Origin of the sequence: Corynebacterium hindlerae, assembly GCF_014117265.1 — a bacterium.
Taxonomy (GTDB): Bacteria; Actinomycetota; Actinomycetes; order Mycobacteriales; family Mycobacteriaceae; genus Corynebacterium; species Corynebacterium hindlerae.
Genome location: NZ_CP059833.1, coordinates 2,180,113 through 2,237,783 on the forward strand (window position 1 = coordinate 2,180,113; position 57,671 = coordinate 2,237,783).

Consider the following 57,671-nt stretch of genomic DNA (forward strand, 5'->3'; position numbering starts at 1 on the left):
GACGAGCAGAAGCTGCCGAAGCCGAAGGAAATCTCCGCGTTCCTAGACAAGTACGTCATCGGGCAGGATCGGGCTAAGCGCGTCCTCGCCGTCGCTGTGTACAACCACTACAAGCGCATCCGCGCCGAGGAAACCAAAGCGCTCGGCCGCAAAAAAGACGACGACATCGAGCTGGCTAAGTCTAACATCCTGATGCTCGGACCGACCGGCTCCGGCAAGACCTACCTCGCGCAGACGCTGGCAAAGCTTCTCGACGTCCCGTTCGCCATCGCCGATGCCACCTCACTGACCGAAGCAGGTTATGTCGGTGAAGACGTGGAAAATATTCTGCTGAAGCTCCTGCAAGCTGCTGACTATGACGTCGCCCGCGCCCAGCGCGGCATCATCTACATCGACGAAGTAGACAAGATTTCCCGCAAGTCGGAGAACCCATCCATCACGCGTGATGTCTCCGGCGAAGGCGTGCAGCAGGCGCTCCTGAAGATCCTGGAAGGTACCGTCGCTGCCGTCCCACCACAAGGCGGGCGTAAGCACCCGAACCAGGAATTCATCCAGCTGGATACCTCCAACATCTTGTTCATCGTGGCCGGCGCGTTTGCTGGCCTGGAGCAGGTCATTGAGGCTCGCCGTGGCAAAACCAGCCTGGGCTTCGGTGCTGAGGTTGCTTCCAAGGTAGACCGCGATGAAGTGGACATCTTCTCCGAGGTTCGCCCCGAGGACCTGGTGAAGTTCGGCCTCATCCCAGAATTCATCGGTCGCCTCCCCGTGGTGGCAACCGTCACGAACCTGGACCGTGATTCCCTGGTGAAAGTCCTCACCGAACCACGAAACTCGCTGGTGAAGCAGTATCAGCGCCTGTTCGAGATGGACGGCGTCGACCTCGTCTTTACCGATGAAGCGCTGGAGGCCGTCGCGGATCTGGCGCTCGAGCGTAAGACCGGCGCCCGTGGCCTGCGCTCCATCATGGAGGAAATCCTGGTTCCGATCATGTACGACATTCCGGATCGGGAAGACCTCGCAGAAGTGGTGATCAATGAGCACGTAGCGCGCGGTGAAGCCGAACCGCGGCTCGTGACCACTGCAGAGAAAGAAAAGACAGCCTAAAACTCCACAGTAGGGGCTGACAAGTCGTCGTAAATAGCGCTGCTAGCCCCTTTATCGTTGCTGTCAGAACGCAGCTTGAGGTAACTCATTTCCTCGCGTGAACCCAGGTTCGACGTGAGGAACGCGAGCACCGTGTCAATGACCAGATTGAGGTTCCCCTCGAAGTTCGCCTCATCCTCCAGGTCGATGGAGTACAGGTTGTTGAAAGTCGCGTTGTACACGGTGCGGTGGAAACAAATCGACGTAATGATCGAATAAACATCCACAGCGGAAATGCCTGACCGGAACGCGCCCGCATCCTGGCCCATCATCAGCAGCTTGTCCATCTGTAGCATCACCACTGACTGATCCGCCAACGGGGTGGAATTCTTCATGTCGCCCCAGCCGAACAGGTTCTCAAGCACCATCAACCGCACCGCACACGGGTGAGAAGTAATGCGGCGGTAAATCACCTCAACTACCTTGCGGACCCCCTCAACCGGAACCGTCGATTCCAGCTCCATATCCTGCGGCTCTGGGCGCAAATGCGCAATAGCCAACTTCAGGGCCGCCAGGTAGAGACCCTTTTTATCCCCAAAGTGGTAATGAATCATGCGCTTCGACATCCCAGACTCATGCGCAATGGTGTCGATCTTGGTTTCCTCGAATCCGGTACGGGCGAATTGAGTCAGCGCCACTTCAACAACACGTTCTGTGGAAGGTGTTGGGGTATCAGAATCGACGAGGGTGCTCACAGTTCCAAACCTTTTCTTCACATTTTTGCCAATGGGTATATAGAACTTATCGTGCCTCAAAAAGTCTGGTTGTAGGGACAAGGGTTAGGCAAATACCTAAACAACCAGTTTGTTTTCCGGGTGGTCAACCCAGAATTGGGGTACTGGAGGCTTAATGATGTGAGCATTGGCTTGCACCCGTTTGAGTTGAACCACATCCTTCGCTCTGTGTGAGGGCGAAATTCTCGCTACTGTAGTAGCTAGTACACACTTTGTGGTCGCCTTTTGAAAGGACCTTGAACCTATGACCTCTGCAAAGAAGATCACCGTCACCGGTGCCGCCGGTAACATCGCCTACTCCCTCCTGTGGCGCATTGCCAACGGTGACGTCTACGGCAAGGACGTACCAGTCGAGCTCAACCTGCTGGAGATTGAGCCAGCCCTGCGCGCCACCGAAGGCGTAGCAATGGAGCTCCTGGACTCCGCATTCCCACTGCTGAAGAACATCCGCATCACCGCCAACGCTAACGAGGCTTTCGACGGCGCATCTGCTGCTTTCCTTGTCGGCGCAAAGCCACGTGGCAAGGGTGAAGAGCGTTCTGACTTGATCGCAGCCAACGGCAAGATCTTCGGACCACAGGGCAAGGCCATCAACGACAATGCGGCTGATGACATCCGCGTCGTCGTCGTAGGCAACCCTGCAAACACCAACGCGCTGATCGCACAGTCCGCAGCTCCAGATGTACCTGCATCTCGCTTCTCTGCACTGATGCGCCTGGATCACAACCGTGCGCTGTCCCAGCTGGCTACCAAGCTGGAGAAGGACTCCACCGACTTCGAGAAGATGGTCGTTTGGGGCAACCACTCTGCAACCCAGTTCCCAGACATCACCTACGCTCTTTGTGAAGGCAAGCCTGTGAGCGAGCTCGTGGATGCTGACTGGTACGAGGGTGAGTTCATCCCACGCGTAGCTAAGCGTGGCGCAGAAATCATCGACGTTCGCGGCAGCTCCTCTGCAGCCTCTGCAGCCTCCGCAGCCATCGACCACATGCACGATTGGATCAACGGCACCGACAAGTGGGTTACCGCTGCTATCCCATCCACCGGCGAATACGGCATCCCAGAGGGCATCGTTGTTGGTCTGCCAACCTACGCTGAAGGTGGCGAGTGGAAGGTTGTCGAAGGCCTGGAGATCTCTGACTTCCAGCGCAAGCGTATCGACGCTAACGTCGCCGAACTCCTCGACGAGCGCGAAGCCGTCAAGGACCTGCTTGGCTAGATCCGTTTGATAAGTGCCCTTCCCAAGTAGGAAGGGCACTTTTTCTATTGGACACCGTACGTAAAATTCGACATTTTGGCCTACGATTGGGGCTCTCGGAGGTGCGAAATGCAGAATTTTACTTACTAACCCCTTCGGGCTTGTCCGCCCACAATTGCAGGCGTGACACTGGGAATTCTTGTTTCTCCTGCCACCACCAGCGAGGTCCCAGTGCTCGAACTGGAGGATCAAGAATGACCTCTATGTTTGTGCCTTCGGGTCCTCCCAGAATGAGGCATTCATTTTTGATCAGGTGGTTGTCTGTAGCAAAAGTTCTCAAGGGGTGAATGCTCGTGATCGAAGTAATGGGAATCAATGCAATTTCAGTTCCCTTTACTTTGATTACGAATGTGGAGCTATCCATATAACTTGGGTAGACGTACTGTCGACCACAATAAGCAATGAGCATGAAGATTCCATAGCCACTTAATACCGCGAGCAGGAGCCGCAAAGCTAGGGAATCCAACAACAGTTCAATGGCGATGAGCTCGATGATCGACGCGCAACCGATGGCGATGGGGAGTGTCCACATCCCTTTGGTGTGCATGATGGGGTGGGCATCGGTGGGAAAGAACTGCCTGCGACGAACAAAATAGTAAAAGTCGCGCCATAACTGCAGCTCCTGAAGAAACACCCGGACCGGGAGAACGGATTTGATGCCGCGGCGGGTGGCCTGAGCAATGTGAACTCCGAGGAGGACAAGGACAACGAGCCCGAACCATTTCATGGCAGCGCAGCCTCAAGTAGCTTTCGCTGAGCAGGAGAAAGGTCTAGGTCTGAGAGCTGGAATGGCAGAGAACCAGGGCGGAGGGTTTCTTCGATTCCTTGAGTGTAGGCCTGCGGAACAGCTTCCCGGAACTCTTGCAGTACCTCAGTGGTCGGCTCTGAGCAGCTCCAAAGCGCTGCGAGCTTTCGCGTTGCAGCTATGTGGCTGGCTGACTTGAGATTTCGAGACAACAGCTCCCACGTGCGGGGAGTAGTGACCCCTGCAATGACCATGAGATCAAGCATGGCAATCTCATGCTTGGCAAAATCTGAATTCCCGATGACATCAACGAGCAGTTGCGTGACAGCCCGCGGCGCGCCTACTTCGCCTAGGGCTAACAGCTCTAAGCGACGGCGTTGCTCCGCAATAGCCTGTTCTTGAGCATCCAGATTCGCCTGGGCTTCGGTAACGAGCTCAGAAAGCGGCGCTGTACCGATCTTTTTCAGTGGGATCCCTGCCTGGCTCAAGGTTCTGATTTGGAAGGCGTGCGCCAGGTCATTCACCGAATACTCCCGATAGTTCGCAGACGTGCGACGAGGCTCTGGGAGCACCCCAAGTGCATGGTAGTTGTGAATAGTGCGCACCGAGCAACCGCATGCCTTCGCCACATCAGAAATCTTCATGCCCCAGTTGTAAACCATGACACAGTGTGAGGGTCAAGGAATCCCGGTGTAGAACCCCGCCACTGGTGCAGTTGTAGACCGCGTTAAGATAGTCTCCATGACTAATCGCGCGGATAAACTTCCAAAGAGCTGGGACCCGAAGGCTGTAGAAAAGGGCCTGTACGAGGGTTGGGTAGAAAAGGGCTACTTCACTGCTGATCCAAGCAGCGACAAGCAGCCATTCTCTGTCATGCTGCCACCGCCGAACGTGACGGGCCAGCTCCACATGGGACACGCGCTGAACAACACCCTTATCGACGCGATTACCCGGCGCAAGCGCATGCAGGGCTTTGAGGTCCTGTGGCTTCCAGGCATGGACCACGCCGGTATTGCTACCCAGACCAAGGTCGAGGCGATGCTGCGTGAGACCGAGGGGAAGAAGCGCTGGGACTACGAGCGCGAGGAGTTCATCGAGAAGGTTTGGGAGTGGAAGCGCGAGTACGGTGGCAAGATCACCGAGCAGATGCGCGCCATCGGCTCTGGTGTCGACTGGTCTCGCGAGCGTTTCACGCTGGATGAAGGACTGTCTAATGCGGTCCAGACCATCTTCAAGCAGCTCTACGACCAGGGCATGATTTACCGCGCGAATCGCCTGGTTAACTGGTCCCCTGTGCTGGAGACCGCTGTCTCGGATATTGAGGTGGTCTACAAGGACGTCGAGGGTGAGCTGGTGAGCATCCTCTACGGTGACCCAGACGGCGACCATGTTGTTGTCGCCACCACCCGCGTCGAGACGATGCTCGGCGACGTCGCAGTCGCTGTCCACCCAGATGACGAACGTTATAAGAATCTCGTGGGCAAGAAGCTCAAGCACCCATTCATTGAGGGGCGCGAGATGGTTGTCATCGCCGATGATTACGTTGACCCAGAGTTCGGTACTGGCGCGGTGAAGATCACCCCAGCTCACGACCCGAATGACTACGCGATGGGCCAACGCCATGGCCTGGACATGCCAACCATCATGGACGCCACCGGTCACATCGCCGATACCGGCACCCAATTCGATGGCATGGATCGCTTCGAGGCCCGCGTGAAGATCCGTGAAGCCTTGGCTGCACAAAACAGAATCGTGAAAGAGGTGCGCCCGTACCTGCACTCCGTCGGCCACTCCGAGCGCACCGGTGAGCCAATCGAGCCACGCCTGTCCTTGCAGTGGTTCGTGAAGGTAGCAGAGCTGGCCAAGATGGCCGGTGACGCAGTTCGTGACGGCGACACCAAGATTCACCCAGCCAACCTCGAGCCGCGTTACTTCGACTGGGTCGATGACATGCACGACTGGACCATTTCGCGCCAGCTGTGGTGGGGTCACCGCATTCCGATTTGGTACGGTCCCGACGGCGACGTCATCTGCGTTGGTCCTGGTGAAGAAGTACCGGAAGGCTACGTCCAGGACGAGGATGTCCTTGACACCTGGTTCTCCTCCGCGCTGTGGCCGTTCTCCACCATGGGCTGGCCTGAGGGCTCCCCAGAGTTGGACAAGTTCTACCCGACCTCGGTGCTGGTCACGGCCTATGACATTTTGTTCTTCTGGGTTGCCCGCATGATGATGTTCGGCACCTTCGCCGGCAAGAACAGTGACCTGCCGAAGATCCCATTCACGGACATCTTCCTGCACGGCCTGGTGCGCGACGAACAGGGGCGCAAGATGTCTAAGTCCCTGGGCAACGGTATTGACCCGATGGACTGGGTGGAAAAGTACGGCGCCGACGCTCTCCGCTTCACCTTGGCGCGTGGCGCGAACCCTGGCGTCGACCTTCCAGTGGGTGAGGACGCGGCCCAGAGCTCCCGTAACTTCGCCACCAAGCTGTTCAATGCCACGAAGTTCGCGCTGATGAACGGCGCGGGGGTGGGCGAGCTCCCAGCTCGCGAGAACCTTACCGACGCCGACAAGTGGATCCTCGACCGCCTCGAGCAGGTCCGCGCCGATGTAGATGACTACCTGGACCGCTACCAGTTTGCAAAGGCCAACGAGGAGCTCTACGCCTTCGTCTGGGGCGAGGTGTGCGACTGGTACCTCGAGATTGCGAAGGTCCAGATCCCGCGCGAAGGCCAGACTGAGCAGGGCGAGAACACCAAGCTGGTTCTCGGTCGGGTGCTCGACGTGGTGCTGCGACTGCTGCACCCAGCAATGCCGTTTGTCACCGAAACGCTGTGGCAGGCGCTTACCGACGGCGAATCCCTCGTAATCGCGCAGTGGCCAACCGCTGATACGACGAATGGGGGAGCACCTGCAGATGCGGATGCAGCTCGTCGCATCGAGGATGTGCAAAAGCTCATCACGGAGATCCGTCGCTTCCGCTCCGATCAGGGTGTGAAGCCTTCTCAGTGGGTTCCAGCGCGACTGGACTTTGCTGCAGCAGACCTGGAATCGCTAGAGGACACGATTCGGAGCCTCGCGCGCGTCGAGAAGCCTGCAGACTTCACCCCGAGCGCAAGCATCGAGATTCGCCTGAGCCAAGCCACCATTGAGGTGGAACTGGATACCTCCGGAAGTGTGGATGTGGCGGCTGAGCGCAAGCGCCTGGAGAAGGATCTCAAGGCTGCCGAGAAGGAGCTGGACACCACCGCGAAGAAGCTGGGTAACGAGGCTTTCTTGGCGAAGGCGCCAGAGGCTGTGGTGGAGAAGATCAAGGCTCGTCAGGCACTGGCTAAGGAAGAGTTCGAGCGCATCACTGCACGACTTGGGGAGCTCGGCTAGGGTCTAGTGTCATGCGCTTTGGCATTGACTTTGGTACCACCCGAACCGTAATCGCTGCTGTAGACCGCGGGAACTACCCCGTGGTCGCAGTGGAAGATACCTACGGTGACCTGCGGGAATTTATTCCAACGGTGGTTGGCCTCGTCGGTGACCAATTGGTCGCGGGCTGGGCAGCGCAGGAGTGCACGGATAACGTGCGCTCCTTCAAACGCCTGCTGGCGACGCCCGATGCCAACGCGAACACTCCAGTGCAGATCGGTGAGAAAACGTTCCCGCTCGGGGAGGTTCTCGCCGTGTTCGCTCGTGCGGTAGTGGACGAACTCCGCCGACTCTATGACACCGATTCCATTGAGATCGTGCTGGGCGTCCCGGCGAACGCGCATTCCACGCAGCGACTCATGACGCTCACCGCCTTCACCCAAGCCGGTGCCACGGTGACAGGAATGGTGAACGAACCATCGGCTGCCGCCTTCGAATACACCCACCGGCACGCGCGAACCCTCAACACCAAACGGCGCACGGTGATCGTCTACGACCTGGGTGGTGGCACTTTCGACTGCACGCTCATGCGGATCGACGACAACGAACACCTCGTGGAAAAGACCCTCGGCATTGGCAGGCTCGGTGGCGATGACTTCGACGCGTTGCTCGCCGACATGGCGCGGGAACAGCTGGGCACCGAAGCTGACCTCATGGAAGCAGCCCGCACCGCGAAAGAGCAGCTCAAACCGCAGTCGCGTCGCATCATGATTGAAGCAGGCGACGACATGGTAGTGCTGCCAGTATCAGAGTTTTACGATGCAGCGCAGCCACTGGTGGAGCAGACCTATGAGGTGCTCAAACCGTTAATTGGTGAATCGGAGAACCTCACTGATACCGACATTGCGGGCATCTACCTGGTGGGCGGCGCAAGCTCGCTGCCCCTGATTCCTCGGCTGCTTCGCGAACGCTACGGACACCGCGTCCACCGCTCACCGCTGCCCACTGCGTCGACGGCTGTGGGACTCGCCATCGCCGCTGACCCGGACTCCGACTTCCTGCTCCGCGATAAAGTCTCCCGTGGCATCGGCGTGTTCCGGGAGCGCAACAGCGGAGCAGACGTCAGCCTCGACACCATCCTGGAACCCGGCCGGGAAACCGAAGCCACTGCCACCAGTCGCTATTGGGCGGCGCACAACATCGGTTGGTTCCGCTACGTGGAATTCTCTCCGAACAACCCAGGAGATTTCAGCGTCCTCGCCGAAGTCTTGGTGCCCTTCGACCCGGCTCTGCGGCACCTCAGCCAAGAGGAACTCGCCCAGGTTCCAGTACAACGCTGGCCGGATGGGTACCCCTGGCCAGAAGTGGTGGAAACGATCAGCACCGACGCCAACGGTATCGCCGTCATCAGGATCGGTATCCCAGCCGAACACTTCGAAACAGCTGTCGAAGTGCGTGCGCTACACTAAAACGCATGTCTGAACACGAGGTTTCCCTGGACGAAACCGGGCTCACGCTGCCCATTGATGCTGCAGGACCAACGAATGAGCCTGCCTCCCGAGAGATTACTCACGACGATCTCGTCGCCCCCGCAGCGGTAGAGGCGGAACTGGATCAGCGGTGGAACGAAACCCAGATCGATCCGTCCCTCGAACGAATCGAACTGCTCATGGACCTGCTAGGCAACCCAGAGCGCGCATTCCCCGCTATCCACGTGGCCGGTACCAACGGCAAGACCTCTACGGTCCGCATGATCGAAGCGCTCATGAGGGCCTTCCATCGTCGCACGGGGCGCACTACCAGCCCGCACCTACAGTTGGTTACCGAACGCATTGCCATCGACGGCATGCCAATCCACCCACGTGACTATGTGCGAACCTGGGAGGAAATCAAACCTTATGTTGAGATGGTGGATGCCCGATCTAGCGTGCGGATGTCCAAATTCGAGGTACTGGTGGCCATGGCGTACGCAGCGTTCGCTGACGCCCCAGTTGATGTCGCGGTGATCGAAGTTGGGCTCGGCGGGCGGTGGGACGCCACCAACGTCATCAATGCAGACGTCAACGTGATTACCCCAATCGGGTTGGACCATACGGGAATCTTGGGGGAGAGCATCGCAGAGATCGCCGCAGAAAAAGCCGGCATTATTAAGTCTCGCTGGGACACCGACGATCTGCTTTCCCCTCCGGACAACGTAGTGGTTATCGCGGAGCAGGATCCAGCTGCAATGAGGGTGATCCTGGAGAAAGCCGTCTCGGTCGATGCTGCTGTGGCGCGCGCCGGGTCGGAATTCGGCGTGGTGTCCTCCACCATTGCGGTGGGTGGACAGCAGCTCACCCTGCGTGGCCTAGGTGGCGAATACGAGGACATTTTCCTCCCGCTTTCCGGCGAGCATCAGGCCCGCAACGCAGCGGTGGCACTGGCGGCGGTAGAAGCATTCTTCGGTGCCGGGGCGGGCCGGCAACTGGACGTCGATACGGTGCGCGCTGGTTTCGCGTCGGTGGACTCTCCCGGCCGACTCGAGCGCGTCCGTGCCACCCCCACCGTCTTTATCGATGCTGCCCACAACCCGCACGGGGCGCGAGCCCTTGGCCAGGCGCTCGACCGAGATTTCTCCTTCAGCCGCGTAATCGGCGTGGTCTCTGTGCTCGCCGACAAAGACGCGCGCGGTGTGCTTGAACAGCTCGAACCGTACCTCAACGAGCTGGTGGTTACTCAGAACACCTCGCCACGCGTCCTCGACGCCTACGAACTGGCAGAGCTAGCCCGCGAGATTTACGGTGAGGAGCGCGTCCATGTAGCGGACACGCTTGTCGACGCCGTGGAAGTCGCAGTCGAATTGGCCGAAGATACCTCAGAAGGTGGAAGCGTGTCAGGAGCAGGTGTGATCATCACCGGTTCCGTCGTCACCGCCGGTGAAGCCCGCGCACTGTTTGGAAAGGAACCTGCATGACCCAGCAATACGGCCCACTCGGCCCCGGACATGCCCCCGTCAAAGACCCCATGAAAGGACTGCGCGGCGTCATGGCCGGTACCCTCGTCATGGAAGCGATCTCCATCTGGCTGGTGCTCACCGTCATCCTCCGCGTGGACAACGGCGAGCACTGGACCACGCTGAACTGGGTTTATGTCACCATCGTCGGTGCTCTGATGTTCGTGTGGGCATTCATGCAAAAGCTACCTATCGCACTGCCCGTCAACCTCGTACTGCAGGTGCTCGCGGTCGTGGGATTCTTCGTACACCCATCAATGGGCATCATGGGACTGATTTTCGTGGGAGTATGGGCGTACATCCTCGTGCTGCGTAAAAACCTGATTGAGCGCATGCAACGAGGCTTGCTCACCACCCAACACGACTAGGAGTTTGTGCATGTTCATGCGAAACCTGGACTTCTTTGCGTGCGCAATCTTCGCGCTACTTGCCGTCTATGTCCGAGCCACCGGTATGAGCTTCTGGCTGGCCGTGGTGTTCATCATTGCTGCCGGCTCCAGCTTGGTCAGCGGGTTTGTAAAACGCAACAACCGAATTCGCCTGGAACGCGACCCCATCGCCCTCACCCCGGAACAAAAAGACATCATCAAAAACCTGAAAGACCAGGGTAAAGGCTACGCTGCGATTAAACAGGTACGCCTGTGGTACCGCTATTGCGACCTCAAGACTGCAGTGGAACTAGTGGAGCAGGTAAACTAATCGCCATGACTGAACGTACTCTCATCCTGATCAAGCCAGACGGTGTTGCAAATGGACACGTCGGTGAAATCATCGCCCGCATCGAGCGCAAGGGCCTCAAGCTCGCCGCCATGGATCTGCGTGTAGCAGACAAGGAAACCGCAGAGAAGCACTACGCTGAGCACGCAGACAAGCCATTCTTCGGCGAGCTCGTCTCCTTCATCACCTCCGCACCACTCGTTGCAGGCATCGTTGAGGGCCCACGCGCAATTGAGGCTTGGCGCCAGCTGGCCGGTGGCACCGACCCAGTATCCAAGGCCACCCCAGGCACCATCCGTGGCGACTTCGCCCTGACCGTCGGCGAGAATGTCGTCCACGGCTCCGACTCCCCAGAGTCCGCAGAGCGCGAGATCGCAATCTGGTTCCCTAACCTGTAAAACAAACGTTTTGGTTTTCACCCCGCCTCATTGAGGCGGGGTTTTGTGTTGGGGGATGGGGACTTGGGGCAGGCGATTGCGAAACCCGGGAAGCGTTTCCCGGATCTCGGGGAGGTTTAGGGCTTCAGTTGTGCTTTTTCTTGTTTTTTCTTCCGAAACCCGGGGAATGCTTCCCGGGGATTGCGGGCGGAGTGGATATACAGGCATGCAAGGGCCCCAGAATGAAGGGGTTAGCGCCGTGAAGCAAGCGCTTGCACGCCGAGCGCGGTGAGTTCGATCCACCATTTGCTGCGGTCGTCGGCGTGCATCATGGGGGAGATGCGGGCCAGCCCGTGGCGCTCGAGGGCGCTACCGGCGCTGAGTACTGCTTCGTAGTCGGGGGAGACTGAGGATACGCGGACCCTGGTGCCATCGAATGCTCCCATGGTGGCTAGGGTGTGGGCTAACTCGCGGTGCTCGTCGAGGGCGGTGAGACGGGTAGTGGTGAGTTCCGAGATTTCTGTGCGGCTGGCCAGCGTGCGGAGGCGGAGGCGCTGCTCACGAAGGCCTCGGGAAAAGAGAGTGTGCATTGATAAGGTTCCTGCCGCAGTACCGGCCGTGAGCAGCAATGCATCCGACGCGGCGGTGTCGGGGAGCCCGATCGCGCCGCAGACCACCGCCGCGGGCGGGAAAATGACACGTCCCCAGGGCACCGGGTATACTTCGGGAGCCCGGTAGACGTCGAAAACGGCTCGGGCCGGGGTTTGGGCGTACAAGTAGGCCAGCAGAAACACGACCGAGACGATCGCACTCACAAAGACTCCAGTGGTTGAGAGCAGTTGGAGTTTCATTGCCACCGAGGACGCGGAAACCGGCACCAAGAGTGACCATGACCATGGTCGTAGATGCGCTCGAACAGGACCCATAAGCGACAGGTTAACGGAAAACATGCACTGTGGAACTAAAAATGTGGCCTCTTTGCCACAAAGGCAAGAGGCCACGGAAAGAGTGACGTTAGAACAAGCCAGCGTTGGTCTCGCCGAAGTCATCAGTGGTGTGTTCGCGGGAGTCAACGTTTGCGTCGTTGTTCACGGAGTTGTCACCTTCGACGCGGGCGGTCTGGGTGATCACGATGTTGTTCTTCAAACGGCCGAGCTTGGTGAGGCCGTCGCCGAAGTGCAGTGTGGCAATGATCTGGTCATCGCCCTTTTCGACGGGGTTAGACAGCGTGATCTCGAAGGAACGGACAGACTTTGCGCGGTCAAACCCGAGGTCACGGATGTGCGCGCCGTTCTTGCCATAGCCGGTGATGACGCGGTCAACCTCTTCAGGGCCTTCAGCCGTGTAGATATCAACGCGGAAGGTAGTGACACCATTTTCGTTGAAGTAGCGCTTGTCACCAACGTTCTTAGCCTTGACCGCCACGACACCAGCGTAGCCAGGAGCCTTTGCAGAAGAGACGGTGAAGTGTGGCTGCAAATCGAGGTTCGTGTTGATTTCCTCGTCCACTGGAACCACGCCCGTCAAGTCAGTGATCTCTTCTGGAGTTGGATCAGCTGCGTCGACAGTCTCATTGGTTTCTGGATCCACAGGAGCAGTAGCGTGCTCGTCTGCCAGGTCAGATGGGGTGATGTCCGGGTGTGCACCGGCCAACGTGTCGTAGGTGCGAACCTGGACTTCGTTCTTGACCGGGGTGATAGCAACCCAAGGAGTCGGGTTGGACCAGGTGCCGTCCAGCTTGCAGTACTGCTGCGTGCCGGAGAAAGTCACAGTGCGGAAGCCGTAGGTGGCTTCGCCGGTGGAACCGGCTGGAACCTTGTAAGGGCCGATCTTTTGGCCGACCTGCCAGGACAGTTCGTAGGACGCGGAAAGGCCGATTTTCTGAGCAAATGAGGCTGCGATACCGAAGGACGCACCCTTCTGAGAGTAACCCGCGTTTGCGTTGACACTGCTGGTCTGGTCGCCCTGGACATTGAGCTTGATGGCCTGGGTCTTAGAAAGGCTTTGCTCCAAGTTGATGTCATCTTGGGTGTGGTTGGTGGTGGACACGGTTCCCGCAGGAGTGAAGGAGTCGGTGACCTTGTAGGCGACCGTGCGGTAGTCTTCCCAGGCGTTGCACACTGGGTGAGGGTTCTGAATGTTTGGCTTGATGGAGTCAGAGCCGTGGAGGGTGTGGATGAGTGGGAGCTGTGGATTCAGCTTTGGGGTCTCTGGGTAGGTGTCAACGGTGGTTGCTGCGTGTGCTGGGGACACGGTCAGGCCGATGGCCAACAGTCCGGCAGCGAGAGCGGAGAGCCTCACGGGTGGTTCCTTTCAGAAAAATTAGTTTGATGTGATCGAGTTATAGGATCCGCGTAGAGAAACCTTAAAAGCAAGTAAGACATGTTGACTTGGTCACAAAATAAGTAACCAATGTTAATGGATGCAAGATTTGTTACTTAAGCAAATGGTTAACGGTTTACCTGCAGTTTACCGAGTGGTGGACATTGTTCAATGTGGATGCCTGTTGGGTTTTCAATAGTTGCTAGATTGTTATAGTTTTAGGTGAGAAATAATTCGCAGGGAGAAAAAGCCCCCAATGTGGGGGTAGCTTTAGGGTGAGGAGCTTAAGCGGTTTGTGGTGGGGGAAACGGTGTTAGTGGCCTCTGCTCAGGTATTTTTGCAACGCGCGTCGGGTGGAGAATGTTTAACGCTCCGAGTGTCGCTGTCAAATAAAGTTGATGTAAATGAAGCTTTAAATTGTAGCTGCAAAAAAGTTCTCATCCCTGTGTCTCGTGCCTGGTTCAGACTCATAGCGTCGAGCATTTCCCAGGGGCGGGATTAACTTTCATAGTCAAGCGCCGCCGTTAATGCAGGAGATCGGTTCGGTGTGTCACAATAGGAACCACGTACTCTAGTTCGCTCTCTATCCAGGGATTCGCTGAACGGATACGATTCAGGCTTTTCAATGTAAAACATGCGCGTGACCTGCGCGGCGGCGGACCTTATCTGGGTGCCAGCGCCCGGGAAGCGTGGCTTAAATTAAACATAGGAGTTGACCGTGGTAAACGGTGCTGCAGAAATTGATAGAACGCAATTAGGTGAGAAAACCCGGGTGCATGTGCTGGCTAAGGCGTTGGGAATTACGTCCAAGGAGCTGGTGGCCGAGCTGAGTGCAGTGGGGATTAAGAAGGTCGCACAATCGTCGCTGTCGCGCGCAGAAGCCGAGCAAGTGCTGGATGCACTGGCAGCCGCTAAGGAACCCCAAAAAGAGGATCCTAAAAAAGAGAAGCCGAAGCGTCGTGCCAAGCGGGTAGCGAAGAAGGGGCAGGACGATCCTGCAGATGACGCGTTGCGTCGTCGCGTGGAAAAGAACGTGGCTAATGAGATTAGCCAGATCGAGGAGAAGGTTGAGCGAGAGCTGGCCGCCCTCGAGGTGGAGCCTGAGGAGGAGCTGCTGGCTGATGTGGAGCCTGCGATCACCCCGGCTCCGGAGAATGTCTTTATCGCTCCGATTTTCAAGGCTCCTGAGCCCGTCGTTGAGGCTCAACCAATTGATGATGAAGAAGTAAGTGCACCGAAGCGTCGTGGACGTCGTGGCAAAGGCCGTGGCCGTGGTGCGGAGGAAACCCCAGCGGTTGTGGAGGAGGTCCCTGAGGAGCCGGTTGGTATCAAGGGGTCCACGCGTTTGGAGGCGCAGCGGCGTCGGCGGACGGAGCGTCGTGAAGAAGGCCGCAAGAAGCGCCACATCGTGTCCGAGGCGGAGTTCTTGGCACGGCGTGAGTCGGTTGAGCGCGTGATGGTGGTCCGTGAGAAGGAGCGCGAAGACGGCCTGGGGCGCGTCACACAGGTAGGTGTGTTGGAGGACTCCATGCTGGTGGAGCACTTCGTTACCTCCGAGACGCAGACCACCATGGTGGGCAACATCTACCTTGGTCGGGTGCAGAACGTGCTGCCGTCCATGGAGGCTGCCTTCATTGACATCGGTAAGGGGCGCAACGGTGTGCTCTACGCTGGCGAGGTTGATTGGCGCAGCGCGGGCCTAGGCGGGCGGTCCCGCAAGATTGAGCAGGCGCTGAAGTCGGGCGACCAGGTATTGGTGCAGGTCACCAAGGACCCGGTGGGGCATAAGGGGGCACGCTTAACGACGCAAATTTCCCTAGCGGGACGCTTCCTCGTCTACGTCCCTGGTGGCCGTTCCGCGGGTATCTCCCGTAAGCTGCCTGAGCCGGAGCGCAAGCGTCTGAAGGAAATCCTCAAGGAGATCATCCCTGGTGATGGTGGTGCAATCATCCGTACCGCCGCTGAGGGAGTCCACGAGCGGGAGATCAGCGCGGATGTGAACCGCCTGCACTCCTTGTGGGAGCAGATTCAGGACCGCACCAAGGAAGAGAAAGCTTCCCGGGGCGCTAAGCCAGTGACCATGTATGAAGAGCCAGACATGCTGGTCAAAGTGGTCCGCGACCTGTTCAACGAGGACTTTGACAAGCTTGTCGTTGACGGCGATCGCCCTTGGAACACGGTGCACGCCTACGTCAACTCCGTGGCTCCTGACCTGGCGGAACGGTTGGAAAAGTACGAATCCTACGACCACGGTGGCGTGGACGCCTTCGAGTTCTACCGCATCGATGAACAGATCCATAAGGCGCTGGCTCGCAAGGTCTGGTTGCCATCCGGTGGCACCCTGGTGATCGATCGCACCGAAGCGATGACTGTCATTGACGTCAACACCGGCAAGTTCACCGGCGCTGGTGGCAACTTGGAAGAAACCGTCACCAAAAACAACCTGGAAGCCGCCGAAGAAATCGTGCGTCAAATGCGCCTGCGTGACATGGGCGGCATGATCGTCATTGACTTCATTGACATGGTCCTTCCCGAAAACCAGGATCTGGTCCTTAGGCGCCTGACCGAAGCCCTGGGACGGGATCGTACTCGCCATCAGGTGTCCGAAGTGACCTCGCTGGGCCTGGTTCAGGTGACCCGAAAGAAGCTCGGTACGGGCCTGTTGGAGACCTTCTCCACCGAGTGTCAGTGCTGCCAAGGCCGAGGCATTATCCTGCACACCGACCCGATCGAGCAGGAAGAAGACCGTCCAATCTACGGCAAGGCTGCTGCGAAGGCCGCTGAGAAGCGCCGGGAGCACAAGCCACAAGAGCACCCAACTATCAAGGCGATGCTCAAGACCACGGAGGACAACGAGGAACAAGAATCTCCAAGTATCGAAGAGCTGGCAGCTGCTGTTGTGGCAGTAGAAGAGCCAGAAAAGCCAGCGAAGCGTCGCCGCGGCCGCCGCGGGAAGAACACTGCCAGCGAGAAAAACATTGCTGAGATTGAGCAGATCGCTTCCGAAGCCGTCGCGACCGCCGAAGACGCCGATCCGGAAGAGCCCTCCGGCAAGGATTTCCAGCCAGCGAAAACGTACGAGGAAGCACTCGAGGAATACAACGCCTCCCCGCGTCGTCGTCGCGCCACTCGAGGCAACTCCAAGTCAGATGTGCCTCCACGTAAAGCTGACTTCGAGAAGCCGGAACCTGAGAAAGAAGTTGCTGAGACAACCGAAGTGACGGAAATTGCGCCGCCACGCCGGGGCCGACGTCGCGCCGTGAAGAAACTCGCCACCCCAGATCAGCCTCAGGAAGAGGTGAATGAGAAGAAGGGCGTCGATAAGCCTGCTGCGTCCGCCCCGCGCCGGGGCCGACGTCGCGCCGTGAAGAAACTCTCGGAGGCGCAGAACCCAGCGCAGCCGGAACCTCAAAAGTCGCAAGAGCCACAACAATCACGTGGAAAGCGACGTGCGGTACGGCGTAACCGGGGCTAGCGAGCACGCGGTTTGTATTTTTAGGCGTTTACCGGGTAGTCTTTGACAGTCGCTGTTTACAGGCTGATAACGCTGCTGTAAACGCAAAGAAAATCATTTGTCCAATCGGGTGCTCCGCAAGCGCCCGAGCCGAGTTCTAGATAAAGGGGTAGCCCTCCTATGTATGCGATCGTCAAGACCGGCGGCAAGCAGTACAAGGTTGCCGAAGGTGACCTCGTCAAGGTCGAGAAGATCGAGGGTGAGCCAGGTTCGTCCGTGGCTCTCACCCCGGTTCTGCTCGTCGATGGCGCAACTGTTACCACCGATGCTGAAAAGCTTTCCAAGGTCAGCGTTTCCGCTGAGATCGTCGAGCACACCAAGGGCCCGAAGATCAAGATTCTGAAGTACAAGAACAAGACCGGTTACAAGACGCGTCAGGGCCACCGTCAGCCACTGACCGTCGTCAAGGTAACTGGGATCAAGTAAGCCGGCAGGCTTTCTAGCTTTCCTGAAGGAGGGAAAACCAAATGGCACATAAGAAGGGTGCATCCTCGACCTCTAACGGTCGCGATTCCGAGGCAAAGCGCCTTGGCGTAAAGCGCTTCGGTGGTCAGCAGGTCAAGGCCGGCGAGATCCTCATCCGTCAGCGCGGAACCAAGTTCCACCCAGGCGAGAACGTTGGCCGTGGCGGCGACGACTCCCTGTTCGCTCTCAAGGCTGGCGCTGTCCAGTTCTCCACCAAGCGCAACCGTCGCATGGTGAACATCGTCCCAGCCGAGGCTGAGGCGTAACATACAGCTGTAACGCGCAAACCCGCACCATCCAGGAAACTGGGGTGCGGGTTTCGTTTTCCAGCAGGTGAGGGCGCAGATTTAGCGTACGGATGGGACGTTTCAGGCCTGGAAAATCCCATCGGTACGCTAAATTTCCGCAGGCCCTATATGATTAACCGAATCCCTCCGGCACCTAGAATGGTGCATACTGGGCGTCGATAAGCGCCTGCATTTTAACCAGAAGGAAGTTCCATGAACCGTTTCGTTGACCGCGTGGTCCTCCATTTGATGGCCGGTGACGGCGGAAATGGTTGTGCGTCGATTCACCGTGAAAAATTCAAGCCTCTCGGCGGTCCGGACGGTGGCAATGGCGGACACGGCGGAGACATCATCTTGGAAGCTAGCCCGCAGGTCCACACGCTGCTGGATTTGCACTACCGTCCGCATATCAAGGCGCAGCGTGGCGCAAACGGTGCGGGTGATCACCGCAATGGTGCTCGGGGCGAAGATCTTGTTTTGGAAGTTCCGGCCGGCACAGTAGTAATGAACGACAAGGGTGAGGTCATGGCAGACCTCACTGCCCACGGTATGCGCTACATCGCTGCGGAAGGCGGGCACGGTGGCTTGGGTAACGCATCGTTGGCGAGCCGCGCCCGCAAAGCCCCTGGTTTCGCGTTGAAGGGCGAGCCAGGTGAGCAACACGACGTCATCCTGGAGCTGAAATCCATGGCTGACGTCGGCTTGCTGGGGTTTCCGTCCGCAGGTAAATCATCGCTGATCTCTGTGCTGTCGGCGGCTAAGCCGAAGATCGGTGACTACCCATTTACGACGCTGCAGCCAAATCTAGGTGTAGTGGAAGTGGGGCATGAAACGTTCACCATCGCGGACGTTCCCGGCCTTATTCCGGGCGCCAGCGAGGGCAAGGGCTTGGGGCTCGATTTCCTCCGCCACATTGAACGCACCGCCGTGCTCGCGCACATCGTTGACACCGCGACGATGGATCCGGGCCGCGATCCGATCTCCGACATTGAGGCCTTGGAGAACGAACTTGCCCTGTATGAGTCCGCGCTGTCCCACGACGTGGGGCTTGGGGATCTGAAAGACCGGCCGCGCATCGTGGTGCTGAACAAGACTGACGTCCCTGAGGCACTGGAGCTCGCCGAATTCCTCAAGGAAGACATCGAGGAAAAGTTCGGCTGGCCAGTGTTCATTATTTCCGCTGCAGCGCACCAGGGGCTTGAGCCACTGAAATACAAGCTGCTTGAGATCGTGCAACAGCATCGCAAAGCAAACCCGAAGGCCAAGGCAGAGGTGCGCACGATCATCCGCCCGCAGGCCGTGGATGCCGTTTCCAACAAACAAGGGTTCGTTGTGGAAAAGGACCCCGAGTTCGAAGGTGCCTTCATCGTGCGCGGCACCAAGCCAGAGCGGTGGATCCGCCAAACCGACTTCGAGAACGACGAAGCCATCGGTTACCTTGCCGACCGCCTCGCCCGCGCCGGTGTGGAAGAAGCCCTGTTCAAGGCAGGTGCCGTGGAGGGTGCACAGGTCACCATCGGCGATGTCACCTTCGAGTGGGAACCGATGACGGCAGCGGGCGCCGATTCCCTCATGACCGGCCGTGGCACCGACATCCGCCTGGAGCGCACAACCCGCGCCTCCGCTGCGGAGCGTAAGCGTGCGTCCCAGGCCCGCCGTGGCCTCATCGACGAATTCGACTATGGCGATGGGGAAGTGGCCGACCGGGATCGTTGGCAGGGTTAAACTAATTCCTTATGTACGAACAGTCCTTGCCGGTCGGTCCTTATCGCGACAATGTCTCCGCCGAATTCCCAATCGTGGAATCGGTGGCGGGCCCGGCCTTTGGACATGAATCTGAGCTGCGGAAACGGATCGCCACCGCCCGCAAAGTTGTGGTGAAGATCGGGTCGTCGTCGTTGACTGGCCCGGATTTCACGGTGGATGTAGCGAAGATCGACCGGATCGTGGATGCGTTGCAGGCCCGGATGTCCCGTAACTCGGACATCATCGTGGTCAGCTCCGGCGCGATCGCTGCGGGCATGGGACCGTTGGGGCTGGTGCAGCGCCCCACTGATCTGGCGACCCGGCAGGCCGCCGCGGCTGTCGGCCAGGTGTACTTGGCCCACCAGTGGGGACTCAGCTTCGCCCGGTACGGGCGCTCCATCGGTCAGGTGCTGCTCACGGCAGCGGACGCAGGTCAGCGTGACCGGGCCCGCAATGCACAGAACACCATTGATCGGCTGCGCCAGCTGCGTAGCGTCCCCATTATCAATGAAAATGACACCGTGGCAACGACCGAAGCCCGCTTCGGTGACAATGACCGTCTCTCCGCTATCGTCGCGAACCTGGTCCGAGCTGACGCCCTGGTGCTGCTCAGCGACGTCGACGGCCTGTATGACAAGAACCCTGTGGACCCCACCGCCCGTTTCATCTCTGAGGTCCGTGATGGCAACGACCTCAAGGGCGTCATCGCCGGATCGGGTGGCGTTGTGGGGACCGGAGGCATGGCCACCAAGGTATCAGCTGCGCGACTGGCGTCACGTGGCGGCATTCCGGTGCTGCTCACCAGCGCCGAAAACATTGGTCCGGCGCTGGATAAGGCTGATGTGGGTACGGTGTTCCACCCGAAGGAAAACAGCCTGAATGCCTGGAAATTCTGGGCGCTCTACGCTGCGGACACTGCGGGCACCTTGAAGCTGGATGCGGGCGCGGTGCGAGCGGTCACCTCCGGTGGCACGTCTTTGCTGGCGGTGGGCATCACAGAGATCGAGGGCGATTTCCACTCGGGTGAGATCGTGGACATCATCGGTCCCGAAGGCGAAATTATCGGCCGCGGTGAAGTCGCATATGATTCCCGCACCCTAAAACCGATGTTGGGCAAACATTCGCATGAGCTGCCGGAAGGCATGCATCGGCCGGTGGTACACGCGGATTACCTGTCCAACTACGCCACCCGCGCGTAGGGTGGGGGCCATGAAATTTGCGATTACTCCAATGCCATGGCCCAACCTCATTGACCTACTGAACGAGCACGGTTTTACCCAAACCGAATTGGAAGATGCCGACTTCCTGGTGTTCAACGGTTCCCCGAAGCAGTTCCCCCAGCTGCCGGACAACATTAAATGGGTGCAGTTGTGCCTGGCTGGGATCGACGGATTCGAAAAAGCCGGGGTGGTTGATCCAGCGAAGCGCTGGGCCAGTGCTCGCGGCGTGTTCGGGCGAACCGTCGCGGAGTCGGCAGTGGCGTTGCTCCTGGCGCAGCTGCACGCGCATAAGAAGGTCTCTTCGTGGGAGGACCGGCCCGAGCTGGAGGAGACCACCGGGTGGTTGCACGACAAGACCGTGGCGATCATTGGGGCAGGTGGCATTGGTCGCGACCTGATCCCGATGCTTAAAGGTTTTGGCTGCCACATTATCGCGGTGAACAATTCTGGTCGCCCGGTGGAAGGGGCAGATGAAACGGTAGCTGGTGCGGATGGTGTGTGGCCGCGCGCCGATTACTTCATTCTCGCAGCTCCGCTGACAGATGCGACATACCGCATGGTGAACGCGGACACGTTGGCGCAGATGCCGGCGCACGCCGTGGTGGTCAACGTGGGGCGCGGTCCGTTGGTGGATACGGAGGCGCTCACCGCCGCGCTTGCCGACGGCCAGATCGCTGGCGCCGCGTTAGACGTCACCGATCCAGAACCCCTGCCCGCTGACCACCCGCTGTGGGGCATGCCCAATGTTGTGATCACCCCACACGTGGCCAACACCTCGGAGCGGATTCAGACGCTGATGGCACCGGCGACGCTGGCTAATGCAAAGGCCTTCGCAGCGGGGGAGGATATGCCCACGGAATTGATCCCTGGTCGCGGATACTGAGATAAACTGTTCCACCATGACGGAACGCGAAGAAGTCTTGGCAAAGGCCCGCGCTGCGAAAGCTATCACCGGTCAGGTGGCACAGCTGACCTCGGGACAAAAGAATGAGATCCTGCTGGCGGCTGCTGATCGGTTGGTGGCGCGCACCGCTGACATCCTTGCCGCAAATGAGCAGGATATCGCTGCGGGGCGCGAGGCCGGGCTAGCGGATTCTTTGATTGATCGCCTGGCGCTTTCTGAGGAGCGCATCGCCGGTATCGCAGGGGGCTTGCGTCAGGTGGCGGGGCTCACCGATCCGGTAGGCGAGGTACTGCGCGGCAGTGTGATGCCGAATGGAATCCAGATGAAGCAGGTTCGGGTGCCACTGGGCGTGATGGGCATGGTGTACGAGGCCCGCCCGAATGTCACGGTGGATGCCTTTGGACTTGCGCTGAAGTCCGGCAATGTGGCGCTGCTGCGTGGGTCGAAGTCTGCACGGAACTCCAATGCATGCTTGGTGGAGATTCTGCAGTCCGTGCTGGTGGAGCATGGGGTGCCAGCGGAAGCAGTGCAGTTGCTGCCATGTGAGACCCACGAGAGCGTCCAGGACCTGATTACCGCCCGCGGTTTGGTGGACGTGGTGATCCCGCGCGGAGGTGCGGGTCTGATTAACGCCGTGATCTTGGGCGCGACCGTGCCGACGATTGAAACCGGCACTGGTAACTGCCACGTTTACATTGACCGCGACGCGGATCCTGAGCAGGCGGTGTCGATCCTGCTGAATTCCAAGACCCGCCGGGTGAGCGTGTGCAACGCTGCGGAAACCGTGCTCCTTGACTCCGCGTTGCCTGACCCAGCCGTGTTCATCACAGCTCTGCAAGAGGCCGGGGTGCGGGTGCATGGAGACGTCGACAAGCTAGGCGCGGATGTGCCTGCAACGGAGGAGGACTTTGCGGAGGAGTACCTCTCCATGGACATCGCAGCCGCGCTTGTCGACGGCGTAGACGGCGCAATCGCGCACATCGCCGAATACTCGTCTGGCCACACCGAAGCGATCGTGACCAACAACATCGTGAGCGCGCAACGGTTTGCTGATGCCGTCGATTCCGCTGCCGTCATGATCAACGCTTCCACCGCATTCACCGACGGTGAACAGTACGGCATGGGCGCAGAAATCGGGATTTCTACCCAGAAACTTCACGCGCGGGGCCCGATGGCGCTGCCGGAGCTGACCACCACCAAGTGGATCCTGCAGGGAACGGGGCAGACCCGGCCATGACCGAGCAACCGTTTAAACGCATCGGGATCATGGGCGGCACCTTTGATCCGATCCACAACGGGCACCTCGTGGCCGGCTCGGAAGTCGCCTCCCGATACGGGCTTGACCTGGTCATTTACGTGCCAACAGGGCAGCCGTGGCAGAAAGCGGACCGGAAGGTTTCCAGCGCCGAGGACCGCTACCTGATGACGGTGATTGCTACGGCGTCGAATCCGTCGTTTAGGGTGTCCCGCGTCGATATTGAGCGCGGTGGGCCAACCTACACCATCGATACCCTCAATGACCTGCAGGAACTCTACCCGGATGCGGAGCTGTACTTCATCACCGGTGCCGATGCGCTCGCCCAGATTGTCACGTGGCGGGATTGGCCGAAAATGTTCGAGCTCGCCCACTTCGTTGGGGTGACTCGACCGGGCTACGAACTCACCTCCGACATTGACCCGGCGATCCACAAAGGCAGGGTGTCCTTGTTGGAAATTCCTGCGATGGCTATCTCCTCCACCGATTGCCGAGCTAGGGCCGCAGCGGGTCGCCCGGTATGGTACTTGGTCCCAGATGGCGTGGTGCAGTTCATTAACAAAATGGGCCTGTATCGGTCTTGAGCGGTCTCAACTGGCTTTAACCCCGGGGGGCGTGGAAAACTAGAGGGCAAACTACTACCAAAGGACTTTCGTGACTGCTTCTCAAGAATCGATTCGACTCGCCTCCATCGCTGCGCTGGCTGCAGATGACAAGCTGGCGGAGGAAATTGCCGTCATTGACGTTTCTGACGTGCTGACCATCACTGACGTGTTCGTGATTGCCTCGGCAAGCAACGAACGCCAGGTCAACGCGATCGTGGAAGAGATTGAGGATAAGCTCACCGAGAATAAGGTGGAGCCGATTCGCCGTGAGGGCACGCGTGAAGGACGTTGGGCGCTGCTCGATTACGGCGAGTTCGTCATTCACATTTTCCGCACCCAGGAGCGCGAATACTACGGCCTGGACCGGTTGTGGCGCGACTGCCCACTGATTGACGTCGAAGGCATCGACACCCTGGAGCGCCCCAAGGCGTGGGAGACCGAGGTCAACGAGCGTGAAGTGTCCTCTATCGATGAGATCCCACTGGCAGAGAACGAGCCGGACGAGGACGAGCTGTGACTCGTCAGCTCATCCTGATGCGCCACGGGGAGACGTTGTATAACGCCACCCGGCGGATGCAGGGCCAGATGGACACCGAGCTTTCTGAGGTCGGTATCAAGCAGGCAGAACTCGCCGCTGACTATCTGGAAAACATGACGATCGGCCGGATAATCTCCAGCGACCTGTCCCGCGCCCATGAGACCGCGAAGGCGGTAGCGCGCCGGGTGGGTGGTGACGTGGTCGTCGATAAGCGCCTGCGTGAAACTCACCTTGGTCGCTGGCAGGGCATGAACCACGAGGAAGTGGATGAGCTGTTTCCTGGGGCGCGGGCGCTGTGGCGTCACGACGCCAGCTGGGCACCGCCTGGGGGAGAGTCGCGACTGGAGGTGGCGCAGCGGGCGCGCGCGGTTATCGACGAGCTGATGGCCGGTTACTCCGAGTGGGACGACGCCACGGTCCTCGTCGTCGCCCATGGGGGCACGATCGCGGCCCTGACCTCTGCTCTTTTGGAATTGAGCCACGAACAGTACCCGATCTTCTCCGGTTTAAAGAACACGTGCTGGGCACAGCTCACGGCTCGCCCACGCTACTATCCGGGCAGCCTGGACGCTGATGGTGAGGGGGATCCGGTGATTCCGCAAGCCCGGTTTACTTCGGACAATGTGTCCGATGCGCAGTGGTACTTGGACGGGTGGAACATGTCCGCCCCAAAGCGAGGCATGTAGATGCCAGTACGGGTTGTCACCGATTCGTCTGTGGGGTTGCCGCAGGACATTGCGGAGGATTTGGAAATCACGGTGCTGCCGTTGCACGTGATGAGCCGTGGCGGTTCCACTTCGACCGCTGGGCTTACCGCGCTGGAACTGACGGCGGCCTATGCGCGACAGCTGGAGCGTGGCAAGGATGATGGGGTGCTGGCCCTGCATCTGTCGAAAGAACTGTCTTCTACCTGGACAAACGCAGTGACCGCTGCGGGGGTGTTCGACGGTAACGTCCACATCGTGGACACTAACTCCGCGGGGATGGCAATTGGGGCTGCTGCCATGTCGGCCGCACGGCTAGCGAAGCAGGGCGAGGATCTGGAGACCTGCTATGAAGCTGCCGTGGATACCTTGGAACGTTCGGAGCTGTATCTGTATTTGCACCGGGTGGATGAGCTGCGGAAGTCGGGCCGTTTGTCACCTGCGATTGCGCTGATGTCCTCGGCGCTCGCGACCCGCCCGATCATGATGCTGCGCGAGGGCAAGCTTGAGCTGGCGGCTAAGACCCGCACGCAGACCAAAGCCTTTATCAAGTTGGTGGAGATGATCGCGGAGAAGGCGCAGGGCAAACCGGTGTTCATCGCGATCCAGCAGACGGAGGCTCGGGAAGCGGCCCGTGCGTTGCAAAAGACGATGCAGGCGGTGCTGCATGAAGACACGTCCTACATGATGGCTGACCTGGATGAAGCGATCGGGACCCACGTCGGTCCGGGCGCCTTGGCGGTGACCGTGGTCTATTCGGAGACCCCGGAGAATTCCACAGCCCACTAGTTGTCCACAGGTTGGTAGCGCTTGCGAGCCCGAGTCACGTGGGCTCTGAGCTATCTTCAGCGGCATGGATCTCGCCAGTCGCCTCACAGACCTCACCCGCCCGACCGGGGAAGAGGACCTTCTCGCCGTCAAATACCCGAAACCCCGATTGTCCATCGACCCCAAGCATGGGCTGTGGGTCGCCGTCAGCTGCGTGGTAGCACTCGTTGGATGGCTACTGCTTCGCGACGCCCCCACCACCGATTACACCTACACCGCGGCGGTCACTAGTTCACCGCCCGCCCCGTCTACCGTGGTGGTGAGCGTGGTAGGGGAGGTAGCCCGCCCTGGGTTGGTCACTCTCGCTCCCGATGCCCGCGTGGACGCAGCACTGCAAGTAGCGGGCCTCCTGCCTAGCGCAGATCTGGTTGCGCTGAACTTGGCCGAGAAGGTGGTTGATGGGAAACAGATCGTAGTCCCTGCTATCGGTGCCGCGCCCCCGGTCACAGCGGGGACGGAACTCGGCAAAATCAGCCTGAACTCGGCCACCGCCGCAGACCTGGAACAACTCGATGGAGTAGGGGCGAAAACCGCGGCGGCGATCATCAAACACCGAGATCAGATCGGCGGGTTCACCTCGGTAGAGCAGCTGCAAGACGTGAAGGGAATTGGGCCCGCTAAGTACGCCGCGATTGCGCCGGATGTGACGTTGTGAAGGAGCTCCGCCTCCTGCCCGCAGCTGTCATCACCTGGCTCGTGGTGGGCCTGACGGTGGTGACTAGGTCGCCGTGGTTAGGGGCGGGGCTGGCGGTCCTCGCTGCGCTCAGCGCAGTGAAGTGGCGTGGGCAGGGGCTGGTGGTCGGGGCACTGGGGATGGCGGGACTTGTCACCTCATGGCTCCGCGTGCAGTCCGCTCCGGATTCTTACCCGGCACAGCTCGTAGCCCGTGTCACCAGCACTCCAACCACGACGCGGAGCGGGGGATGGATGGTGCGCCTGGATACCGGCAGGGCCATCGTCACCGGTTTTAGCAGGGACGAACCACCACCGACTGGCAGCACTGTGCAGGCAGATGTGGTGGCCCGGCCTACGGACCATCCTGAAGTCTCCCCGGTGCTGCTCACCATCAACCGCATGCACACTCTCCGCGAGGCAGACGGCATCACGGCATGGGCAACAAGCCTGAAGCAGTGGTATCGCACCCAATGCGCGCACTATCTGGGGCCCAGCACCGAAGGACTGATCCCCGGCATGGTGCTCGGCGATACGACCGGCCAAACGCAGGCCGAGAAGGACATGTTTATCAGCACGGGCCTGAGTCACCTCACGGCGGTTTCTGGATCGAATATCACCATCATCACTGTCGCCGCGGTGCTGGTGGCTAAAACGCTCACGTTGGGGCCACGGGTGCAGGTGGGGTGTGCGGCGTTGACATTGGCAGTATTCGTCACTGTTGTAGGCCCGGAGCCTTCGGTGCTGCGGGCCTGTGTCATGGGAATCGTGGGGCTCCTGGCTGTCATTGGCTCCGCCCAGGTGGAGCCAGCTCATGGGCTTGCGCTCGCCGTCATCGCGCTCCTGCTCGTCGATTCGAACCTAGCCACCAGTTTCGGGTTCGCCCTGTCGGTTGCTGCTACCGCCGGATTGGTGGCGCTGTCCCCGCTGATCTATCGGGCTTTGGTGCGGGGCAGGTGGGCGTCGAGAAGCCCTGATGTGCTGCTGCGTGCGCTGGCCGTCGCCATCGCTGCTGACCTGGTGACCATGCCGATCGTCGCGCTGATGTCCGGGCGGGTGCTGATCGCCAGCGTCCTGGCGAACGTGCTGGTCGTCGCGGCCGTCGCTCCCGTGACCATCATCGGTCTGCTCGCCGTCGCCGTCCCACCCTTACTGAAACTCGCGGAACCCTTCGCTTGGTGGATCGCCTTCGTCGCACGCCTGCTTGCCGACGCCCCACAGCTCACCATCCCCGCCCCCTGGGCATTACTACTAGCCGGGTGGCTCGTTTGGCTCATCCACATCCGCAAAGCCCACTGGCTGCTCCTCGGCGCGCTGTTACTCATCCCACGCCCCGGACCAGCCCCCGTTCCCCTTGACCACGTTGTTCAGCTAGACACCATCCCGAAGGACTACGTCGCCCCGCCCGGCGTGCAGGCCGTGGTCGTCCACGATCACGGACCGCCTTCGAAGCGGCCACACCGAACTAAAGAAGGCATCCCCATCCTGTACCCCAATCGCGACGGGCCCGTCCGTGTGTACCAAGATGGCAGCCAACGCGCCGAGCGTGGCCATTTCTAGCTACCATGAACAGGTGATCAATCCCGTGCACCTCATCCTTGGCGAAGAAGACTTCCTGGCCGAACGCCTCCAGAAAAGCATCCTGGACAAGCTGCGCGTGGAACTTCCCGCCGGGGAACAACTCCAGGTCACCTACACTCGCACCGGGCAGCTCACGCCCTACGAACTCGTGGACATGTTCAGCCCGTCCCTGTTCTCTGATACCCGCGCGCTCGTGTTCACCGACGCCGCCGAATCGGGCAAAGAACCCATGGATCTGCTGATCGATGCCTGCCGCAACGTCGCGCCCGGAATCACCGTCATCATCCGCCACACCGGAAAGGGCCGCACCAAATCCGCGGTGGACAAACTGAAAAAACTGGCGCAGGTCCATGAAGCAAACAAACTAAACGCGCGGGAACGCCAGGGGTTTGTCACCAACGAATTCCGTAACCTCGGCGTCCGTCCTACACCAGACGTGGTGCACGCGCTGCTCGAAGGCGTTGGATCAGACCTACGAGAACTAGCCTCCGCGGTATCCCAACTTGTGGCGGACACAAACGCACACGTTACCGTCGAAGATGTTCGCAAATACTACGAAGGTGTCGCCGAAGTCAGTGGCTTCGATATCGCTGACCTCGCCGTCTCCGGCCAAACCTCCCGTGCCGTCGCCTCGACGCGCCGGGCGCTACAGCTCGGCGTGCCACCTGTGCTCATCGCCGCGGCACTATCGAACTCGGTCATCGCAGTGGCCCGATCCTACGCCATCAGGGGACGAACAAACGACTACGAACTCGCCCGTACCCTCGGTGTCCCACCGTTTAAAGTGAAATCGATCCTGCAAGTGGCCCGCCGCTGGAACGGCGATGCCGTGTCCGATGCTGTGATCCTCATGGCGGACCTGGACGCCCGCACCAAAGGCCAAGGTGGGGACATCGACTTTGCGGTAGAAAGTGCGGTCCGCCAAATTTCGGAGCTCGCGAACCGCTAGTTACACTAGACGTCATGTGTTTTAACCCGAGTACACCAACCGCATGACCCTTTCACACCTAGGCACCATCATCGCCTTGAACATCGCCGGGATGTTTACACCCGGCCCCGACTTTTTCCTCCTCCTCCGCCTGGCAGCCAGATCCCGCCGGCACGCGCTAGCCGCAGTAGGTGGTATTGCCGTTGGCATCCTCCTGTGGGTCACCCTCACAGTCCTCGGCACGGCGGCGCTGTTCGTCGCGAACCCATCCATCCTGGGGTGGATCCAACTCCTCGGTGGCCTATGGCTGCTTTACATGGGGTTCTCCATGGCCCGCTCCGGTTGGCAACAGCGAGTAAACAAAGTCACCCTCAGCGAAATCCCCGTCGACCACATCCTCGGATCAATCTGGCACAACTTCCGACTAGGCCTGATCACCAACCTGTCTAACCCCAAGGCAGTGCTGTTTTTCGCCTCCATCATGTCGCCGTTCATGCCAGCCCACCCCAGTGTCACTACCTCGCTGGAAATCATTGCAGCCATTGTATTGTGCACTATTATCGGCTTCAGCCTGCTGGTATTCGTCGTGTCGGCAGGAGTGGTGCGGCGTCGCCTCGTGGCCGCCGGCCCATGGATCGACCTGTTCGCAGGGATCTTCTTCTTCGCCGTCGGCTGCTGGATGGTCATCGAAGGCAGTACGGCGTTGCTCTAGAAACACTAAAGCCCGGTCCCTCTCGTTAAGTTCGAGGGGCCGGGCGTTAGAGATGGTGTGCAGGATTTGGTAAAGCAAACTGACGTTTTCTAGCGAAAAGGTGCTGTTTGCATTACCAAATTCAGCAAACTAGTCCATCTTGTTCAGAGCCAGTGCCATGGAAGACTTCTTGTTGGCCGCGTTGTTGCGGTGGAAGACGCCCTTGGTCACAGCCTTGTCCAGGGAGCGGGAAGCTACGCGGAGCTGGGTCTCTGCTGCAGCCTTGTCGCCAGCCTCAACAGCTGCACGGAACTTGCGGATCTCGGTGCGAACTGCGGAGCGGATTGCCTGGTTGCGCTGACGAGCCTTTTCGTTCGTCTTGATGCGCTTCATCTGAGACTTGATGTTTGCCATTTTTACCTCTTTATGGTCGTGGTTTGCCACTAAAAACCCGACGTGCAAGCGGACCCAAGGTCCTGACCGCCTGATTGATCACGCGGGTGAAAAGTGAATAACGGGCAAAACTCTACCAGCCACGTTGTGTGTGGAACAAATCAGCCCCAACCATAGTCACTGCGTAGCTTGTTGGCGATGCGCTCGAACCGACGCCGTGGCACGATTGCTCCCTCCCGGCGGATCGCCAGCTCCGGCACTTCTATCACCTTATCGAGGCACAACCAGCACGGTGCACCGCTCGAATCCCAGCTCCCTGACCCGATGTCCAGCCAGCCTTCCTCATCTTTATGATCGGTGTTTGGGGAAATGGGCAGGCCAAGAATGGTTTCCATTCCATGGCCCACCACCAAAATGGCACGGTCACGCGCTTCTACGCCATCACCAGCGAGGCGAATCCACACGACCTCGCCAGGTTCGGCGTGGCCGTCCATGTCGGGGGCGTAATAGATGTTGCGGACCATGCTCGCGGTGGGGTGGATGTCGCAGACTGCTTCGACGCGTTCAGCTGTCCCGCCGTCTGCCTCTTGCCGAAGTCCTAAGCGGTTACCGATTCGGGCAAGGCCGGCGTCGAGACGCGCACGCCTTGCTTCACGACGCCGTCGGGCGAAACTAGTAAGCCTGCGGAGGAAACCCGTGATCATAATCCACCACCTTACCTTCTATAAGCAAGGTTTTTCTTGGTATCTCTTTCCGCGCGTGCAGGGGCGGTCGGGACGCTGTGGATAAGCATTGTGCTTTGTGACGATGCTGATGTTGGATTGGTGATAGTTGCACGTCACGGAATTGAAGATTTTGAACCAACAGGGATCATCGAGTTTTCAACATCGTCAAATCGGGCTGCGATCATGCAATGATCCACAGAACGGTGACTTGACCGTAGCGGAATACCTTGGAAACTTCTAGCGTGAAACCATGTCCATATGGGGGAATGGAATTGAAGTACACGACATTCGAAAAGTTCCTGGCTCAGACCGGGAATTCTTTAAAAAGCGATGGGTTCAGGTCCACGGAGCTTTCCGGGTACTCGAATCGGACTGGGTGGAGCTAACCGAAGCGGCACGCCAGAGAATCCGCATCAAAGCGGTAGGTCTGCATGCTGGCACGGCTATGATCGTGGGGAAAGCCGCAGGTGAGCTGTGGCGGTTGTGAATTTTGGATACCCGCTACCCGATCGAGCTGAGCTATCCGAAGAACCGCGCCGTGCCGCCCAAACACCAGTGGAAACCAGGAGTGAAGTACCGCCGGATGCATGTACCGCGCGAAGACTGGCTCGAATGGAAAGGAATCCGTCTCACCACACTCGAGCGAACGGTAATAGATATCTGCCGATTTGAATCATTCGCACAGGGATTAGCGGCAGTTGAGTCGTACCTGAAGAAAGGGAACTGTGCTAAAGCTCTGTATTCAACCTGGTCCCAGATTGGAAACCTGCACGGTAAAAAGAAGTTTCTAAAAGTGATGAAATGGGCAGGCGATACTTCCGAGTCAGCCGGCGAAAGCCTAGCTAAAGCGCTCATGATTGAAGCCGGCATCGACATGTCAAAGGTGCAACAAAACCCTGAAGTCGTCGTCAACGGGAAAACTTATCGTGTCGATTTCCTCTACGACTCATGGCTCACCATCGAAATCAACGGTGAAGAGAAGTACCAAGGCAAATACGGAGACCCCATCACCATCATGCGGAACGAGCGTCGTCGCGAAGAAGACTTCCTGAACGACGGGTATTCAAGAATCAGCACAAACTGGGCGGACATGCACTCCGGGAAATTCATACATCTTCTGAAGAAGCGGATTGCTGAGCGCCGGGGTACTCCGAAATGACGATAGTGAATTGACGATGACTCCTGGATGTCGATTGTTTTCAACTACGTCACCTGCGATCATCGTCAGTTCAGTATCGTCAAGCCCCAGTTCCGGGTCAGGAAACCCGTCATGGCCCTGCGATCATCGTCAAACCTCAAGTCCGGGAGGGGTCACACCGAAATGACGATGGTGAGTTGACGATGACTCCTGGATGTCGATTGTTTTCAACTACGTCACCTGCGATCATCGTCAGTTCAGTATTGTCAAACCCCACATACCCCGCTCAGGCCTACGAAACCCCGCAGAACTCACCCCACCAAACCCGAATTTTCCCTGCACAGCTGTCTGGTAATGTGTCAAAGCGTTATAGAGGAAAGGGCCCCAAAATATGCCGAAGAACTTTGCAGAGACTACGTTTACGGATCCTCAGCAGATCCGTAACTTCTGCATCATTGCGCACATTGACCATGGTAAGTCGACGCTTGCGGACCGGATTTTGCAGCTCACGGGCGTGATTGATCAGCGTGACATGCGTGATCAGTACCTGGACAACATGGATATTGAGCGTGAGCGCGGTATTACGATTAAGGCGCAGAATGTGCGTTTGCCGTGGGTTCCGAGGTCTGGCAAGCATGAGGGTGAAGAGATTGTTATGCACCTGATTGATACGCCGGGGCACGTGGACTTTACTTATGAGGTTTCGCGTGCGCTTGAGGCGTGTGAGGGTGCGATTCTGCTGGTTGATGCAGCTCAGGGTATCGAAGCTCAGACTCTGGCGAACCTTTATCTGGCCATGGAGAACGATCTGGAGATCATCCCGGTCCTCAATAAGATCGACCTGCCTGCTGCCGATCCGGAGAAGTATTCGCTGGAGATCGCGAACATTATTGGTTGTGAGCCCGAGGATGTCTTGAGGGTGTCTGGTAAGACGGGTGAGGGGGTGGAAGCGCTCTTGGACAAGGTCTGCGAGCTTGTGCCGCCGCCAACGAGTGAGCTCGGTGCGGACGCCCCTGCGCGCGCGATGATTTTCGACTCCGTCTACGACACCTACCGCGGCGTGGTCACCTACATTCGTATGATCGATGGCAAGCTCGAGCCGCGCCAGAAGATCAAGATGATGTCCACCGGCGCGACCCACGAGCTGCTGGAAATCGGCATCGTGTCCCCAACGCCGAAGAAGTGCGCGGGACTTGGCCCTGGCGAGGTCGGTTACCTCATTACGGGCGTGAAGGACGTCCGCCAGTCCAAGGTGGGCGATACCGTCACGTGGGCGTCCGGCGGGGCGGAGGAGCCGTTGAAGGGTTACGCGGACCCTAAGCCGATGGTGTATTCCGGTCTCTTCCCGATCACGCAGGCGCAGTACCCGGACCTTCGCGACGCGCTCGAGAAGCTGCAGCTTAACGACGCCGCCCTGACCTGGGAGCCAGAAACCTCCGTGGCACTGGGCTTTGGGTTCCGCCTCGGCTTCCTGGGCCTGCTGCACATGGAGATCACCCGCGATCGCCTGCAACGGGAGTTTGACCTGGATCTGATTTCGACTGCGCCGTCGGTAAGCTACCGCGTTGTGGCGGAGGACGGCACCGAGATGATGGTGCACAACCCGAGCGACTGGCCTGGTGGCAAGCTGCGTGAGGTGTGGGAGCCGATCGTGAAGACGACCATCATCGTGCCGAGCGAGTTCGTGGGCACGACGATGGAGCTGTGCCAGCAAAAGCGTGGCCAGATGGGTGGCATGGATTACCTGTCGGAGGATCGTGTGGAGCTGCGCTACACCATGCCACTGGGCGAGATCATCTTCGACTTCTTCGACATGCTCAAGTCCCGAACCCGCGGTTATGCTTCCTTGAACTATGAGGAGGCCGGCGAGCAGCAGTCGGACTTGGTCAAGGTGGATATTTTGTTGCAGGGTGACCCTGTCGACGCGTTCTCCGCGATCGTTCACAAGGACAATGCGCAGTGGTACGGCAACAAGATGACTGTGAAGCTCAAGGAGCTCATTCCGCGACAGCAGTTCGAGGTTCCTGTTCAGGCCGCGATTGGCACGAAGGTTATTGCGCGTGAGAACATCCGCGCGCTGCGCAAGGACGTCCTGGCCAAGTGTTACGGTGGCGACGTCTCTCGTAAGCGCAAGCTGCTGGAGAAGCAGAAGGAAGGCAAGAAGCGCATGAAGAACATCGGCTCTGTCTCCGTGCCGCAGGAAGCGTTCGTCGCGGCGCTATCCACGGACGAGGGTTAAGCACGCTTACCGACGGCCGGTTGCCGGGAATCCTGTGGCCGGCCGCTTAGGTGGCGACTTTTGTCCCTAAACTCTCATTCCTGGTACCAGCCGGGGGTAAGAGTGTCTCGAATCTTCGTGGGGTGGGGATGATGTGCCAACCATTCCTCAGCTAGCTCAATGGTGCGCTGCGCGATTAAGGTGCAGCCCAGTTCTGTTGCTTGTCCGATATGGCCGTCGCAAAATCTTTCGCCACGCCACAAGTGCAAGATCCAATCGGTTAGCTCATTGAGGTTCGCTTGGGCAATGGATTCATGGTTATTGAGGTCTAGTTCCAGGTAATGTTCCCATTCCCCTCCCATGAAGTCGCAGAGAAGGGAATGGCTGGCGAAGATTCCGTTCCATATCCAGGGTTCGTATTGGGGGTATCCCATGGCGATTACCCCATCGTCCATACGTGTGGCTGAATGCCAATTTGTCTTGTAAGCGTGGTCCGTTAGGTTATCGCGCAAAATACGAACCAATTCCAAAAGTTCTTCAAAATTCATGGCTTCACCATATGGCGAGTGGGAGACACGACACTTTCCGAGTAGAACACATGTTCTATTGAAGGGGGTCTTTTGGGTCCGGGAGTGCATCAAGTGTGCCGACGATGCCCAAAGGTGAGCAAGGGCTTGGGAAGATCGCATCCATCACACAATGTTTGGGGAAGGTCAGGTAGAAAACAGCTCTCATGAAGAAAATAAAGGAGATAGATCTCGAATTACTTGACTTGGGAAATCCCGGGGAACGCGGAGTCAAGTGATCTTCCGGTACCCTCGGCGCCATGATGCTCATCCTCACTTCGTTTCTGCACCCAAGGCTCCCTGAGTTTGTGTCTGGCAAGGTTGCCTACATTGGCGACGCTGCCCGTAGTTACGGTGATGCGCCGTGGGTCCTTACTGAGCGCAATACGCTGGTGGAACAGGGCTTCGACGTGATAGATCTTCCGGCGGAAACCACACCACTTGAGGATTTCGAGCGGATTCTTTCTGGGGTTGATGCGGTGTATGTGGCGGGCGGGGAGACCTGTGATCTGCTGTACGTTCTTCGTAGTACGGGGGCCTTTGATGTGCTCAAGGCCAAGGTGGAAGGTGGGCTCACGTATATCGGCACGAGTGCTGGATCGGTGGTAGCTGGTCCATCGATCGAGCCGATTTTTCCTATGGACTCGCCGGATAAGGCTCCCGAGCTTAAGGACTATACGGGGCTGGGATTGACGCAGCTGTGCGTCGTTCCGCATGCTTCTGGCACTGTTCCGGCATATCCGGTGTCGCTGGTGGCGGAGATTGTTGCGAAGTATGGCGAAAAGTATCCGCTGCAGCTGCTTCGCGACGGCCAGGCGCTCGTCATCGAGGACGGGGTCGTGACCCTCATTTAGATTTTTCTCACAGCCATTTGACAACTTTCATCAACAGTGGCAAGGTGCAAGTTAGTACAGGCTAACCTATATAAATTGGTTTGTCTGTACTTATCAAACCCCAATTGAACGTGTAGTTCTGCGGGGTAAAGCACACCAAGAAAGATTGAAAAATGAAAAGCATTGCAGGCTTGAAGCTTCCAATTTTGGCCCTCGTGGGCTCCTTGGCTCTGGTTGGCTGCTCCTCTTCCGAGGACTCCAGCACTGCGCCGTCGACAAGCAGCGCGGTGGCTACCTCCATGGCCCCAACTGAGACGAAGAGCCCCTCCACCCACAAGGCCAGCCTCGCCGACTGGGAAGGCAAGTACGCAAGCCTGGCAGCATTCCTGGACGATGCCTCCTACGACGCCGAATTTGAAGCAGCAGCCAAGGAACATGGAGTAGACGTCACCCAGACCAAAGCACAGTTGAAGGAACGCTACGGCGTCCCATTCGGCGCGCTCGCCATCGACGGCGACACCGTCACCTTTGTCAAGGACGGTGCCACCCTGGACAACCCAACCGAAACCCCCATCAAGTACGCCTTCGACGAGGGTTTCGAGCAAGACTACAAGGGACATCAGCTCAAATGGTCCGTATTCAAGGCCGAATCCGATGCTGAATACAAGTACATCTTCCTCATGCCAATGCACGGTGAAGAATCCCTCCAGCACTTCCACGCCCGCTTCGGCAATGACAAAGAAGCGATGAAGCAGGAAGAGAAGTTCCCAACCTTCGTCGATCCAAAGGTGGCAACCAAGGAGCAGATCGTGGACGAACTCATGGAACACGCGCACTAGAAATCGCCAAACGCATCTGACATGAACTGCCACGCGAAGGTGTCTCTTTCCGTGGCAGTTTGGTGTTTCACCCCTACTGAGGAAGTATCACCCCATGCACGTGATCACAAAGCTACCCAAAGCGCTGATCGCGGCACTGCTCATCCCCGCAGTGCTCCTGGTGGCCTGCGGGTCACCCACCCCAACCAGCAAAGAACGTGCCATCATCTACGGCTCCTTCTTCCCCATCTACAGCCTTGTACGTGAAATCGCCGGCCCTGATGCCGACGTCCGCTCCTTCATGCCACACAACCAGGACCCGCACCTGTGGGAACCGTCTCCCAAAGACATTCGCGCCCTATCGCAAGCAGACCTGCTCGTGGTCAACGGCGCCAACATGGAGCCCTGGCTACCGCAGGTAGAAGAAGCCTTACCGACGCTACCAATCCTGAACCTCTCGGAATATGTAGAACTGATCAACTACAAAGGCGCCGCAGCACTCGGGGAATTTCAATACATCGGGCGCATACACATACCGGCCGGTACCGACGTCACCATGATGTTCGGCCACACCCACGAGCGGGAACTGCGGGCGGCATTTTTTAAAGACCCGGGAAACCTATCCACCAACGACCTCGTCCAACGCGGCCGCGACGTCATGAACGCTGAAGGCCAACCACTAGCCCAGCGCGAACACACCGAGGTGGTCGATTCTGCCGTGCATGCCATCAAAATGGGTCACGAAAGTGGCGACGTTACTTTCTCCTTCCCGGAAGGAGGGGACTGGATCTTTGTGTCCGACCGCGAATCGGAAGAAATCCTGCCCTACTGGTTCGCGGATAACAGTGGCGCCACCATCGCTACTGAACCCGTGATCGAAGGTGGCTCCGCCAAAACAGAACACAGTATCTTCGATCCCCACTCGTGGCTGTCCCTCGTCAACGCCAAACGGTACGCCAACGCGATTGGCGGCCAGCTCAAGCAGCTGCTGCCTGAACATGAGGCTGAGCTGGATAAACGGACGCGGAAGCTCGTCGCTAAGCTCACACAACTGCAAGCCCAATTCAAAGATAAGCTCAAGCAGGCTCAGCACAGAGAGTTCCTGACAAGCCACAATGCCTTTGCGTACGTGGCGCGCGACTATGAGCTGACCCAGCACCCGCTGCAGGGGCTGACCACCCATGAAGCTCCGAAGCTCCGGGTGCTGACCGAAGCTATTCGGGTGGCCCGGAGAAGCGGAATCAACGTCGTGTTCTACGAGTTAGGCAGCGATCCGAAAACCGCCCAAGTGATAGCGGACGAGATTGGTGGCGTAGCACTACCACTGTGCTCAATGGAATACGGACCAATCGATTCTGACCACGAAACATACACAGACATCGTGCAGTTCAACCTAGAGAACTTGGCTACTGCACTGGCCGTAGAAAGTACACCCCAGTGAAAGAAATAATCAACGTTCAAGACTTAAGTTTCGCGTTCGGGAAAGTAACAGTTCTACAGGGCATCAACCTGCGCGTTGCGCCCGGTGAAATCGTGTGTATTACCGGCGAAAATGGTTGCGGTAAGTCCACGCTGTTGCGCCTGCTCACAGGGGCGTACCGTCCGGCGTCGGGAAGCTGCCTGCTTTTCGACGCCCCGGCCTCCAGCGGCACCCACTTCCACCGCATCGGCTACGTTCCTCAAACCACGGCGATGGAAAAGATTTCCTTCCCCATCACCTCCCGGGAACTCGTGGTGCAGGGCCTGAGTCGTGATTTTGGACTGGTGAAGATACCGATGAAGCGTCACTACGCTCTTGCAGAAGAATTCCTGGCACAGATGGGCCTGGACACCTATGCTCGCGTGCCGTTTTCCGAACTTTCCGGAGGACTGCAACAGCGGGTACTGATCACCCGTGCACTCATCCACGAACCGGACGTGCTGTTCCTGGATGAGCCAACAAGTGGAGTTGACGTCGATAGTCGGTCGCGGTTCTTCCAGACGCTGCGCCAGCTGCACAAACAGCGCAACCTGGCGATCGTGATCGTCACACACAACATCGGGGAGATTACCAAGAACCTTCCCGTCAACCACATCTTTTCCATCGAACGGGGGACGCTGATCAATGCTGCAGCTACTAATTGAATTTGAATTTGTGCGTCGCACCATGCTCGTTGCGCTGATGCTCTCGATCGCAATTCCCATGCTGGGCATCGTGATGGTGAGCAGGAGGACCTCGATGATGGCCGATGCCCTGTCACATACCTCCTTGGCGGGTGTTGCGCTGGGCTTGATCGCAGGTTTTTCGCCGGTGGTCGGGGCGGTCGTCGTGGCGGTGCTCGGCGCGTTCTTGATCGAACTGCTGAGGCGACGCTTTCCGCAATACGGCGATATGGCCACCGCGGTCACCCTCAGCGCAGGCCTCGGCATGGCCGTGATCTTGGCAGATTTGGCGCCAACCGGACGGAGCTTTGAATCCTATCTGTTCGGCAGCATCACGGCCGTAACCGCAGGTGATGTGGCTGCTACGGCGCTCGCATTCGCCTTGGTAGTGGTAGCTAGCGTGCTTAGCTACGGCAGCCTGATGGACATGGTGGTCGATGCGCAGCTCGCCCGAATCTCTGGCCATCGCGTTGCCCTGGTGAACGCCACCTTTACCGGGCTAGCTGCTATCACGGTAGCACTGGCCGCCAAGGTGATTGGTGCGTTGTTGGTGGTGTCGCTGATGGTGCTGCCAGTAGCTGCAGCGCTGGTCGTGGCTAGGAGCTATAAGGCGGCGTTCCTGCTCACGCTTGTACTCGGCGTGGCGTACACGATGCTCGGGATGGTCTTTTCCTATCGGTTCGATGTTCGTCCGGGCGGTTCGATCGTGGTCACCGCGGTCATCGGATTGATCTTGCTGGTGGTGTACCGTGCCATCGTGAAGTCCGGTGGGGAACGCCAGGCAGCCTAAGAAGCGAGCTAACTGTCGGCGCTGTCTCCGGCACCTAGCAGCGCGCTGATGGAACTGAGATTCGTGGCGAGGTCGGGCATCCGCGCCGTGCTGCATTCGCCGTCGATGAGTGAATTGTGGTACAGGCCATCCCCGATCAATAGGAGTGCTTGAGCTGCGGCGACCGATCCGGTTTGTTTGGTAAGCAACTCTAAAATGGTGCGCTGTCCATTGCGCTGCAATTCTACGATGCGTGCAGTGTGTGGCCCCGATAGCTTTGTGGCGGCAATGAGAGTGCGGGCGTAAGCATCGTCAATGATTGATGAGGTGCGGATGTAGTACGCGGCCACGCCACCGGGGGCTTGCTGCATGAGGGAAATGTCTTCATTCATGCGCGCTTCTAGCCGGTTTGTCAGCCCGGTGATCAGCGCTGTTTTTGACGGGAAGTGGTAGAGCAGGCCACCTTTGGAAACACCGGCCTTCTGGGCTACCGCGTCCAGGGTGGCGGAATTTTCCCCTTGGGAGATGAGGATGTCTTCGAACGCGTCAAGTAGCTTTTCTTTGGCTGACATTCCACTATTATAACGCCTTGCCACTGTACCGTCTGGACGGTACAGTTTGCAGGGTGTGATTAAGGCGTGACTAATGAGAGGAAGGTAAGCGGATCATGGAGGTCAAAACCGCAGTAACTGGAACCAAACAGCCGTACGCGATGCGGTGGTGGGCCCTGGTGGTACTCATGCTGCCTGTCCTGTTGGTTTCAGTCGACAACACTGTGTTGGCCTTCGCACTGCCCGAAATTTCTACTGCACTGCAACCAACAGGCAACCAGCAGCTGTGGATTGTGGATGTATATGGTCTAATACTCGCTGGATTGCTTATTCCCATGGGGGCATTGGGGGACCGTTGGGGCCGTCGGCGTTTGCTGCTGATCGGTGGGATTGGTTTTACTCTCACCTCGATCATTGCTGCACTTGTTCCGACCGCATCCTTGCTCATTGCCTCCCGGGCGGTCATGGGATTCTTTGGGGCGTCGTTAATGCCTGCGACGCTGTCTCTCATCCGCAATATTTTCACGGTGCCCAAAGAGCGACGGCTCGCAATTGCAGTCTGGGCTTCCTGTTTTTCTGGTGGCTCCGCTCTTGGCCCCATCGTGGGCGGTTTCCTCCTGGAGCACTACTACTGGGGCTCCATCTTCTGGATGTCCGTCCCAATTCTGGTTCCCATGGTCCTGCTAGCGCCACTGGTGGTGCCAGAATCGAAAGACACCCAGCCCGGGCCCATCGACGTGCCGAGCATTCTGCTCATGCTGGCAGTGATGGTGCCACTGGTCTACGGCATCAAGGACGTGGCCCATCAGGGTTTGAGCCCGTGGATTGGTGTGGGTGCCGTGATAGTGGCTATTAGTGCGTGGTGGCTGATTCGCCGTCAGCTGCACGCTGCCTCGCCAATGTTTGATGTTCGGTTGTTCATGGAGCGGCACTTTACCGGTGCTGTGCTGGCCAACCTGCTGAGCATGATGTCGCTGGTTGGGTTCCTCTACTACATTTCCCAGCACTTCCAATTGGTCAGCGGGCACAGCCCCATGGTGGCAGGGTTGCTGCTACTGCCTGGAACCGCCGCCACCATCCTGGCTGGGCTTGTGGTGGTGAAACTGGCTGCGTGGTTGAGTCCCCGCCAGCTGGTGACGGCAGGGTTGCTGCTCAACGCTGTCGGTTACTTCATGATAATGGTCGCAGGAGATGCTGGTTCCGACTGGGGTCTAGTGGCGGCGTTCATCCTGGTAGGAATTGGGGTAGGAGCTGCCGAAACCATTTCAAACGACATGATCATGGCGGCCGCTCCTCCGGCAAAAGCTGGAGCCGCGTCTGCAATATCAGAAACGGCTTATGAGATCGGCGCGGTCTTGGGCACCACGGTGCTCGGCTCGGTGCTTAATGCTGCATACCGACGCTCGATCGAGATCCCGGCTGGCATCAGCCCCGATCAGGGTGATATCGCTCGGGAAACGCTCGGCGGAGCAACCGAGATTGCGCTCCGAATAGGGGGAACTCCAGGTGCGGAGCTTCTCGCTTCCGCACGCCACGCGTTCGACCACAGCGTGGTGTTTTCTTCCAGTATTGCTGTTGGCCTGATGTTGGGGGCAGCGACCCTTTCTTTGATCCTGCTGCGAGGAGCAAAACTCGATTAAGGAGCCGAGTTGCAAATGTTGTGAATAAACATTCACAAAATGGGTTTAGTAAGCTCATTAAGGTACCGTTTAAGAAAAACTTTTCTAACGGTGGTCTAGTTCCGCCTCCACTCGCAGGTGGAACCAGACCGAAACCTTGTAGGAGCTTGTAGGATGCACAACGCCGCCGACCGAACTGACTATTGGGACGCGAAAGCTGAAGGTTACTTAGCTCGATTGCAACAGAAGCAGTCCGACTTGCTCTTGGAAACCTTGGCGGAGGTTGGTGCAATACCGGAAGCGGGCACGGTGCTTGATGTATGTTGCGGTCCTGGCTGGCATCTCAGTCAGCTCGCCGGCCACATCTCCCGTGGGCTCGGGGTGGATTCTTCACCAGGAATGATCACACAGGCACGACGTGCTGCAATCGCTGCTGGCATCGACAACGTTGAGTTCCAACAACTGGATTGGCAGCGCGAGCCAATCTCTCAGGAAAAGTTCGACCTGGTGATTGCTAGCAAATGCCCGGCGGTACGAACTCCAGAGGATGTTGTGCGGCTCCAAGAGCTGTCCCGCGGATGGTGTGTGAACACCTCGCCGGTGTATCGACACATCGATGTGCTTGATGTGCTGCTGGAACGCATGGACATCAATGCAAAACAAGACCCGCACGGTGGCGCGCAAAAGATGGCTGACAAACTTGTCGCGCTCTGGCAATCAGGAGCCGCCCCTGAGCTGCGGTATGAAGGCGGCGAGTTCGTGACATCGATGGATCAGGAAACCGTGCATCGGGAATTGCAGGTTCACGCCAGCATGTATGGCAATGAACTGTTCGAGGCAGCAGACTCCTACTTCAATGAACGCGGGGGAGAGACCATTGACGTCACCGTCACGATGCGTTTTGTTCTTGCCATTTGGCAGGTTCCGGGATTCAACCAGTAGAAGGGAAAACCCATGTTCAAGAAGGCCTTTGTTGCGGTGCTCAGCGTTGTCGCGTTGACAGTTGCCGGTTGTGGCTCCCCGGAGGACACCCCGCCAGCAGCAAGCGCGCAGCAGCTAACAGTCACGGACATCAATGGCCGTGAGATCACCTTCGACAAGGAACCCCAGCGCGTCGTGGCTGCTGGGCCACGCACATTGCGGATGCTGACCTACCTGCAGATCACGGAGAAGCTGGTGGGCGTCGAACAGATCGACAGTGACAGCAAAGTGAGCAAACCGTACGCCTACGTGCATCGCGAAGAATTTGGCAAGCTCCCCTCAATTGGCAAAGGTGGGCCCGGAGCCGAGCCGGATATGGAAGCGCTGATCGGTGTAAACCCAGAAGTGATTGTGGCCACGTGGGATGCGAAAACCGCAGACGATGTCACCGCCACCACCGGGATCCCCGTCATTACCGTGCTTTACGAGGACCTGTTCGACCCCAAATTCGAGCAATCGCTGCACATTCTTGGCGAAGCCTTTGCCAAGCAGGAACGCGCAACCACCCTCATCAAGGCAACAGGAGACATGCGCGACGACCTCAAAGCGCGTGGCGAAAAAGTGCCTGCCGAACAGCGCCCGAGCGCCTATGTGGGTGGGGTTTCTTTCAAAGGGCCACACGGGATCACGGGTACCCACGGCGCCTACCCACCACTAGCTGCGATTGGTGCTAACATCGTCGCAGCTCCGGCAGGGAACAAAGCTGTCACCGTGGACGTCGAGGACCTGGTGAATTGGAACCCGGACGTCGTCTTCCTCACCGCAAGTAACATGAACATGATCCGCGATGATGTGTCATCCCGCCCGCAGCTTTACGACGAAGTGGCCGCGTTCCACAACGGCAAGCTGTACACCCAGCTGCCGTACAACTTCTACGGCGCCAACATTGAGATCGCCATCGCTGACGCGTACTATGCAGGCACCGTGCTCGCGCCAGAGGCCTTCAACGATATCGACCCCGTGAAGAAATTCGACGAAATCACAGAACTATTCCTGGGTAAAAAGCTGTATGCGGATTTTGAGGCCGCAGGTCTGACTTTTGGCAAGGTGGAACTCTAACTGAACGCCGTGCAAAAAGACCGCACTGCCCTCCGTGCCCGGTATCAGCATCATCGCACCCGCCGAGCATTAGTCATCGTTGGCCTGATGGCAGCTACGGCGGCTGCCTTCTTCCTCGCGTTGTCCATCGGTGGGACATCCAGGCAGTTCCTCGGGGTATGGGAAGCCTTCGCGCCGGGAACCCGAGGGCACCTTGTACTGATGAACGTCAGGTTGCCACGGGCGTTAGCGGCGCTGTTGGCCGGCGTTGCTCTCGCCGTAGCGGGAGCAACGATGCAGGCGGTACTGCGCAATCCGCTGGCGTCCTCATCAACAGTGGGAGTATCTCAGGGCGCAGCATTCGGGGCTGCTATCTCGGTGGTGTTTTTTGTGGGATCGTCGTCGAAAAGCTCAGGCGTGGTTGACACCAATCCGACAGTGACGGCGCTGTGCGCGTTTGTGGGGGCGCTCGCTTCGGTGGCGGTTATTGCGCTGCTCGCGCGACAACGGGCTGCCACGCCATCGGTAATCATTCTGGCGGGTGTGGCGCTGAGCTCGCTGTTTACCTCCGGGACGTCACTGATTCAGTACTTTGCGGATGAGCTGCAGATCGCGGCGATTGTTTTCTGGGCGTTTGGCGATCTGGGGCGCGCTCGGTGGCCGCACTTGGTCGTGATGACTGTGGTGGTTGTGCTGGCGCTCGCGTTTTTCGTCTGGAAAATCTGGTCCTACAACGCGCTGGACGCGGGGGAGGACGTGGCGCAAGCACTGGGCGTCAACGTGATCCGGCTGCGGACCTGGACACTGATCATCGGCGCTGCCGCAACCGCCATGGTGGTGTCTGTCGTGGGAGTTATCGCTTTCGTTGGTCTCATCGCACCCCACATTGTCCGGCGATTAGTGGGGGAGGACTACCGATATGTGCTGCCGGGCTCCGCACTGGCGGGAGCGTTGGTGCTGCTGCTTGCGGACACGTTTAGTCGCCTGATCATTGCCCCCACTGTGCTTCCAGTTGGTGCCGTCACTTCATTTCTTGGTGCGCCACTGTTTCTCATGATTATCCTTCGGCAACTTCGGAGGCAGCCATGATCCGCGCAACAGGCCTGTCCTTTTCTTATCCGCACCGCTCGCCGACGCTTACCGACGTCAGTCTCCATGTTCCAGCCGGAAAAGTGTGCGCGATTTTGGGTAACAACGGCGCGGGAAAATCTACTTTGCTCCACTGCCTCTTGGGAACACTTGGGGCGAAAACCGGCACTGTGGAGGTCTGCGAACGCGAGATCACCAGCTACAGCACCAACGAATTCGCCCAAACAGTGGCCTATGTGCCACAGCGAAGTGAAACATCACCCACGATGGTGTACGACGCGATCCTGCTCGGAAGAATGCCACACTTCCTACTCGGACCCCGCGCCGAAGACCACGCCGTGGTGGAACAGACTATCGCCTCCCTCGGGCTAGATGACATCGCCTTCAGATATCTCAACGAGCTCTCCGGTGGGCAGCAACAAAAAGTGGCAATCGCCCGTGCCCTGGTTACCCAGCCTAAAGTGCTGATCCTGGACGAGCCGACCAGCAGCCTGGACGTGAAAAACCAAGCAGAGGTGCTCGCTCTCGTCCGCAAGGCAGCCCACACGCACAACATGTCAGTAGTGATGGTCGTGCATGACCTCACTCAAGCACTCAATCACGCGGATACCCTTTGTCTGTTGCACCAGGGCCGCAGCACCTTCATCACCCCTGACCACGCGCACGGCCACAGTGACGAGCTAGCCAACATATTGACTGAAACTTTTGGAATTCCCATCGAGGTGACACAACTACGTGGGCGGTACGTCGCAGTGACGCTTGAGTAGGGGGTGTTTGCTGGCGAATAAAAAAACAGAAAGTTTTCTCCATCCAACATGTAACATGCTACGGTGATGTGCATCACTTTAGCTTGAACTATGTAGAGGAGGGGATATGGGAATCGTTGCCTTGGCGGTATTTATCGGCGTCGCAGTCGTGATTAACGTGGTGATGAAACGCGACATCTCAGAAGCTTTGTTGGTGGGCTTAGTCGCTGTCGCCGCGCTGGGAGGAAAAGACTTTTTCCACCTGTTAAAGGCAGGCGTCATTGCTGGTGCCCAGAATGAAGTCTTGTTTGCCGGTTTGGCGTTTGTGTTTATGGGCGCAATCGTGAATGCGACTGGCTTGATCGACCGGTTGATTGCCATTTTGAACTCGATGTTCGGTCGCGTCCGCGGTGGTGCGGGATATGTGTCTACCTTGGGCTCTGCGATAATCGGTCTTGTCGCAGGTTCTACGGCTGGTAACTCGGCTACAGTCGGTTCGGTTACTGTGCCGTGGATGAAGAAAACTGGCTGGTCATCTGAGCGTGCAGCGACCCTCGTAGCAGGCAACTCCGGTTTGGGTGTGGCTCTGCCGCCGAACTCCACGATGTTCATCATCCTTGCGCTACCCGCAGCCATGGGGGCAACGGCTTCGAGTGTGTACGTAGCCCTTGCTTGTGCTGGCGCGTACGCTGTGCTCTACCGACTCCTCCTTGTGGCGTACTGGGCCAAAAAATTCAATTTGCCCAAGGACACTGCCGATACCCACGTTCCTCTCAAGCAGTCATTCAAAGAAGGATGGAGCTCCCCGGCGATTTTCTGGGGAATCTTAATCCCGGTTTTCATCACCATTGGGCCACTGGCTCAGTGGCTGTCCCAGCCAGAACATGTCGGTGACAAGGCTCTCAAGGCCGTGTCCATCATCGTGTGGGTGCCAATTCTCATCTCCGTGATCGCGGTGATTGAAGGCTTTAAGCATCTCAAGAACGATATTCCGAAGCTGAAGCAGAATTTGGTCAAAGAAATTCCGCAGTTTGCCACGGTAGGTATTTCGCTCTTTGCGGCGCTTGGCGCTGCGGAGATTATGGATGAATTGGGCGTAGGCGATGAGCTTAGTGCTCTGCTTGGCAGCTTGGATTTGCCGAAGATTCTCATGATCGCTCTGGTCGCGGTGCTGACCATCATCGTGGCGACTCCACTTTCTTCTACGGCTACCGCTGCAGCTGTTGGTGCTCCTGCCATGGCTGCTCTGACCGCCGTTGGTCTGGATCCGACGCTGGCGGTAATCGTGATTCTTCTCTGCAGCTCGACTGAGGGTGCATCCCCGCCAGTTGGTGCGCCGATTTATCTCTCTGCGGCTATGGCGGATGCAGAACCCTCGAAGATGTTCGTTCCATTGGTGGCATGGTTCGTGGTGCCGATGGTGTTGTTGGCAGTGGTCATCGGTATGGGATGGCTTCCGATTTACATTCCAGCAGGATAGGAGCAGGACATGTCAACTGTATTTCACCTAGCAAAAGTTGTGTTTTACCTTTCCCTGGCACTGTTTCTTGCCGGCGGTCTGTTCATTGTGCTAGCGCAGTTCGCTGGGCTGGTCGCGCTGGATGGGGAGTGGGTACTGTGGGCGGGGAAGAAGTTCTCCAAAATCGTCTACAGCTGCGCAGCGGTGTGCGCAGTAAGTGCCTTCGTGCTCAACTACCAAAAAGCTAAGCAGTAAACTGCTCCCACAGTAGTTGCAGATCCTCGGCTTTAGCATCGGGCATTGCTTGCTTCAGAAGGAGTTGTCCTGTGGTGGTCACATGCCCGGACATTGCTGATCGGGCTCCGGCGATATCTCCGTCCGCGATCGCTTCGAATATGGGCTGGTGCTCGCGATGGATATCTAGCAAAGTTCGGGATGATCCAGCGGTGCTGGCTCCGATCAGGCGTGTGTTGGTTCGGAGCCGGTCGATGAAATCACGGCCCCGTGGACTGTTGCCGGCTCGCAGGATTTCCGCGTGGAAAGCTTGGTCGAGGTCGAAAAAGTGGTCAGAGTGTCCTTGGTGGGCTGCTTGTTCCATCGAATTGAGCAGCTCTTGCAGATTGGCGATTGCCTGAGTATCCGCAAGAAGCGCGGCGCGACCGGCTGCTCCAGGTTCAATGCTCAGGCGAAGAGCGAAGATTTCTGCGACATCCTCGGGGCGAGTGCGTCGGATCTGAAAACCGCGATTTCGTACGAACATGATTAGGCCTGCTTCTTCGAGTCGAAGTAGTGCGTCGCGCACGGGAGAGCGGGAAATGCCAAGCTGATCTGCGAGTTGGTAAACGCTGTACCATTCGTCGGCGGTCATGGAGCCGTCAAAAATAGCGCTGCGAACGTGGTCCATAACCTGTTCGGTGAGGGTGTTGGCTCGAGTTACGCGCATCATCATGCCCTGGATAGTAGCAGCAGACCCTGTAACATGTTACTGAAGCTATAGGAGGTTCACCCCACGTGAATAACATAACCACCGACCAGAATTACTTTGCCAAGGTCTCTCGCACGGGACTTCGGACGGATATGACTACCAGGGCAGCGTATGTGTCGGACGCATCCATTTACCGCCGGGTGCCCGCAGGTGTGGTGGAACCTCGCACCAAACAAGACATCCTCGATGCTTTCGATATCGCCCGAGAGAACGGCTGGCCGATCGTCGGTCGCGGTGGTGGCACCTCAGTTGCCGGTAATGCGATGGGGGAAGGGCTGATTATTGATACCTCCCGCCACTTCAACCGTATCCTGTCCATTGATCCGGAGACGCAGACCGCCGTGATTGAGCCTGGGGTGGTGTGTGACCAGCTGCGTGACGCGGCTGCCGAGTTTGGGCTGACTTACGGGCCGGATCCTTCCACGCATAGTCGCTGCACTGTCGGAGGAATGGTGTCCAACAATGCGTGCGGGTCACACTCCGTCGCGTGGGGTACTGCGGCCGAAAACCTCGAGGCAGTCACTGTGCTGCTTTACGACGGTCGGGAAGTTACTCTTTCCAAAGGTGCTGCGAGTGACTCCGATATTGAGGCAGCGTTACATTCCCTTGTTCAGGACAATGCGGATCTCATCAGGGAATCTCTTGGAAGGTTTCCTCGCCAAGTTTCTGGCTATGGGCTGCACTACCTGTTGGAGGAGCGTGGCTTCGATGTGGCTAAGGCGTTCGCGGGAACGGAAGGGACGTGTGGAATCATCACGTCGCTCACGGTAAAGCTGGTGGAAGTGCCGAAGGCGAAAGCCTTGGCGGTGCTTGGTTTTTCTGATGTTTTCGCCGCGGCTAAGGCCGCACCGGTTCTCCGTTTGGAAAACGTGACCACCATCGAAGGGATGGGTGGTGACCTGCTGGGTGCGCTGCGTGCAAAGAATGGCCAGCAGAATGCGGGAGCCAACCTGCCGGGAATCCGCAAAGGTATGGATACCGGTGGTTGGTTGTACTGCGAAGTGACTGGTCCAAGTGCTGAAGAGGCACTGGCGCGTGCAGAGGACGTTGCTCGCACTGTGGACACCGTGGACTTTGTGGTGGTAAGCGATCCAGTACAGATGAAGGAACTGTGGCGGATTCGTGAAGCATCGGCGGGCATTGTTACGCGATTGCCGGATGGCGGAGAGGCATGGCCTTCCTGGGAGGATTCCGCGGTGCCACCGGAAAACTTGGCAGACTATCTGCGGGATCTGTACGCCTTGATGGAAAAGTATGAGTTGCAGGGCATCCCGTTTGGCCACTTTGGAGAGGGCTGCGTGCATGTTCGGATCTCCTTCGACCTCGGCAGCGAGGAAGGCGTAGCGGTTTTTCACGCGTTCATGAATGAAGCCGCTCAGCTCGTGTCTCACTATGAGGGGTCGCTGTCTGGAGAACATGGTGATGGGCGAGCACGCAGCGAACTGCTGAAATACATGTACAACGAGGAAATGCGGCGCCTCTTCGAACGGTTTAAGTTGATCTTTGATCCAGAGCGAGTATTTAATCCGGGCGTGCTGGTGTGGGCTGATGAGGTAGTTGATGGGATACGACCGGGCCCGAGACAGCGGGAATTGGAACTAGTTCCTACACATAAGTTCTCCAAGGACAAAGGCAGTTTTGTTAACGCGGTGAATCGGTGCGTGGGGGTCGGCGCTTGTCGATCCATGGACAACGCGATGTGCCCGTCGTTTCAGATCACGCACGATGAAGTGCATTCCACCCGAGGACGGGCGCGTATCTTGTCTGAGATGTTCCGCGGTGAGTCCGTCAAAGATGGCTACCGCGCTGAAGAGGTCAAAGAAGCTCTTGACCTTTGCCTTTCTTGTAAAGCTTGTGCGTCAGAATGCCCGGTGAACGTGGATATGGCGACATACAAGGCTGAGTTTCTCAACGAATTTTACGCCAAAAAGATCCGCCCGATGGCTCACTACATGATGGGCTGGTTGCCACTGAGTGCGCATCTGTTGCACAAGATTCCTGGTGTTGGATGGGCCGTCGATAAGGCCATGCATACGCCCGGACTACGCACCGTCATAGCGCACTTGGGTGGTTTGGACACTGGTCGCCCGCTGATTCATTTTGCGCCACGCAGCCTGCAGAAATGGGGATCACGGCGGAAGGGCCAGCAACATTCGACGCAAGTGGTGCTGTGGCCGGATACCTTCAATAATCACCTTGATAGTTCCGCAGGCGAGGCGGTGGTAAAGCTGTTAGAAGTACTCGGCTACCAGGTGATCATCCCACAAGGTTTTGTCTGCTGTGGCCTCACTTTCCATTCCACTGGTCAGTTGCAGATGGTGAAACGCGTCCTGACCCAAACGGCCAAGACCATGAAGCCGTACCTCGAACGAGGGATGACAGTTGTGGCGATAGAGCCCTCCTGCACTGCCATGTTGCAGCACGATATTGCCGAGCTTTCCGACGACCCGTTGGTGGAAAAACTGTCAGAACTTACGGTCTCGTGGAGTAGTTTTGTTGCGGCAAGGCTACGAGAACTGGACATTCCACTGGCACAGGAAGAAATCTCTGCTCTCACCCAGGTGCACTGCCACGAGCGGTCCCTGGGGGATCGCGCCGGGACCTCGGAGATCCTGGCAGCGTTGGGAATCACGGAGGAGACCATCAGCACTGGCTGCTGTGGCCTTGCCGGAAACTGGGGTTATGAGGCCGGTCATGCGGAAATGTCCTTTGAACTCGGAGAACGGGAGGTATTTCCGCGAGTCCGCGAGCATGAGGGCATTGTGCTGGCCGATGGCTTCTCCTGTCGGACCCATATCGAGCAGGGAACTGGTGTGAAACCTCAGCATCTGGCGCAGGTGTTGGCGGAGAAGCTGCGACGCTCTGGTAGCTAACCCGAATTTGATCCAAGTACGTATTCAGGATTGGGACGCGAGCTGATAGGGACTTGCCTCGAAAAACAAATCCCTATCAACCTCGATTGCTAAAACCCCAGGTCATTCAAGTGGATAGGCGTAGGGATTTAATTTTCGCTAGCAAATAGCTATCCAAGCGCCGCCGGGCGCTAATTAATGCCTCGTGAAACCTCAGTGCCTGTCGCTTAGCTCCTCGTATATGTCCATCATTGCCTCGGCCTGGGATTCCAAATTCCACTGCCCGGCTAGTTCTTGGGAGCGGGAACGGGCGCGGTCGGACCACGCGGGATCAGCTAGACGGTCAATAACTTTGAGCAGTGCGGCGGCAAAAGCAATCGGGGTGGCGCCACCAAATTCGCCGTTGACACCGGGCTCAATCACTAGGTCTAGTTCCGTGTCCGCGAGCACGATGGGAAGTCCTGCTAGGGCGGCTTCGTGCAGGACCAGCGCCTGCGTGTCAGTAGTGGAGGGGAAAGCGAACACGTCGGCCATGGCGTAGTACGCACCCAACTCAGAATGCGGTTGCTCGCCGGGCAGGATCACCTGGTATTTTTCCCGCATCTTGGCGAGGCGTCGCCGCAGTGATTTAGTGTGTTCCCAATCGCCGACTACCATCAACTGGGCATCTGGCCGGATCTCGGCGACGAGCTCGAAGGCGTCGAAAAGGAGCGTGAGTCCTTTCTCCGGGGCAATGCGGCCGGCGTACATGATGAGTGGGCCGGTGCCACGCTCGATGGGGGCAGGGCCAGCAGGCAGCTTATCGACGCCATTGGGCACACAACGCACATCCGCACCAGGAGCCAGTAACAGCGCGCGACTTTGAGTTTTCGGTGACGGCGCGGTGACAATATTTGCCTCGGTGAGCATGCGCCGCATTAATCCGAGGAGGGAGGCGTTGTCCCCCAACTCCAGGCGTGCTTGCTTGATATCGCTCAGGGCGTAGACCTCGGAGCGGTTCATTTGCGCAAACAGTCGCACAACTCCACGCAGCACCGGCAAGATAGCCGGATAGTGCTCGGCATAGGCGTCGAAGTCGGTGTGCCAGGTGACCACGAGTGGGATGTCATGGCGCACAGCCGACCACAGACCCAACACCCCAATCGGACCAAACCCATGCACATGGATCACATCGGGTTGGAGCTTGCCGATCTTTTTAATAGTGGACGTGAATTTACGCCCCGAGGCAATCCGCACGGGCAGCTTAGGGACCACGACGGAAGGCAATCGGATTTCCTCCCGATTCGGGTTTCCCTGGTGTGGGTTGCGTCCCTTTGCCTTCGGAGCGACGACAATCACCTCATGGCCACGGCTCAAAAGATCGCCCTCCAGCTGCTGTACCGCAATCAATAATCCGTTATGCGCTGGCCCATAGTTATCTACAAACTGGGCGATCTTCAGCTGACGACTCATAGCCACCAAGATAGTGCCACCCAAGCCGTTGCGCTTATTGGCTAGTGAAAAGCTTTTCCAACGGGCCCCAGTCATGACGTAGTGCCGCCAAGACGCAACACACTCCGGCCAGTGTGGACAGCCGTGGAGCAAGAGCGAGTAAGCGCCGAGCGGATCGAATACTTGGAGCGGGGCCATCCCCAACTCTCGCAACGTGGACGCCCGGGTGAACGTCGCTGAGGTGGAACCGAACCACGTAGCCACCACCGCAGCTGCCAGATTGAGCGTCAAACCGTGTCGTCCCACCGCTGGTAATGGCTTCCAAGCCGGAAGTAGTGAAAAGGCGCCACTCGTGAGAAGGGCGGTCCCGATTATCCGTAGCGGAGTGACAACCGTGAACTGGTCTACACCTGCAGTGATCATGAATTGAAAGGGCTCAGGCTCCCGCCGCTGTGGCGATCCACGGCCGGGGAGCCGACAGCATAGCCAACAGGGCAGCGACGAGGATGGGGGCGGGACGGTCGTCGTGAAGCTGCGCAAAATCCAGCAGCACTGCCAGGGCGGTCGCCGGAATGATAGCCCAGCGCGGGCACCGTGACAGGACGCTGCTAGCCGTTATGACGAGGCCAAACGCTACCGGGAGGGACTCCGCTGAGCGCGAGGACACCTCAAAGAGGATGAGGCCCCCAGCAAAGGTCACTCCCAAAAGCGCGAGCCGACGCCAGTGCCGGGCATCTCGGCACAGCAGGCCAACGCCGGCCGCAAAGTGCGCCCATAGCTACCGATAGCAGTGGCATACTTACAGACCTAGGAAGCGGAAGGAACCGCCAGGTCAGGAGCAGCAAGGTTCCAAAGCCGACAAGAGGGAGGGCAGGACTGCGTAGCTGAGTTGGCATTACCTCACGATATCGCGGAGCGGAACCAAGTTGCTCCTGGTCACAGGGGAAGCAAGAAAAACACGGTTTCTGTAGAACAATTGCTGTTTGTCATTACCCCCGAAAGAGGAGAATAATGAGCTGCATGTCACAAGCAGCTATGCAACGTAGCGCAGAGCGCACGTTTTTCGGTCATCCCTGGGGCCTTGCCAACTTGTTTGGCGTAGAGATGTGGGAGCGGTTCAGCTTCTACGGCCTCCAGTCGCTCCTTTTGTTCTACATGTACTACCAGACCACCGAGGGTGGACTGGCTATGGACAAGAAACTAGCTACGGCTATCGTCGGCGCCTACGGTGGCATGGTCTACTTGTCTGCGATCATCGGTGGCTGGGTAGCCGACCGCCTGTTGGGTGCCGAGAAAACAGTGTTTTACTCGGGCATCGTGATCGTCTTTGGCCATGCCTCCCTGGCCATCATCCCAGGTTACGCAGGCATGATTATTGGTCTGATCTGTATCGCGTTGGGTGCAGGCTGCCTAAAGACAGCCGCGGGAACCGTGCTGGGCAACTTGTACGCCAAAAACGATCCACGTCGCGACGCCGGTTTCTCTGTTTTCTACATGGGGATCAACATCGGCGCCCTGATCGGGCCAATGTTGACGGGTGCGCTGTGGAAGTGGTCCGGATTCCACTGGGGCTTCGGTGCCGCAGCGATCGGTATGACACTCGGGTTGATTCAGTACGCGGTAATGCGCAAGCACACCATCACTCCAGAAACCCACGCCCCGGTCAACCCGCTGCCGAAGGAGAAGATGCCGCTGCTGGTGGTGGGGACCGTTGCGGGCATCGCGATCATCGTGGCGCTGTTTTACTTCAAGATCCTGCATGCAAAGCAGCTGTCCAATATCGTGGTCATCATCGCTGTGCTCACCTCGCTGTTCCTGTTTGCGCAGATGTTTACTTCTCCGCTCACCCGCCCGGAGGAGAAACGACGACTGCTGGGCTACATCCCGATGTTCATCGGTTCGGTGACGTTCTTTACCATCTTCAAACAGCAGTTCACGGTGCTCGCCGTGTACACCGATAAGCGGCTTAACCACACGTTTTGGGGGGTTGAGATCCCACCGTCATGGATTCACTCCATCAATCCGGTGTTCATCATCGTGTTCGCGGCTGTCTTCGCGGGGCTGTGGTCTTGGATGGGAGAGCGGCAGCCTTCCGCGCCACTGAAGTATGCACTGGGTACGTTTGTCATCGGCATCGCGCCGCTGGTTTTCCTTCCATTTGCAGGTGGCGGTGAGCTTTCCACTCCATTCTGGGTAATTGTCTTGGTACTCTTCCTGTTCACCATGGCGGAATTGCATATCTCCCCGGTGGGTCTTTCCATGGCAACTCGCGTAGCACCCGACGCATTCAAGGCTCGCGCGATGTCTTTGAACCTGTTGTCGCTGTCTATTGGTACTGCGCTTTCCGGCACTCTGGCTGGCTACTATGACCCAACGTCGGCGACCGCCGAACGGACGTATTTCATCGCGCTGGCCGTTTCGGCCTTGGCTGTGAGTGCGGTGCTGTTTGTGCTGGTGAAGCCGGTCTTGAAGGCGTTTGGTGGGGTGAGGTAAGCCACCGCTGTTGGGCAGGCTTATCGACGTCCACCTGCCCGGCATCCCTCATGCCGCCTTTTCGTGACACTTTTGTTATATTTGGTTCTTTGAACCACGAAAAACAAAGGACGACGCGGTGCGCACAATCAGCTTTTTCAACAATAAAGGTGGCGTGGGAAAAACAACTCTTTCCACCAACGTTGCCCATTACTTTGCTAGCCGCGGTAAGCGCGTCCTTTACGTTGACTGTGATCCGCAGTGCAACGCTACCCAGCTGATGCTGAGCGAGGAACAAACCGAGCGGATTTACCTCAACAGCTTGGACAACGAAGCTGCGGAGAGAGATTCTTTGGCTAATACGGTGTATGCGATCTTCGTGCCACTGCGGGAGGGTGAATCGCAGATCAATACCAACATTCGCCCGTTTCGTTCGGAGCGGTTCGGGGTGGATGTCCTGGCCGGGCATCCGGCGTTGTCGCAGATTGAAGACTTGATGAGTGACGCGTGGCAGTCAGCGCTGAGCCGGCAAACCGGCCCGTTTCGTCGTATCCATTGGGCCGGTCAGCTGGCAGTAGCAATGGAGGAGCAGGATCGCTACGATGCGATCTTCTTTGACGTTGGCCCCAGCCTGGGGCCGTTTAACCGCACTGTCTTGCTCGGGTGCGATGCCTTTGTCACCCCGACAGCCACCGATCTGTTCAGCTTCCATGCCTTCGGAAACCTTGCCCGCTGGTTCAAGGATTGGGTCAGCCAGTATTCCGAGATGTGCGAGGGTAACCTCATGGAATGGGCACGCTTTTCCCCTGATGTGGATGCAAAAACGAAAGCCCTGCGCTTGGGTGGATACGACGGTCAGGGGCTGCGCTACCTGGGGTACACCACGTTGGAGTACATGAAGCGAAAGTCTAACGGGCAAGAGCAACTTGTGGGCGCCTTTGAACGCTTTCGCGGGAAGTTCGCTACCGAAGCAGAGCGGATTAAAAAGGCCCTGAGCAATTACTCCCGGGCTGATCTGCTCGGCCACGTGCCACACATGCACTCCATGCCTGCCACAGCACAGGACGCGCATGCGCCCATTATGGCGCTCACCAGCGCTGACGGGGTGAAAGGTGCCCAAATCAACCAGCGGGACAACTATGCCACGAAGATCAATGAGGTGGCAGCCCGGGTATACGATGCCTTATTTTCCTAGGCGCTAAGGCGTGCTGAAATCGGACATGATGAGCCCCGCCAGCACGCTTAAGATGCCGAAGGCGATCACTGACCACTTGTGATCGACGACGATAGCGATGAATTCACGCACCTTTGCGCTCGGCCAGAAATAGCGGGCTGTCCGTGCCCCGGTGGCATAGCCATCAAGGCCGGCTTTGCGCATCATCAGCGCTCCGCGGAAGGCGTGGTAATCGGAACTTGCTACCGCGATCCACGGGTCGTGTGGCACCCGGTCCTGGTCGCGGAGCAGCTCGGCAGAATACGTAAGGTTTTCCTCCGTGGTGGTCGATTTGTCCTCCACGATCACCCGGCTCGGGTCAACACCTTGGGAGATCGCGTATCGCGCCATGGCTTCTCCTTCGGCGCAAGGCTCGTCCGTTCCTTGGCCACCGGAAAATACCAGCACAGTATCTTTGCCACTATCGATTGCGCGCTGCGCTACCTTAATGCCGTGGTCTACTCGGCTGCGGAGCAATGGGGTGAGCTGGTCGGGATCGCGAACCTGGGCGCCAAGAACAATGACAGCGTCCGGACGTTTGCCGAAACGGTTGAAAAACCACTCGTAGAAGATCGTGTACGTAATGAAGCACACGAAAGCCAGGCCAATGTAGACGACCGTGGGAAATGCTGCCACAAACACCAGTTCAACCCGGGTGAGGTTTCTTTCCATCATTGAGGAAAGGAAGGAGAAATAGAACACTCCGGTGTAGATAAACAGAGCAGCGCCGATGATGCCGGAGGTCAATGCTGCGACCGACCTGCCCTCTTTGCGCCACACGATGAACATGTTGACCAGCAAAAACCCACCCAAGACAAGTGGGGCGGACGCCAACACGGCCATCAGTACCACGGCCATCACCAAAATGAGCGGCCCAGCCAGCCAGGAAAAGGCGAGGGAAACCCCAATCGCAATCGCCGCTATGACGATGAAAAACGTAAAAGTAAAGAGCACTCCCGGCCAAATGGAGCGAGGCTCTTTCCGGAAGAGCACCACAAAACCGATGATCAGCGCGAGGACGAGGAAAATAAGCACGCCCTCAACCTTATAAGCTCCACTACCATTGCGTCACACCGCTTATCGACGAACCAGTCAGCCCGCTCTCACAGGGGATCACCCCTGCATCGCAATGCCTCGTTTCCAATACCCCATGAATGAAATCTGTTGGCGTGGCACCTGGTTGTTAACCAGTAGCCTGCGCATCTGGATCACTGCGGAAGACTCACCCGCAATCCAGAAGTAAGTGTCAACAAAAGGTGACGTGCTTGGGGCACTCGCCTCAGCTGCCAGGGATTGTCCAGCGCGAGAAAAGCGAGGGGTTTCCCAGATGACCAGCTCCGGGTCGTATTCAGCGTCTTCGGTTTCAGGGAGCGTAGGCCGCTCAGCGGTCGCCTCCACCACCAGCCGTTCCAGGTGTTGGTACAGCAGGGAGCCTGGGGCCGCACAATCTCTGGGCAACATTTGGACAGAGACCCCGGGTGGGGCAATAAGCTCCTGCGCGTCGAGCTCGCAGGGAATCTCTATGAATACCGCCCCAGTTTTGCCGACGGGCCATTCCTCCAATGTTTTTGCGATCGCTGGTAGCGCAGTTTCATCACCGAGCATGACCACGTGGTTGTGGGGGTCCGGGGTGAATTCGATGCCGGTGCCAGAGTCGTCGTCACGCGCCGGGCCGATGAGGATGATTTCCTCGCCGACCTGCGCGGTGTGCGCCCAGGAGGAGGCCGGACCTGCGGCCTCGGGGTGCAAGACGAAGTCAACATCGAGCTCGTCGTGTGCTGTGCCTGCCAGCCTGCCTGCCGGTGCGCGTCGTAACGCTCGTATGGAGTAGGTGCGCATTACACCACGGGTGGTAGGTTCCAGGTCTTTCCAGGTGGCATACCAATTTTCTTCAGGCAACTCCGGCAAGGAGCCACCGTGGGGGATGATGAGTTTTATTCGCAGGTCGCGGACCGTATCTTTCGGGCCCATGTGCTCGACGCCGTGAAAGGTGATGCGCTGGAAATGAGGGGAAATCTGTTGGGTACGGGCCACGCGCACACGAAAC

The 57,671-nt window shown here is 58.1% G+C and carries 54 protein-coding genes (2 of these 54 only partly in view); 40 read left to right on the forward strand and 14 right to left on the reverse strand.

Features of this window, described 5'->3' with window-relative positions:
• Positions 1–1,104, forward strand: the 3' portion of a protein-coding gene (gene clpX, locus HW450_RS10595; RefSeq protein WP_182385582.1) for an ATP-dependent Clp protease ATP-binding subunit ClpX. It extends 174 nt beyond the left edge of the window; 1,104 of the gene's 1,278 nt are visible here — the last part of the coding sequence; its start codon lies off the left edge, out of view; its stop codon occupies positions 1,102–1,104.
• Here clpX and HW450_RS10600 read toward each other — a convergent pair.
• A complete protein-coding gene (locus HW450_RS10600; protein ID WP_182385583.1) occupies positions 1,101–1,838 on the reverse strand; it encodes a TetR/AcrR family transcriptional regulator in 738 nt (245 codons plus the stop codon). The genes clpX and HW450_RS10600 overlap by 4 nt on opposite strands.
• 283 nt (positions 1,839–2,121) lie before the next feature.
• On the opposite strand from HW450_RS10600, the gene HW450_RS10605 reads away from it, so the two are divergent.
• Positions 2,122–3,096 (forward strand): malate dehydrogenase, encoded by a 975-nt coding sequence (locus HW450_RS10605; RefSeq protein WP_182385584.1) that lies wholly within the window; start codon positions 2,122–2,124, stop codon positions 3,094–3,096.
• A 118-nt stretch (positions 3,097–3,214) separates the two neighbouring features.
• Here HW450_RS10605 and HW450_RS10610 read toward each other — a convergent pair whose 3' ends face one another.
• Both HW450_RS10610 and HW450_RS10615 read right to left on the reverse strand, forming a co-directional pair.
• Positions 3,215–3,862 carry a hypothetical protein gene (locus HW450_RS10610; protein ID WP_182385585.1) on the reverse strand — a complete coding sequence of 216 codons (648 nt, stop codon included), beginning with the start codon at positions 3,860–3,862 and terminating at the stop codon, positions 3,215–3,217.
• Entirely contained in the window at positions 3,859–4,524 is a 666-nt protein-coding gene (locus tag HW450_RS10615) for a MerR family transcriptional regulator (RefSeq protein WP_182385586.1), read from the reverse strand. Before HW450_RS10615 ends, HW450_RS10610 begins: the two co-directional genes overlap by 4 nt.
• Positions 4,525–4,621: 97 nt before the next feature.
• Between HW450_RS10615 and HW450_RS10620 the strand changes: the two genes are divergently transcribed.
• Genes HW450_RS10620 through ndk form a run of 6 tightly spaced genes read left to right on the forward strand, consistent with a single transcriptional unit; the run spans position 4,622 to position 11,347 of the window.
• Positions 4,622–7,261 (forward strand): valine--tRNA ligase, encoded by a 2,640-nt coding sequence (locus tag HW450_RS10620; protein WP_182385587.1) that lies wholly within the window; start codon positions 4,622–4,624, stop codon positions 7,259–7,261.
• Between the two features lie 11 nt (positions 7,262–7,272).
• Positions 7,273–8,709, forward strand: coding sequence for an Hsp70 family protein (locus HW450_RS10625; protein ID WP_182385588.1), 1,437 nt, complete (start codon positions 7,273–7,275; stop codon positions 8,707–8,709).
• A 5-nt stretch (positions 8,710–8,714) separates the two neighbouring features.
• On the forward strand, positions 8,715–10,193 hold the full coding sequence (folC, locus tag HW450_RS10630; RefSeq protein WP_182385589.1) for a bifunctional tetrahydrofolate synthase/dihydrofolate synthase: 1,479 nt from the start codon (positions 8,715–8,717) through the stop codon (positions 10,191–10,193).
• Positions 10,190–10,600: a DUF4233 domain-containing protein gene (locus HW450_RS10635; RefSeq protein WP_182385590.1), complete on the forward strand. Its 411-nt coding sequence runs from the start codon at positions 10,190–10,192 to the stop codon at positions 10,598–10,600. The genes folC and HW450_RS10635 overlap by 4 nt, the downstream gene beginning before the upstream one ends.
• Positions 10,601–10,610: 10 nt before the next feature.
• Positions 10,611–10,931 carry a hypothetical protein gene (locus HW450_RS10640; protein ID WP_182385591.1) on the forward strand — a complete coding sequence of 107 codons (321 nt, stop codon included), beginning with the start codon at positions 10,611–10,613 and terminating at the stop codon, positions 10,929–10,931.
• A gap of 5 nt (positions 10,932–10,936) precedes the next feature.
• Positions 10,937–11,347 carry a nucleoside-diphosphate kinase gene (ndk, locus tag HW450_RS10645; protein ID WP_182385592.1) on the forward strand — a complete coding sequence of 137 codons (411 nt, stop codon included), beginning with the start codon at positions 10,937–10,939 and terminating at the stop codon, positions 11,345–11,347.
• 230 nt (positions 11,348–11,577) lie between these two features.
• Here the strand turns inward: ndk and HW450_RS10650 are convergent, their stop codons facing one another.
• Positions 11,578–12,141, reverse strand: a complete 564-nt coding sequence (locus tag HW450_RS10650) for a hypothetical protein (RefSeq protein WP_182385593.1) — start codon at positions 12,139–12,141, stop codon at positions 11,578–11,580.
• 199 nt (positions 12,142–12,340) lie between these two features.
• Positions 12,341–13,627 (reverse strand): hypothetical protein, encoded by a 1,287-nt coding sequence (locus tag HW450_RS10655; RefSeq protein WP_182385594.1) that lies wholly within the window; start codon positions 13,625–13,627, stop codon positions 12,341–12,343.
• Positions 13,628–14,420: 793 nt separating this feature from the next.
• Between HW450_RS10655 and HW450_RS10660 the strand changes: the two genes are divergently transcribed.
• The 15 genes from HW450_RS10660 to HW450_RS10730 all read left to right on the forward strand — a co-directional run bounded on the left by HW450_RS10660 (position 14,421) and on the right by HW450_RS10730 (position 29,607).
• Entirely contained in the window at positions 14,421–17,123 is a 2,703-nt protein-coding gene (locus HW450_RS10660; protein WP_407926307.1) for a translation initiation factor IF-2 N-terminal domain-containing protein, read from the forward strand.
• Between the two features lie 159 nt (positions 17,124–17,282).
• On the forward strand, positions 17,283–17,588 hold the full coding sequence (gene rplU, locus HW450_RS10665; protein ID WP_182385596.1) for a 50S ribosomal protein L21: 306 nt from the start codon (positions 17,283–17,285) through the stop codon (positions 17,586–17,588).
• Positions 17,589–17,629: 41 nt separating this feature from the next.
• Entirely contained in the window at positions 17,630–17,893 is a 264-nt protein-coding gene (rpmA, locus tag HW450_RS10670) for a 50S ribosomal protein L27 (protein WP_182385597.1), read from the forward strand.
• Between the two features lie 234 nt (positions 17,894–18,127).
• Positions 18,128–19,639, forward strand: a complete 1,512-nt coding sequence (obgE, locus tag HW450_RS10675; protein WP_182385598.1) for a GTPase ObgE — start codon at positions 18,128–18,130, stop codon at positions 19,637–19,639.
• 116 nt (positions 19,640–19,755) lie between these two features.
• Positions 19,756–20,859, forward strand: coding sequence for a glutamate 5-kinase (proB, locus tag HW450_RS10680; protein WP_407926308.1), 1,104 nt, complete (start codon positions 19,756–19,758; stop codon positions 20,857–20,859).
• A gap of 10 nt (positions 20,860–20,869) precedes the next feature.
• Positions 20,870–21,763: a D-isomer specific 2-hydroxyacid dehydrogenase family protein gene (locus HW450_RS10685; protein WP_182385600.1), complete on the forward strand. Its 894-nt coding sequence runs from the start codon at positions 20,870–20,872 to the stop codon at positions 21,761–21,763.
• Between the two features lie 16 nt (positions 21,764–21,779).
• Complete coding sequence (locus HW450_RS10690; protein ID WP_182385601.1) at positions 21,780–23,021, forward strand: glutamate-5-semialdehyde dehydrogenase; 1,242 nt, start codon at positions 21,780–21,782, stop codon at positions 23,019–23,021.
• The gene (gene nadD / locus HW450_RS10695) at positions 23,018–23,623 is read left to right on the forward strand and encodes a nicotinate-nucleotide adenylyltransferase (protein WP_182385602.1); all 606 of its coding nucleotides are present in this window, start codon (positions 23,018–23,020) and stop codon (positions 23,621–23,623) included. Before HW450_RS10690 ends, nadD begins: the two co-directional genes overlap by 4 nt.
• A gap of 70 nt (positions 23,624–23,693) precedes the next feature.
• Positions 23,694–24,161, forward strand: coding sequence for a ribosome silencing factor (gene rsfS, locus HW450_RS10700; protein WP_182385603.1), 468 nt, complete (start codon positions 23,694–23,696; stop codon positions 24,159–24,161).
• Entirely contained in the window at positions 24,158–24,868 is a 711-nt protein-coding gene (locus tag HW450_RS10705; protein WP_182385604.1) for a histidine phosphatase family protein, read from the forward strand. The genes rsfS and HW450_RS10705 overlap by 4 nt, the downstream gene beginning before the upstream one ends.
• A complete protein-coding gene (locus tag HW450_RS10710) occupies positions 24,869–25,675 on the forward strand; it encodes a DegV family protein (protein ID WP_182385605.1) in 807 nt (268 codons plus the stop codon).
• Positions 25,676–25,739: 64 nt separating this feature from the next.
• Positions 25,740–26,369 carry a ComEA family DNA-binding protein gene (locus HW450_RS10715; protein ID WP_182385606.1) on the forward strand — a complete coding sequence of 210 codons (630 nt, stop codon included), beginning with the start codon at positions 25,740–25,742 and terminating at the stop codon, positions 26,367–26,369.
• Positions 26,366–27,946: a ComEC/Rec2 family competence protein gene (locus tag HW450_RS10720; RefSeq protein ID WP_182385607.1), complete on the forward strand. Its 1,581-nt coding sequence runs from the start codon at positions 26,366–26,368 to the stop codon at positions 27,944–27,946. The genes HW450_RS10715 and HW450_RS10720 overlap by 4 nt, the downstream gene beginning before the upstream one ends.
• Before the next feature lie 16 nt (positions 27,947–27,962).
• The gene (gene holA, locus HW450_RS10725) at positions 27,963–28,916 is read left to right on the forward strand and encodes a DNA polymerase III subunit delta (protein ID WP_232843385.1); all 954 of its coding nucleotides are present in this window, start codon (positions 27,963–27,965) and stop codon (positions 28,914–28,916) included.
• 43 nt (positions 28,917–28,959) lie between these two features.
• On the forward strand, positions 28,960–29,607 hold the full coding sequence (locus HW450_RS10730) for a LysE family translocator (RefSeq protein ID WP_182385609.1): 648 nt from the start codon (positions 28,960–28,962) through the stop codon (positions 29,605–29,607).
• A 129-nt stretch (positions 29,608–29,736) separates the two neighbouring features.
• On the opposite strand, the gene rpsT is transcribed toward HW450_RS10730, so the two are convergent.
• Both rpsT and HW450_RS10740 read right to left on the reverse strand, forming a co-directional pair.
• Complete coding sequence (rpsT, locus tag HW450_RS10735; RefSeq protein WP_182385610.1) at positions 29,737–30,000, reverse strand: 30S ribosomal protein S20; 264 nt, start codon at positions 29,998–30,000, stop codon at positions 29,737–29,739.
• A gap of 140 nt (positions 30,001–30,140) precedes the next feature.
• Positions 30,141–30,683 carry a type II toxin-antitoxin system PemK/MazF family toxin gene (locus tag HW450_RS10740; RefSeq protein WP_182385611.1) on the reverse strand — a complete coding sequence of 181 codons (543 nt, stop codon included), beginning with the start codon at positions 30,681–30,683 and terminating at the stop codon, positions 30,141–30,143.
• Between the two features lie 511 nt (positions 30,684–31,194).
• Here HW450_RS10740 and HW450_RS10745 point away from each other — a divergent pair.
• Positions 31,195–31,863, forward strand: coding sequence for a hypothetical protein (locus tag HW450_RS10745; RefSeq protein WP_182385612.1), 669 nt, complete (start codon positions 31,195–31,197; stop codon positions 31,861–31,863).
• Positions 31,864–32,233: 370 nt separating this feature from the next.
• Entirely contained in the window at positions 32,234–34,081 is a 1,848-nt protein-coding gene (lepA, locus tag HW450_RS10750; protein WP_182385613.1) for a translation elongation factor 4, read from the forward strand.
• A gap of 74 nt (positions 34,082–34,155) precedes the next feature.
• On the opposite strand, the gene HW450_RS10755 is transcribed toward lepA, so the two are convergent.
• On the reverse strand, positions 34,156–34,608 hold the full coding sequence (locus tag HW450_RS10755; RefSeq protein WP_182385614.1) for a DUF6508 domain-containing protein: 453 nt from the start codon (positions 34,606–34,608) through the stop codon (positions 34,156–34,158).
• 278 nt (positions 34,609–34,886) lie between these two features.
• Between HW450_RS10755 and HW450_RS10760 the strand changes: the two genes are divergently transcribed.
• The 5 genes from HW450_RS10760 (at position 34,887) to HW450_RS10780 (ending at position 39,209) form a co-directional block, all read left to right on the forward strand.
• Positions 34,887–35,480, forward strand: coding sequence for a Type 1 glutamine amidotransferase-like domain-containing protein (locus HW450_RS10760; RefSeq protein ID WP_182385615.1), 594 nt, complete (start codon positions 34,887–34,889; stop codon positions 35,478–35,480).
• Between the two features lie 152 nt (positions 35,481–35,632).
• Positions 35,633–36,298 (forward strand): ZinT/AdcA family metal-binding protein, encoded by a 666-nt coding sequence (locus HW450_RS10765; RefSeq protein WP_182385616.1) that lies wholly within the window; start codon positions 35,633–35,635, stop codon positions 36,296–36,298.
• Positions 36,299–36,392: 94 nt separating this feature from the next.
• Positions 36,393–37,718, forward strand: coding sequence for a metal ABC transporter substrate-binding protein (locus tag HW450_RS10770; protein WP_182385617.1), 1,326 nt, complete (start codon positions 36,393–36,395; stop codon positions 37,716–37,718).
• Positions 37,715–38,401 (forward strand): metal ABC transporter ATP-binding protein, encoded by a 687-nt coding sequence (locus tag HW450_RS10775; RefSeq protein ID WP_182385618.1) that lies wholly within the window; start codon positions 37,715–37,717, stop codon positions 38,399–38,401. The genes HW450_RS10770 and HW450_RS10775 overlap by 4 nt, the downstream gene beginning before the upstream one ends.
• Positions 38,382–39,209 carry a metal ABC transporter permease gene (locus tag HW450_RS10780; RefSeq protein WP_182385619.1) on the forward strand — a complete coding sequence of 276 codons (828 nt, stop codon included), beginning with the start codon at positions 38,382–38,384 and terminating at the stop codon, positions 39,207–39,209. Before HW450_RS10775 ends, HW450_RS10780 begins: the two co-directional genes overlap by 20 nt.
• Before the next feature lie 8 nt (positions 39,210–39,217).
• Here HW450_RS10780 and HW450_RS10785 read toward each other — a convergent pair whose 3' ends face one another.
• Complete coding sequence (locus tag HW450_RS10785) at positions 39,218–39,760, reverse strand: TetR/AcrR family transcriptional regulator (protein WP_182385620.1); 543 nt, start codon at positions 39,758–39,760, stop codon at positions 39,218–39,220.
• 95 nt (positions 39,761–39,855) lie between these two features.
• Here HW450_RS10785 and HW450_RS10790 point away from each other — a divergent pair, with 95 nt between their 5' ends.
• From HW450_RS10790 to HW450_RS10820, 7 genes are all read left to right on the forward strand, one after another.
• Positions 39,856–41,379 carry an MFS transporter gene (locus HW450_RS10790; protein WP_182385621.1) on the forward strand — a complete coding sequence of 508 codons (1,524 nt, stop codon included), beginning with the start codon at positions 39,856–39,858 and terminating at the stop codon, positions 41,377–41,379.
• Between the two features lie 153 nt (positions 41,380–41,532).
• Positions 41,533–42,300: a class I SAM-dependent methyltransferase gene (locus tag HW450_RS10795; protein ID WP_182385622.1), complete on the forward strand. Its 768-nt coding sequence runs from the start codon at positions 41,533–41,535 to the stop codon at positions 42,298–42,300.
• 12 nt (positions 42,301–42,312) lie between these two features.
• Complete coding sequence (locus tag HW450_RS10800) at positions 42,313–43,398, forward strand: ABC transporter substrate-binding protein (protein WP_182385623.1); 1,086 nt, start codon at positions 42,313–42,315, stop codon at positions 43,396–43,398.
• A gap of 9 nt (positions 43,399–43,407) precedes the next feature.
• Positions 43,408–44,466: a FecCD family ABC transporter permease gene (locus HW450_RS10805; RefSeq protein WP_182385624.1), complete on the forward strand. Its 1,059-nt coding sequence runs from the start codon at positions 43,408–43,410 to the stop codon at positions 44,464–44,466.
• Entirely contained in the window at positions 44,463–45,233 is a 771-nt protein-coding gene (locus tag HW450_RS10810) for an ABC transporter ATP-binding protein (RefSeq protein WP_182385625.1), read from the forward strand. Before HW450_RS10805 ends, HW450_RS10810 begins: the two co-directional genes overlap by 4 nt.
• A gap of 106 nt (positions 45,234–45,339) precedes the next feature.
• A complete protein-coding gene (locus HW450_RS10815; RefSeq protein WP_182385626.1) occupies positions 45,340–46,692 on the forward strand; it encodes a TRAP transporter large permease subunit in 1,353 nt (450 codons plus the stop codon).
• 9 nt (positions 46,693–46,701) lie between these two features.
• A complete protein-coding gene (locus HW450_RS10820; RefSeq protein ID WP_182385627.1) occupies positions 46,702–46,926 on the forward strand; it encodes a hypothetical protein in 225 nt (74 codons plus the stop codon).
• Here HW450_RS10820 and HW450_RS10825 read toward each other — a convergent pair.
• On the reverse strand, positions 46,916–47,620 hold the full coding sequence (locus tag HW450_RS10825) for a GntR family transcriptional regulator (RefSeq protein WP_182385628.1): 705 nt from the start codon (positions 47,618–47,620) through the stop codon (positions 46,916–46,918). The two genes, HW450_RS10820 and HW450_RS10825, sit on opposite strands and share 11 nt — an antisense overlap.
• 128 nt (positions 47,621–47,748) lie before the next feature.
• Here HW450_RS10825 and HW450_RS10830 point away from each other — a divergent pair, with 128 nt between their 5' ends.
• Positions 47,749–50,529: an FAD-binding and (Fe-S)-binding domain-containing protein gene (locus HW450_RS10830; RefSeq protein WP_182387514.1), complete on the forward strand. Its 2,781-nt coding sequence runs from the start codon at positions 47,749–47,751 to the stop codon at positions 50,527–50,529.
• A 192-nt stretch (positions 50,530–50,721) separates the two neighbouring features.
• On the opposite strand, the gene HW450_RS10835 is transcribed toward HW450_RS10830, so the two are convergent.
• Both HW450_RS10835 and HW450_RS10840 read right to left on the reverse strand, forming a co-directional pair.
• Entirely contained in the window at positions 50,722–52,230 is a 1,509-nt protein-coding gene (locus tag HW450_RS10835; protein WP_182385629.1) for a glycosyltransferase, read from the reverse strand.
• 145 nt (positions 52,231–52,375) lie between these two features.
• On the reverse strand, positions 52,376–52,639 hold the full coding sequence (locus HW450_RS10840; protein WP_182385630.1) for a hypothetical protein: 264 nt from the start codon (positions 52,637–52,639) through the stop codon (positions 52,376–52,378).
• Between the two features lie 320 nt (positions 52,640–52,959).
• Here HW450_RS10840 and HW450_RS10845 point away from each other — a divergent pair, with 320 nt between their 5' ends.
• Together HW450_RS10845 and HW450_RS10850 are read left to right on the forward strand one after the other, a co-directional pair.
• Positions 52,960–54,432 carry a peptide MFS transporter gene (locus HW450_RS10845; protein ID WP_232843250.1) on the forward strand — a complete coding sequence of 491 codons (1,473 nt, stop codon included), beginning with the start codon at positions 52,960–52,962 and terminating at the stop codon, positions 54,430–54,432.
• 118 nt (positions 54,433–54,550) lie between these two features.
• Positions 54,551–55,606, forward strand: a complete 1,056-nt coding sequence (locus HW450_RS10850; protein ID WP_182385632.1) for a ParA family protein — start codon at positions 54,551–54,553, stop codon at positions 55,604–55,606.
• Between the two features lie 3 nt (positions 55,607–55,609).
• Here the strand turns inward: HW450_RS10850 and HW450_RS10855 are convergent, their stop codons facing one another.
• Together HW450_RS10855 and HW450_RS10860 are read right to left on the reverse strand one after the other, a co-directional pair.
• Positions 55,610–56,659, reverse strand: a complete 1,050-nt coding sequence (locus HW450_RS10855) for an ElyC/SanA/YdcF family protein (protein WP_182385633.1) — start codon at positions 56,657–56,659, stop codon at positions 55,610–55,612.
• 78 nt (positions 56,660–56,737) lie between these two features.
• Positions 56,738–57,671, reverse strand: partial view of a siderophore-interacting protein gene (locus HW450_RS10860; protein ID WP_182385634.1) — the 3' portion only. 14 nt of this gene lie beyond the right edge of the window; 934 of the gene's 948 nt are visible here — the last part of the coding sequence; the start codon falls outside the window, past its right edge; its stop codon occupies positions 56,738–56,740.

Bases quoted from the DNA above. Each gene is read 5' to 3' on its own strand.
- HW450_RS10605 (WP_182385584.1), top strand. From the start codon at position 2,122: ATGACCTCTGCAAAGAAGATCACCGTCACCGGTGCCGCCGGTAACATC.
- HW450_RS10610 (WP_182385585.1), bottom strand. From the start codon at position 3,862: ATGAAATGGTTCGGGCTCGTTGTCCTTGTCCTCCTCGGAGTTCACATT.
- HW450_RS10615 (WP_182385586.1), bottom strand. From the start codon at position 4,524: ATGAAGATTTCTGATGTGGCGAAGGCATGCGGTTGCTCGGTGCGCACT.
- HW450_RS10620 (WP_182385587.1), top strand. From the start codon at position 4,622: ATGACTAATCGCGCGGATAAACTTCCAAAGAGCTGGGACCCGAAGGCT.
- HW450_RS10625 (WP_182385588.1), top strand. From the start codon at position 7,273: ATGCGCTTTGGCATTGACTTTGGTACCACCCGAACCGTAATCGCTGCT.
- folC (WP_182385589.1), top strand. From the start codon at position 8,715: ATGTCTGAACACGAGGTTTCCCTGGACGAAACCGGGCTCACGCTGCCC.
- HW450_RS10635 (WP_182385590.1), top strand. From the start codon at position 10,190: ATGACCCAGCAATACGGCCCACTCGGCCCCGGACATGCCCCCGTCAAA.
- HW450_RS10640 (WP_182385591.1), top strand. From the start codon at position 10,611: ATGTTCATGCGAAACCTGGACTTCTTTGCGTGCGCAATCTTCGCGCTA.
- ndk (WP_182385592.1), top strand. From the start codon at position 10,937: ATGACTGAACGTACTCTCATCCTGATCAAGCCAGACGGTGTTGCAAAT.
- rplU (WP_182385596.1), top strand. From the start codon at position 17,283: ATGTATGCGATCGTCAAGACCGGCGGCAAGCAGTACAAGGTTGCCGAA.
- rpmA (WP_182385597.1), top strand. From the start codon at position 17,630: ATGGCACATAAGAAGGGTGCATCCTCGACCTCTAACGGTCGCGATTCC.
- obgE (WP_182385598.1), top strand. From the start codon at position 18,128: ATGAACCGTTTCGTTGACCGCGTGGTCCTCCATTTGATGGCCGGTGAC.
- HW450_RS10685 (WP_182385600.1), top strand. From the start codon at position 20,870: ATGAAATTTGCGATTACTCCAATGCCATGGCCCAACCTCATTGACCTA.
- HW450_RS10690 (WP_182385601.1), top strand. From the start codon at position 21,780: ATGACGGAACGCGAAGAAGTCTTGGCAAAGGCCCGCGCTGCGAAAGCT.
- nadD (WP_182385602.1), top strand. From the start codon at position 23,018: ATGACCGAGCAACCGTTTAAACGCATCGGGATCATGGGCGGCACCTTT.
- HW450_RS10710 (WP_182385605.1), top strand. From the start codon at position 24,869: ATGCCAGTACGGGTTGTCACCGATTCGTCTGTGGGGTTGCCGCAGGAC.
- HW450_RS10715 (WP_182385606.1), top strand. From the start codon at position 25,740: ATGGATCTCGCCAGTCGCCTCACAGACCTCACCCGCCCGACCGGGGAA.
- HW450_RS10730 (WP_182385609.1), top strand. From the start codon at position 28,960: ATGACCCTTTCACACCTAGGCACCATCATCGCCTTGAACATCGCCGGG.
- rpsT (WP_182385610.1), bottom strand. From the start codon at position 30,000: ATGGCAAACATCAAGTCTCAGATGAAGCGCATCAAGACGAACGAAAAG.
- HW450_RS10740 (WP_182385611.1), bottom strand. From the start codon at position 30,683: ATGATCACGGGTTTCCTCCGCAGGCTTACTAGTTTCGCCCGACGGCGT.
- lepA (WP_182385613.1), top strand. From the start codon at position 32,234: ATGCCGAAGAACTTTGCAGAGACTACGTTTACGGATCCTCAGCAGATC.
- HW450_RS10755 (WP_182385614.1), bottom strand. From the start codon at position 34,608: ATGAATTTTGAAGAACTTTTGGAATTGGTTCGTATTTTGCGCGATAAC.
- HW450_RS10760 (WP_182385615.1), top strand. From the start codon at position 34,887: ATGATGCTCATCCTCACTTCGTTTCTGCACCCAAGGCTCCCTGAGTTT.
- HW450_RS10765 (WP_182385616.1), top strand. From the start codon at position 35,633: ATGAAAAGCATTGCAGGCTTGAAGCTTCCAATTTTGGCCCTCGTGGGC.
- HW450_RS10770 (WP_182385617.1), top strand. From the start codon at position 36,393: ATGCACGTGATCACAAAGCTACCCAAAGCGCTGATCGCGGCACTGCTC.
- HW450_RS10780 (WP_182385619.1), top strand. From the start codon at position 38,382: ATGCTGCAGCTACTAATTGAATTTGAATTTGTGCGTCGCACCATGCTC.
- HW450_RS10785 (WP_182385620.1), bottom strand. From the start codon at position 39,760: ATGTCAGCCAAAGAAAAGCTACTTGACGCGTTCGAAGACATCCTCATC.
- HW450_RS10790 (WP_182385621.1), top strand. From the start codon at position 39,856: ATGGAGGTCAAAACCGCAGTAACTGGAACCAAACAGCCGTACGCGATG.
- HW450_RS10795 (WP_182385622.1), top strand. From the start codon at position 41,533: ATGCACAACGCCGCCGACCGAACTGACTATTGGGACGCGAAAGCTGAA.
- HW450_RS10800 (WP_182385623.1), top strand. From the start codon at position 42,313: ATGTTCAAGAAGGCCTTTGTTGCGGTGCTCAGCGTTGTCGCGTTGACA.
- HW450_RS10810 (WP_182385625.1), top strand. From the start codon at position 44,463: ATGATCCGCGCAACAGGCCTGTCCTTTTCTTATCCGCACCGCTCGCCG.
- HW450_RS10815 (WP_182385626.1), top strand. From the start codon at position 45,340: ATGGGAATCGTTGCCTTGGCGGTATTTATCGGCGTCGCAGTCGTGATT.
- HW450_RS10820 (WP_182385627.1), top strand. From the start codon at position 46,702: ATGTCAACTGTATTTCACCTAGCAAAAGTTGTGTTTTACCTTTCCCTG.
- HW450_RS10825 (WP_182385628.1), bottom strand. From the start codon at position 47,620: ATGATGATGCGCGTAACTCGAGCCAACACCCTCACCGAACAGGTTATG.
- HW450_RS10830 (WP_182387514.1), top strand. From the start codon at position 47,749: ATGACTACCAGGGCAGCGTATGTGTCGGACGCATCCATTTACCGCCGG.
- HW450_RS10845 (WP_232843250.1), top strand. From the start codon at position 52,960: ATGTCACAAGCAGCTATGCAACGTAGCGCAGAGCGCACGTTTTTCGGT.